The 57,671-nt window shown below is 36.0% G+C and carries 51 protein-coding genes and 1 pseudogene (1 of these 52 running past the window's edge); 44 read left to right on the top strand and 8 right to left on the bottom strand.

Annotated elements, in window-relative coordinates; genetic code table 11:
* Positions 1–130 carry the 3' end of an N-acetylmuramoyl-L-alanine amidase gene (locus tag ACHUE4_RS06285; RefSeq protein WP_394188524.1) on the top strand. The gene continues 1,760 nt to the left of window position 1, outside the view, so the window shows 130 of its 1,890 coding nt (coding positions 1,761–1,890); the start codon falls outside the window, past its left edge; its stop codon occupies positions 128–130.
* Positions 131–576: 446 nt separating this feature from the next.
* Here ACHUE4_RS06285 and ACHUE4_RS06280 read toward each other — a convergent pair whose 3' ends face one another.
* Complete coding sequence (locus tag ACHUE4_RS06280) at positions 577–2,547, bottom strand: S-layer homology domain-containing protein (protein WP_394188523.1); 1,971 nt, start codon at positions 2,545–2,547, stop codon at positions 577–579.
* Positions 2,548–2,762: 215 nt separating this feature from the next.
* Between ACHUE4_RS06280 and ACHUE4_RS06275 the strand changes: the two genes are divergently transcribed.
* Both ACHUE4_RS06275 and ACHUE4_RS06270 read left to right on the top strand, forming a co-directional pair.
* Positions 2,763–3,971: an S-layer homology domain-containing protein gene (locus tag ACHUE4_RS06275; protein ID WP_394188522.1), complete on the top strand. Its 1,209-nt coding sequence runs from the start codon at positions 2,763–2,765 to the stop codon at positions 3,969–3,971.
* A 176-nt stretch (positions 3,972–4,147) separates the two neighbouring features.
* Entirely contained in the window at positions 4,148–4,645 is a 498-nt protein-coding gene (locus ACHUE4_RS06270; protein ID WP_394188521.1) for a C40 family peptidase, read from the top strand.
* Between the two features lie 105 nt (positions 4,646–4,750).
* Here the strand turns inward: ACHUE4_RS06270 and ACHUE4_RS06265 are convergent, their stop codons facing one another.
* Positions 4,751–7,018: an S-layer homology domain-containing protein gene (locus ACHUE4_RS06265; RefSeq protein WP_394188520.1), complete on the bottom strand. Its 2,268-nt coding sequence runs from the start codon at positions 7,016–7,018 to the stop codon at positions 4,751–4,753.
* Between the two features lie 277 nt (positions 7,019–7,295).
* Here ACHUE4_RS06265 and ACHUE4_RS06260 point away from each other — a divergent pair, with 277 nt between their 5' ends.
* The 6 genes from ACHUE4_RS06260 (at position 7,296) to ACHUE4_RS06235 (ending at position 16,744) form a co-directional block, all read left to right on the top strand.
* On the top strand, positions 7,296–8,759 hold the full coding sequence (locus tag ACHUE4_RS06260; protein WP_394188519.1) for an O-antigen ligase family protein: 1,464 nt from the start codon (positions 7,296–7,298) through the stop codon (positions 8,757–8,759).
* A 155-nt stretch (positions 8,760–8,914) separates the two neighbouring features.
* On the top strand, positions 8,915–11,677 hold the full coding sequence (locus tag ACHUE4_RS06255; protein ID WP_394188518.1) for an S-layer homology domain-containing protein: 2,763 nt from the start codon (positions 8,915–8,917) through the stop codon (positions 11,675–11,677).
* An 88-nt stretch (positions 11,678–11,765) separates the two neighbouring features.
* Positions 11,766–12,905 carry a polysaccharide pyruvyl transferase family protein gene (locus tag ACHUE4_RS06250; RefSeq protein ID WP_394188517.1) on the top strand — a complete coding sequence of 380 codons (1,140 nt, stop codon included), beginning with the start codon at positions 11,766–11,768 and terminating at the stop codon, positions 12,903–12,905.
* Positions 12,906–12,910: 5 nt separating this feature from the next.
* Complete coding sequence (locus ACHUE4_RS06245; protein WP_394188516.1) at positions 12,911–14,002, top strand: glycosyltransferase; 1,092 nt, start codon at positions 12,911–12,913, stop codon at positions 14,000–14,002.
* Between the two features lie 9 nt (positions 14,003–14,011).
* A complete protein-coding gene (murJ, locus tag ACHUE4_RS06240; RefSeq protein ID WP_394188515.1) occupies positions 14,012–15,508 on the top strand; it encodes a murein biosynthesis integral membrane protein MurJ in 1,497 nt (498 codons plus the stop codon).
* Positions 15,509–15,703: 195 nt separating this feature from the next.
* Entirely contained in the window at positions 15,704–16,744 is a 1,041-nt protein-coding gene (locus tag ACHUE4_RS06235) for a glycosyltransferase family 4 protein (protein ID WP_394188514.1), read from the top strand.
* An 87-nt stretch (positions 16,745–16,831) separates the two neighbouring features.
* On the opposite strand, the gene ACHUE4_RS06230 is transcribed toward ACHUE4_RS06235, so the two are convergent.
* The 3 genes from ACHUE4_RS06230 to ACHUE4_RS06220 all read right to left on the bottom strand — a co-directional run bounded on the left by ACHUE4_RS06230 (position 16,832) and on the right by ACHUE4_RS06220 (position 19,773).
* Positions 16,832–17,833 carry an LCP family protein gene (locus tag ACHUE4_RS06230; RefSeq protein WP_394188513.1) on the bottom strand — a complete coding sequence of 334 codons (1,002 nt, stop codon included), beginning with the start codon at positions 17,831–17,833 and terminating at the stop codon, positions 16,832–16,834.
* Between the two features lie 112 nt (positions 17,834–17,945).
* The gene (locus ACHUE4_RS06225; RefSeq protein WP_394188512.1) at positions 17,946–19,001 is read right to left on the bottom strand and encodes an LCP family protein; all 1,056 of its coding nucleotides are present in this window, start codon (positions 18,999–19,001) and stop codon (positions 17,946–17,948) included.
* Between the two features lie 139 nt (positions 19,002–19,140).
* Positions 19,141–19,773, bottom strand: a complete 633-nt coding sequence (locus ACHUE4_RS06220) for a YigZ family protein (RefSeq protein ID WP_394188511.1) — start codon at positions 19,771–19,773, stop codon at positions 19,141–19,143.
* A gap of 172 nt (positions 19,774–19,945) precedes the next feature.
* Between ACHUE4_RS06220 and ACHUE4_RS06215 the strand changes: the two genes are divergently transcribed.
* Positions 19,946–21,094 (top strand): sensor histidine kinase, encoded by a 1,149-nt coding sequence (locus tag ACHUE4_RS06215; RefSeq protein ID WP_394188510.1) that lies wholly within the window; start codon positions 19,946–19,948, stop codon positions 21,092–21,094.
* 37 nt (positions 21,095–21,131) lie between these two features.
* Positions 21,132–21,806: a response regulator gene (locus ACHUE4_RS06210; RefSeq protein ID WP_394188509.1), complete on the top strand. Its 675-nt coding sequence runs from the start codon at positions 21,132–21,134 to the stop codon at positions 21,804–21,806.
* Between the two features lie 190 nt (positions 21,807–21,996).
* Here the strand turns inward: ACHUE4_RS06210 and ACHUE4_RS06205 are convergent, their stop codons facing one another.
* Entirely contained in the window at positions 21,997–22,824 is an 828-nt protein-coding gene (locus tag ACHUE4_RS06205) for a nuclease-related domain-containing protein (protein ID WP_394188508.1), read from the bottom strand.
* A 255-nt stretch (positions 22,825–23,079) separates the two neighbouring features.
* On the opposite strand from ACHUE4_RS06205, the gene ACHUE4_RS06200 reads away from it, so the two are divergent.
* The 12 genes from ACHUE4_RS06200 to ACHUE4_RS06145 all read left to right on the top strand — a co-directional run bounded on the left by ACHUE4_RS06200 (position 23,080) and on the right by ACHUE4_RS06145 (position 32,582).
* Positions 23,080–23,649: a nuclear transport factor 2 family protein gene (locus ACHUE4_RS06200; protein WP_394188598.1), complete on the top strand. Its 570-nt coding sequence runs from the start codon at positions 23,080–23,082 to the stop codon at positions 23,647–23,649.
* 102 nt (positions 23,650–23,751) lie between these two features.
* The gene (locus tag ACHUE4_RS06195; RefSeq protein WP_394188507.1) at positions 23,752–25,089 is read left to right on the top strand and encodes an ATP-dependent helicase ComFA; all 1,338 of its coding nucleotides are present in this window, start codon (positions 23,752–23,754) and stop codon (positions 25,087–25,089) included.
* Positions 25,086–25,706 carry a ComF family protein gene (locus tag ACHUE4_RS06190; protein ID WP_394188506.1) on the top strand — a complete coding sequence of 207 codons (621 nt, stop codon included), beginning with the start codon at positions 25,086–25,088 and terminating at the stop codon, positions 25,704–25,706. Before ACHUE4_RS06195 ends, ACHUE4_RS06190 begins: the two co-directional genes overlap by 4 nt.
* A 72-nt stretch (positions 25,707–25,778) precedes the next feature.
* The gene (locus tag ACHUE4_RS06185; protein ID WP_394188505.1) at positions 25,779–26,189 is read left to right on the top strand and encodes a TIGR03826 family flagellar region protein; all 411 of its coding nucleotides are present in this window, start codon (positions 25,779–25,781) and stop codon (positions 26,187–26,189) included.
* 157 nt (positions 26,190–26,346) lie between these two features.
* Entirely contained in the window at positions 26,347–26,607 is a 261-nt protein-coding gene (gene flgM, locus ACHUE4_RS06180; RefSeq protein ID WP_394188504.1) for a flagellar biosynthesis anti-sigma factor FlgM, read from the top strand.
* Positions 26,608–26,671: 64 nt separating this feature from the next.
* On the top strand, positions 26,672–27,172 hold the full coding sequence (locus ACHUE4_RS06175) for a flagellar protein FlgN (protein WP_394188503.1): 501 nt from the start codon (positions 26,672–26,674) through the stop codon (positions 27,170–27,172).
* Between the two features lie 12 nt (positions 27,173–27,184).
* On the top strand, positions 27,185–28,888 hold the full coding sequence (gene flgK, locus ACHUE4_RS06170) for a flagellar hook-associated protein FlgK (protein ID WP_394188502.1): 1,704 nt from the start codon (positions 27,185–27,187) through the stop codon (positions 28,886–28,888).
* A gap of 15 nt (positions 28,889–28,903) precedes the next feature.
* A complete protein-coding gene (gene flgL, locus ACHUE4_RS06165) occupies positions 28,904–29,788 on the top strand; it encodes a flagellar hook-associated protein FlgL (RefSeq protein ID WP_394188501.1) in 885 nt (294 codons plus the stop codon).
* A gap of 58 nt (positions 29,789–29,846) precedes the next feature.
* On the top strand, positions 29,847–30,392 hold the full coding sequence (locus ACHUE4_RS06160; protein WP_394188500.1) for a DUF6470 family protein: 546 nt from the start codon (positions 29,847–29,849) through the stop codon (positions 30,390–30,392).
* Positions 30,393–30,407: 15 nt separating this feature from the next.
* On the top strand, positions 30,408–30,836 hold the full coding sequence (gene fliW, locus ACHUE4_RS06155) for a flagellar assembly protein FliW (RefSeq protein ID WP_394188499.1): 429 nt from the start codon (positions 30,408–30,410) through the stop codon (positions 30,834–30,836).
* Positions 30,837–30,840: 4 nt separating this feature from the next.
* Positions 30,841–31,050: a carbon storage regulator CsrA gene (csrA, locus tag ACHUE4_RS06150; protein WP_394188498.1), complete on the top strand. Its 210-nt coding sequence runs from the start codon at positions 30,841–30,843 to the stop codon at positions 31,048–31,050.
* Positions 31,051–31,202: 152 nt separating this feature from the next.
* Complete coding sequence (locus tag ACHUE4_RS06145) at positions 31,203–32,582, top strand: flagellin N-terminal helical domain-containing protein (RefSeq protein ID WP_394188497.1); 1,380 nt, start codon at positions 31,203–31,205, stop codon at positions 32,580–32,582.
* 261 nt (positions 32,583–32,843) lie between these two features.
* Here ACHUE4_RS06145 and ACHUE4_RS06140 read toward each other — a convergent pair.
* Positions 32,844–33,929: pseudogene (locus tag ACHUE4_RS06140) on the bottom strand (IS256 family transposase).
* A gap of 227 nt (positions 33,930–34,156) precedes the next feature.
* Between ACHUE4_RS06140 and flaG the strand changes: the two are divergent.
* The 21 genes from flaG (at position 34,157) to ACHUE4_RS06035 (ending at position 56,581) form a co-directional block, all read left to right on the top strand.
* Complete coding sequence (flaG, locus tag ACHUE4_RS06135) at positions 34,157–34,537, top strand: flagellar protein FlaG (protein WP_394188496.1); 381 nt, start codon at positions 34,157–34,159, stop codon at positions 34,535–34,537.
* Between the two features lie 15 nt (positions 34,538–34,552).
* Positions 34,553–36,061, top strand: a complete 1,509-nt coding sequence (locus ACHUE4_RS06130; protein ID WP_394188495.1) for a flagellar hook-associated protein 2 — start codon at positions 34,553–34,555, stop codon at positions 36,059–36,061.
* 33 nt (positions 36,062–36,094) lie between these two features.
* Positions 36,095–36,496: a flagellar export chaperone FliS gene (gene fliS, locus ACHUE4_RS06125; protein ID WP_394188494.1), complete on the top strand. Its 402-nt coding sequence runs from the start codon at positions 36,095–36,097 to the stop codon at positions 36,494–36,496.
* A complete protein-coding gene (locus ACHUE4_RS06120) occupies positions 36,493–36,846 on the top strand; it encodes a flagellar protein FliT (RefSeq protein WP_394188493.1) in 354 nt (117 codons plus the stop codon). The genes fliS and ACHUE4_RS06120 overlap by 4 nt, the downstream gene beginning before the upstream one ends.
* A gap of 56 nt (positions 36,847–36,902) precedes the next feature.
* Positions 36,903–37,289 (top strand): hypothetical protein, encoded by a 387-nt coding sequence (locus ACHUE4_RS06115; RefSeq protein ID WP_394188492.1) that lies wholly within the window; start codon positions 36,903–36,905, stop codon positions 37,287–37,289.
* A 75-nt stretch (positions 37,290–37,364) separates the two neighbouring features.
* Complete coding sequence (locus ACHUE4_RS06110; RefSeq protein ID WP_394188491.1) at positions 37,365–38,831, top strand: methyl-accepting chemotaxis protein; 1,467 nt, start codon at positions 37,365–37,367, stop codon at positions 38,829–38,831.
* Between the two features lie 11 nt (positions 38,832–38,842).
* On the top strand, positions 38,843–39,241 hold the full coding sequence (locus tag ACHUE4_RS06105) for a PilZ domain-containing protein (protein ID WP_394188490.1): 399 nt from the start codon (positions 38,843–38,845) through the stop codon (positions 39,239–39,241).
* 106 nt (positions 39,242–39,347) lie between these two features.
* Positions 39,348–39,737: a PilZ domain-containing protein gene (locus ACHUE4_RS06100; RefSeq protein ID WP_394188489.1), complete on the top strand. Its 390-nt coding sequence runs from the start codon at positions 39,348–39,350 to the stop codon at positions 39,735–39,737.
* 111 nt (positions 39,738–39,848) lie between these two features.
* The gene (gene hpf, locus ACHUE4_RS06095) at positions 39,849–40,412 is read left to right on the top strand and encodes a ribosome hibernation-promoting factor, HPF/YfiA family (RefSeq protein ID WP_394188488.1); all 564 of its coding nucleotides are present in this window, start codon (positions 39,849–39,851) and stop codon (positions 40,410–40,412) included.
* A 766-nt stretch (positions 40,413–41,178) separates the two neighbouring features.
* On the top strand, positions 41,179–43,572 hold the full coding sequence (locus ACHUE4_RS06090; RefSeq protein WP_394188487.1) for an EAL domain-containing protein: 2,394 nt from the start codon (positions 41,179–41,181) through the stop codon (positions 43,570–43,572).
* A 74-nt stretch (positions 43,573–43,646) separates the two neighbouring features.
* Positions 43,647–46,154 carry a preprotein translocase subunit SecA gene (gene secA / locus ACHUE4_RS06085; RefSeq protein ID WP_394188597.1) on the top strand — a complete coding sequence of 836 codons (2,508 nt, stop codon included), beginning with the start codon at positions 43,647–43,649 and terminating at the stop codon, positions 46,152–46,154.
* Between the two features lie 21 nt (positions 46,155–46,175).
* Positions 46,176–47,277, top strand: a protein-coding gene (gene prfB / locus ACHUE4_RS06080; RefSeq protein ID WP_394188596.1) for a peptide chain release factor 2 whose coding sequence is annotated in 2 segments (ribosomal slippage) — positions 46,176–46,247 and positions 46,249–47,277 — 1,101 coding nt in all. Because the reading frame shifts where the segments join, the coding sequence is not laid out codon by codon here.
* Between the two features lie 674 nt (positions 47,278–47,951).
* Positions 47,952–48,614: a DUF975 family protein gene (locus ACHUE4_RS06075; protein ID WP_394188486.1), complete on the top strand. Its 663-nt coding sequence runs from the start codon at positions 47,952–47,954 to the stop codon at positions 48,612–48,614.
* A 317-nt stretch (positions 48,615–48,931) separates the two neighbouring features.
* Entirely contained in the window at positions 48,932–49,798 is an 867-nt protein-coding gene (locus tag ACHUE4_RS06070) for a YitT family protein (RefSeq protein ID WP_394188485.1), read from the top strand.
* A gap of 44 nt (positions 49,799–49,842) precedes the next feature.
* Positions 49,843–50,181: a cytochrome c551 gene (gene cccB, locus ACHUE4_RS06065; RefSeq protein ID WP_394188484.1), complete on the top strand. Its 339-nt coding sequence runs from the start codon at positions 49,843–49,845 to the stop codon at positions 50,179–50,181.
* A 454-nt stretch (positions 50,182–50,635) separates the two neighbouring features.
* Positions 50,636–51,322 carry a cell division ATP-binding protein FtsE gene (gene ftsE / locus ACHUE4_RS06060; protein WP_394188483.1) on the top strand — a complete coding sequence of 229 codons (687 nt, stop codon included), beginning with the start codon at positions 50,636–50,638 and terminating at the stop codon, positions 51,320–51,322.
* Positions 51,312–52,196, top strand: coding sequence for a permease-like cell division protein FtsX (ftsX, locus tag ACHUE4_RS06055; protein WP_394188482.1), 885 nt, complete (start codon positions 51,312–51,314; stop codon positions 52,194–52,196). The genes ftsE and ftsX overlap by 11 nt, the downstream gene beginning before the upstream one ends.
* A 22-nt stretch (positions 52,197–52,218) precedes the next feature.
* A complete protein-coding gene (locus ACHUE4_RS06050) occupies positions 52,219–53,556 on the top strand; it encodes a murein hydrolase activator EnvC family protein (protein ID WP_394188481.1) in 1,338 nt (445 codons plus the stop codon).
* A 274-nt stretch (positions 53,557–53,830) separates the two neighbouring features.
* On the top strand, positions 53,831–54,487 hold the full coding sequence (locus ACHUE4_RS06045; protein ID WP_394188480.1) for a hypothetical protein: 657 nt from the start codon (positions 53,831–53,833) through the stop codon (positions 54,485–54,487).
* Positions 54,484–55,059, top strand: coding sequence for a redoxin domain-containing protein (locus ACHUE4_RS06040; RefSeq protein ID WP_394188479.1), 576 nt, complete (start codon positions 54,484–54,486; stop codon positions 55,057–55,059). Before ACHUE4_RS06045 ends, ACHUE4_RS06040 begins: the two co-directional genes overlap by 4 nt.
* Positions 55,060–55,150: 91 nt before the next feature.
* Positions 55,151–56,581, top strand: a complete 1,431-nt coding sequence (locus tag ACHUE4_RS06035) for a S41 family peptidase (RefSeq protein WP_394188478.1) — start codon at positions 55,151–55,153, stop codon at positions 56,579–56,581.
* Between the two features lie 283 nt (positions 56,582–56,864).
* Here the strand turns inward: ACHUE4_RS06035 and ACHUE4_RS06030 are convergent.
* The coding region (locus tag ACHUE4_RS06030) for a transposase (RefSeq protein ID WP_394188477.1) at positions 56,865–57,671 on the bottom strand (807 nt) is incomplete at its 5' end.

The raw sequence follows: 57,671 nt of genomic DNA, 5'->3' as shown, positions 1-57,671 counted from the left end.
TTCCGTATTAGTAGAAATGGGCTTCATGACAAATCCACAAGATTTATCGAAATTAACAAGTCCAGCATATGTAGAGAAATTTGCTACTTCTATTTATAACGGTATCGTTCAATATTATTCTGCACCATAATAAAAAGAGTGCTAAGTGATTTTTGCTTAGCACTTTTTTATATTATAGACAAAAGAATAGTATTTTATGTTTCTATAATAATGTCGAGGTAAACACACAATTTAGTGCATGAAAAATGCACGACATCATCCATATCTTATATAACTTGAATGATAGAGAAACAAGTAAGAATGGAGAGGCGTGCAGATGAATTTAAACAAGTTATTGTTCAATTTAAAGTTGTTCAAGTATCTAAAATGGAAAAGATTGAAGATAGGATAACTTTCATGTTGTAGCTTATACCTCAATCGGTCCAACATTTCAGGCGATCACAAATAAAGTTCCTGACTATTGGATTCAAAAGATTAAACATCTTAAAATAATTGAACGAAGCTATATATTTTTTTACAGAAAAGGGGATGTCCAGAAAGTCAATTTTCATGACTTTTCGGACATCCCTCTTTTTTCTATTTAATAATATTTAATTCTTTAATATAATCGTCTGAGATATAGACTTTACTATTGAAAAGTAGGTCGGAATTAGTTTGTACCCAATCAATGTTACTACCATTAAATGTTTCGTGAATAAATATTGGCATGTTTTTCTTTTGATAACGGAAAAGAGGATTGTTTAACAAACTAGGATCTATTCTGACGTTTAAACCATCAATCGTTGTGATACCAATTTTAGGAGCATTATTTAAGTCTTTAAAGCCAAGAGCTTTATCAATTCGATAATAATGTCCTGCAGCTTTTGCTCCCCAATATGGATCCGATGCATATTTCACATTAAATCCAATATTTTTATTTCCAAACACAGCACCATTTGCATACTTAGCATTTGGTGGAATATAGTTTGTATTCCAAAAGGCATTAACTAACTCATAAATATTTTCTTCGATACTGTCAAAATCTTTATTTAGTGGATTGTCATCATATACATATAATCCAAATAAATTATCATAATTTTGAGCATGTGCACTTAAACCATAAGCACTTTCGTGTAGAGCGAGTGATAAAATCATTAAGGCATTTACTTGGTTTTCCTTCTCAATCTTCTTTAAAATTGATCCAATACCTATTAATTTACTCTTTGTTGAAGCATCAGAATAGTTTTTATAGGTTGATGGGTTAGCCTTGTATAAATTTTCTAATCTCGTAAGTTCTGAGTTAATATAAGTATCAATTTCTTCAGCCGTATAATTTGTTTCTGATCGTACAGGCTGATATTGATAAAATGAATAAGCTTCTCCAGCCACTACACTGTTTTGATCAAAGAATTTTGTACCATTCCAGCTATAATATGTTTTTCCTTCTATTAAAAATGAAGGAGCTTTACCTGCATTATAACTTGTTTGATATCCTAAAGCATGATTCCAAATTTTATGAGTTAATTCTCCATTTCTTGCTTCGTAAGACGAACGATTCTTTAGCATTGAATAAGGAATCAGTTTTACTGATGCTTGTTTAACATATGCAATCCGATCTGCGAATTGAACTTTTATGAATTCCCCATCACTATCTAGGTATTGTAATTCCGTGTCCACAGTTACGTATGTTTCAGCTGTCTTTTTATCTTCTTTATAAAAATATGTAAGAGAGGATGCGCCAGCCTTTCGAGTAACAGCTAATCCACTTGACATTTTAACGATATCATCATTTTTAAGGATTACTTGACTTCCACCTGACCAGTTTTCAAAAGCTTTTTGATAATCAGGGTAAATTTTGCCCTTATTTATTTGGCCATTTACAATTGTAGCTAACTGATAAACATTTTGTTCAATAGGGATTTCAGGATCTGTAGGCTCATCTGGTTTAAGTGCTTCTACAACTGCCATTAAGCGGAACAGGAAGGCAGAAGCTTGAGCGACAGTTGCATTATTTTTAGGTAAGAAATAAACTTGTCCCTTTTCAATTGTTGAATCTCCACGAATAATATTCAGGTTTACTGAGTTAGAAACTGCATCGATAAAGTTTTCACTAATACGGTAGGAATCTTTAAACGTTAGTTTCGTACTTGTAGTTGGTAATTCTAAATATCTTAATGCTTTGTTTAGCATTCCCGCCATTTGCTGTCTAGTAATGGCTAAATCCGGTTTAAATGTTTTATCCGGATAACCTGAAAGAATTCCCGACCCGGCAGCGTTTTGAATTTCTAAGGTTAAAGGGTTACTTGCTTTTAAATCTGTAAATTGATATTTAGTCGATGGAGGTAATTCTAATAATCTTGCAATATATACAGCGAATTCTCCACGTGTTACCTTTTTGTTTGGATTATAGTTCCCATTCACATCAGGTCTTAACGCACCCATGTTGATTAGAAATTCCATCTCATGTTTCATTTGGTGATTATCAATATCACTAGCAAAAACTGATGGAACACCAATCGAACCAATAAACATCATGATAATTAATATGTTGATAATAATTTTTTTCATTTTATGTATATTTCCCTCCTAAACTATCTTTCTACTAATTTTAACAGGAAATTGGTAATTTAACAGAATCATTTGAGCTATAAAATTAAGATTTGTCCTTGTATTATAATTATATATGGGAAAAGAATAGAGCAAATGAACTGTTAACTATATAAAGTATCAAAATATTACAATTTTCATGGTATTATTATCTTGAAGGATAGGGGGATTTTATTTTGAAGAAATTATGTCTATCAATTTTCTTTATTTTTGTTTTAACACTTATACCTACGCATTCTAATGCAACTTCCTCAATAAGAACTTCCGTATTCTCCGATTTATCGATCGCAAACTATTATTATGAAGTATTATATAGTTTACATTTAAAAGAAGTAATAGAAGGCGAAATTGATGAGAATGGTCATATATTAATTTCACCTAACCTAGAGGTTACTAGAGCAGAAGCGGCCTATATGTTATACCAATTATTAGGTATGTCTCCTGGTAATGAAACTCATTATAGTGATGTGAAAAGTAGCGACTGGTATGCAGATGCAGTATCTGCCATTAGTGAAAGACAAATTATGATTGGCTATCCTGATGGTTCATTCAAACCAAATGATCCACTCACAAGAGCTCATATGGCGAAAATAATCACAAAATCTTTTGGATATAATATACCAACTACTATTTCAAACAATTTTACGGATGTAAACGAAACATATAAGGGTTTTGTAGAAGCTCTATATGCTAATGGAATAACAACCGGGGTAACAACGACTAAATATGAACCTAATTTATATATTCCTAGAAAACAAATGGCTGCATTCTTAATGAGGGCTTATGATAATGTCCCGGGAAATGAATTCAATGATTATGAAGTAATGAACACAATAAATGAGAGCATTAGAAAGGTAAGGAATTTGTTAATACAAGGATTAGAAAACTCTTATCCAAATCAAAATGAAGAAGTTATAAAAAAAGATCTTCAACTATTAGCCACGAATCCTTATTATAGTAGAGCAGTAGAGGGATACATTGCTTCGTGCTATTTCTGTGATGGTGCAAACGTACCAAGAGATTTAGATTTTGGTCTGTTATTTAATCTTAAAAATCTATCAGCTACATCTATTATTTTAGAATCAGCTAGTCCTCGGAGTGAATTTCATTATGGTGTGAGAACTACTGTCGAGTTGATAAAGAATGAAAATAATTGGAAAATAAGAAATATAAATAGCCAAAGCCTTACGAATATTCCACTTTCTATGAATATTGCTGATGCATTAGACTATATTCCGTATCGTTTAGCAGTGGATTATAAAATAACGACAAACACAATTAGACATATTGGTAAGGAATCGAAAACTGGTCATGAGCTATTTAAAGTGAACGAAGAACATATTATTGGGTTTGATATAAGAGATGGTTACTTAGTTATACAATAAATAATTTTGTACTCAAGCGTAATTTCATAGCTTGAGTACTTTTTTGGTCAAGTTTCGCAAAAATGTAATGTTGTTGTTACATAAATGTAACCTAAAGGAGGTTTATTACATGATAAGATGAATTTAGTTAATTTTTCAGAAAATTGTAGCCATGGGCAGCCGGAGGATTTTAATTGATGAAATCGCAGTCAAACTTAGCTAAATTCATATCAATGATAACAATCTCACTATTATTAGTAGTAGGACCATTAGCAGATCAAACAGATGCAGCAAGTTCTGTAAATTCGGTACAACTTGTTAAAGCCGCTAACAGTGTTATTGGAACTAAATATGTTTATGGTGGGACAACAGCTAAAGGATTTGATTGTTCAGGTTTCATCGGATATGTTTACAAAAAAGTAGGCGTTTCTCTTCCAAGAACATCGGCTGGTATGTATGGAACTGGTTCATCGGTTTCAAAAAAAAATCTTCAAGCAGGTGACTTAGTTTTCTTTAATACATCTGGAAAAGGTGTATCCCATGCTGGTATTTATATTGGTAATGGTAAATTTGTTCATTCTTCTTCAAGTAAAGGTGTTTCAATTGCTAAATTGAATGATCCTTATTACTGGGGTTCAAAATATATGGGTGCAAAACGTGTAACGAAAGTTTCGCAAGTTGCTTCATCAAAATAATTCAATATTTTTTCACATACGTCCAATTGCGATTTAGTTCGCAATTGGACGTTTTTATAATATAAAAGACAGGATATGAAGTATTAAAACTTCACATCCTGTCTTTTACTGTGCATCTGTAAGTTCGGAACCTTGAGGTAGTATTTCAATCATTTGTATTTCTTTTAGACCTTTTTTAATTTTAGTGGTGTACCCTAATTTATTTTTGGATAAATAATTCGCTTTAGATCGAATCAGTTCCTCTATGACTGGAAGTCGAGAAGAATCAATCTTACTCCATAACTTATATGAATTAATTAAATCCTCCAAAGTTAAGTGTGAATAATCTCGACCAATAAACTCTTTATCTGTTGATACTTTATACCAAATATCACCATCTGGACGTAACCATAAGTCTTTTTCTTTGTCGATTGCTGATTGAATTTTTATAGCTGTTGTTAAATATTTCTCATCTCCAAACTCTTCATATGCTGTTAGCAATATATTCATTCCGCCTAGAACATGGTTCATAGAGGAGTGTGTGGTTATATCCTGCACGAGTGGAAAATAATCGGCAATATAATAAGAATCTGGATCTACGTGAATCACATTGCCTTTTGATTCTTGGCTGACTAGTAGATTTGCATAGTTTCTAAGTGGAGTCTGATAATTTGGATCCTTGAAGTCTTTTCCACTTCTATACAAAAATAATGCAATTTGCTCATTAAATCTTGTGTCAATAAATGGTGCAGTTATATTATATAGATTTTTAAGATAGGTACTAGTAACTTCAGTTTCCCAATAATTTTTTTCGCCTTTAAAATTTTGTAGATTCACAAAAGAGTTCACTATCAAATTATAAAAATATGGTTCATCATTTTGCATGTAAAGGTATAATGCGCGATCTTCTTTGACTAATAAAAGATTACGACCATATACTTGAAATGATAAAGGTAAAGGTTCTACGGAAGTTGCCATTTTGTTATATGGGCCTTCTGCAGTATACCAAGAATTTCGTTTTCTGAAATTAATGGCTGATTCTGACATCCAGTTATCCATGTTTTTTTTATCGATAAATAGATGCTCTTTTGAACTCATTGACCAATGGTCAACAATATCATATCCATGTGAAATAAGTGTGTTTATTGATATATGGGTGCCATTTAAAAATACTGAAGAATAGGCTTCAGTCTCCTCTACTAAATCTCGAGTATTACTGAAAGCTTTCTTACTGTATTTAAGTTTTAATTCTTTAGAGCGATATGCTTGTCCTATCATTTCTTGAGAAACTCTTCCATTAGTAAAAGTTTTTTCAATAATACCAGTTGGATAGGAAGTGGGATCGTAACCGAATGTATCATCGTATTTTTCTTCAATAGGATATCGATCATATCGATGAAGTTCGACACTATTAATATCAACCTGTTTTCGAATTATATCGATTTTCACAAAATTGTTTGAAGTGTTCTTAAGTTCGGTGAATAAGAAATAATCGCCATTATTTATTAATCTTTTTGTTACTTTAAGATAAGCGGATTTACCTTTAATGGCATATGAATAAATTGTATCTTTTGCAAAAGTATATTTAATAGAAGATTCTCCTAAAAAAGTAAGAGAGTCATTAGATCGAATGAATGTTTGGACATCATTATCAATAGGAAGTTCTGTAAAGTGTCTCTTTTCAGGAACTGCTATAAAATTGGATGAAAATTTGGGTTCAATTATTTTAACCGAAGGAACCTTTTCGATTAATTTAGTAGCTTTCAATGTACGATGAAGAATTACAGCAAAATGAGATCGATTAACATACGTATTCGGTTCGAAATTCCCATTGACTTTGCCTGTCATAATATTATGTTTTGAAATTATTTGAACATCGTTGATATGAGATTTATTGATTTTATCAAGATCCCTAAAATTTATAGATGTGCCTATGTCTTTTAATTTGAAAGCTCGGACGATGAGTGTTGCAAATTCTTCACGACTAATATATTCATTAACTCCAAATGTTCCATCCTTTTTAGGTTGGAAAATACCACGAGTAGAAGTAGACATTATTTCATTATAATATGCATTGTTTTCTTCAACATCAGAAAAGGGTATAGTGCTATCTGTATCTGGAATTTCCAGAGTGTCTGAAATTATTTTTGCAGCTTCTCCACGTGTAACAAATGCTGCTGGCCGATATTGACCATCAGGATAACCATTCATTTTATTTAGTTGTGCTAAATGAAGAATTTCATCCTTTGCCCAAAAATTATTTGGGATGTCTGTGAAATTGGATGCAGATTGCTGATCCTCGGCATGACTAGTATTTGATAATATAAAAAATGATACTGAAAATATTAACAAAGCGACTATTAGCGGAGCTTGTATAATACTTGAAAATTTCACTATAAAGTTCCTCCTAATTTTAATAAGCCTTTCTATTCTAACAAACTGTCATAAAAATCTATAGTTTTGTGTTAGGGGAATTATTAACAAAATTCGTTTTGATGAAAATAGGGTTGTATCAACATTACTCTATCAATCAACTAAACAGATAGATTGAATATTTACAAAATGCCTGTAATGAAATTGTAACTTTATAATTCCTCAGAACGCTCAAAATGATGTTATAATAACTCGTGATAAAAAAATTGTTTGGTTACATCTAGAAAGGAATTCTTAAATGACTATTTTAAATGAAAAATTAAATAAAAAAGATGTTCTCATCTTCTCAATAGCAATTCTCTTCCTAATAATTATCGCTTTTCTTCCTTCAACACTAGCTTTAATTATTTCTTCTGTTTTTTTTGCTGGGTTTGCTTATTTTAGACCGTTTCAAAGCTTGCTATTCTTAATAACCTATGTAAGTGTTCGTCCCATATTAATTGAATTTAATTCTGGTTTAAAATTAGTAGGGGATATTATTACTTTTGTCGTGTTTATTAAACTGATAGTGAATAGTAAAAAAGAATGGAAGTCTTTGTTTTATTTTAAATGGTTCGAATGGATTTTCTTTGCGTTTTTAGTTTTCGGAAGTATCATAGGGCTACTTAATGATGTGAGCATTGCTTCGGTTATTTTCCAACTTCGTACGTTTGTAATTATGTATATACTTTATTATGTAATTTCAAGAAGCTTGTTGCCAGATAACTGGTATCCAAGAATGGCTTGGGCAACAATTATTGTTAGTTTAGCTGCTTCAATTCATGGCTTAATCGAAAAGCTTTCAATGCGTCAATTGTTATTACCCGAAGAATGGCGTTATAAAATGTTATCTGCTACAAACTTTGTTCGTATTTACGGTTTACCTGGAAATCCTAATTCACTTGCTTTACTTTTGATTTTTGGGATTATTTCTATTTTGTTCCTACAATATCTTTATAAAAACCAAAAATATCAACTGTTTTTATATATTAACTTAGTGTTATTTATGGGGGTTTTAGTCTTAACTTACTCTCGTGGAACATGGATTTCAGCATTTATTTTTGCCGCAGTCTTTATCTTATTATCAAGACAGTGGAAACTACTTAAGAAATTAACAATAGCAGGTGTTGCATCATTTGCACTCATTTATTTACCTGTTAATTTCGGTGTTACATTCTTCCAATCATTAGGTTTAGAAGCGCCAGAGGGTGGATCAGGAAGTATCGGAGGAAGGTTTGAAGAAACTTTTGATGAAAAGAACTTAGCTCTTATGGCACAAAGTGGACGAGTTTTTTATTTGAAAAAAGGTTTTGAAGTTTTCTCTGACTATCCGATAACGGGTAGTGGTTTCGGTACTTTTGGTGGATCTGCAACACTTTCTTATGGTTCACCTATATATGATGAATATGGAATTCGTTCAGATATTTATGGTGGGAAGAATTTTTATTCTGATAACCAGTACATTCAAATCATTGCAGAAACAGGAATAGTTGGTGTACTTCTATTTGCTGGATTCTTGATAGGAATGTTGATGTTATTTTGGAAGCAACGAAAGACAGCTTTTGGCCAATTTATGATTGCATTTTGGTTAGCAACTGGTTTTTCAGGTTTCTACTATAATATTTGGGAACTTAAACTGTATACTATGTTTTATTTTATTATATTTGGTAGTTTTGCAAGTTACTTTAACTTATATAAGAAGATTCCATTTAGGGATCAATAAATCGAAGGACTCAGGAAGAGATTATACTTTTCCTGGGTTTTTTTGTGCGAATGACCCAAATGGTTCATAGAAGTAGATGACAATATTTGCTATGCTTGAATTTGGAAATATAGAAAGGACGGTGTGGAAGCTTCAAGTACTATGGAGCGTTTCTTATGAATAAAAAATGGTTATGGTTAATTTACACTTTTGTTGTTACATGTTTTCTTTTTACAAGTCCCTTATCGACACACGCATTTCAAGACGTGAAAAAGGATTATCCACTTTCTAGTGGAGTAGTGTATAAACAATATACATATATTAATAGTTTTACAAATTCAATCAATCACCTTTCAGTTAATTTGAATGACCCTTATACGAAATTAGCTGTAGGATTACCTTCTCCTACAAATCAATTAACGACAACGACAAAAATTTCGAATTTACATACTCGTGAAGGTAATCGCGTAGTAGGTGCTGTTAATGCTTCATTTTTTGAAACTAACAATAATATGCCACTTTATTTAATTTCTCAAAATAATGAAATCGTAAATGGTGGTGTCATATCTGATTCTCGTTCCAATTACGTAAGTGAACCAATCGCATTCGGTATTACAGCAGATGGAAATGCGGATATCGAAAATTTCGACTTTGATATTAAAGCTGAATATCGTGGAATTACTCATGATTTGACGGGTTTAAATAGACAGCGTCAAGGTAACGAAGCGATTATATTTACTCCGCAACACTTAAAAGCAACAACAGGATCTAATTCATATGGAATGGAAATTGTAGTGGAAACTTCAGCTCCAGTAACTTCTAATCATTTTGGTCAAGTTCTTGAAGGGAAAGTAACTTATATTCGTCCTTATGGATCAACCGAAGAAATACAAATTCCGAAAAATGGTTTTGTATTATCCGTGAATGGAACAAAATGGATGGATATTTTTCAAAATACAAGTTTGAATGAAACTATTAAACTTTCTTTTGATATTAATCCAAAGTGGAAAGACTCTCAATTTATGCTTGCTAGTGGCCCAATGTTATTACTAGACGGAAAGCCTTATATAACGATGGATACTTCCAACTATAGAGCAACTGAACTTGCACCTCGAAGTGCAATTGCTATCAGTAAAGATAAGAAGACAGTAAATTTAATTACGGTTGATGGTCGCCTAGATAGTTTTAGTAAAGGGATGTCTTTAACTCAATTTGCAAATTATTTAGCGAAACTTGGATTTGATAGAGCGATCAATTTAGATGGTGGTGGTTCCACTACAATGGGGATTCGCAATTATGGCAGTAACACCGTAGTTTTAGCAAATCGTCCATCTGATGGTTACGAAAGAAGAGTTTCCGCAATTCTAGAGGCTATTAGCACAGCTCCGACAGGAATGGCTAGTCGAATTAGTGCAAGTCGTGATCAAATCGGTACTCTTTTAGTTGGTGCTACTGTTAATCTAAAAGTAAACTATGTTTTAGATCAATTTTATAATCCGCTAAATATTAACACTTCTAATGTCAAAATTACGAGTGGTTCTTCTTTAATTAGTTCAAATGGGTTAAACTACACCGGTATTAAATCGGGAGAAGATCGGGTAAGTATAAATTATGATAATGCAAGCCAATCATTTCCGGTTAAAGTAGTAGATGCTCCATCAACTTTAACTATTTCTTCTACCGCATCTACATTAGAGCCGAATATGTCTATGACATTTAAAGCAACAGCAAAAGATTCAGAGAATAATAACCTAATTTATTCTCCAAACCAATTAACATGGTCAACTGAAGGAGATATTGGGACTATTTCTAGTTCAGGTGTTTTCAAATCGAATGGAAAATTAGGAAAAGGTATTATTAAAGCAAAATTAGGAACAAAGGAAGTTAGCAAAGAAATAGTAGTGAAATTAGCCTTTGAAGGAAACTCCTATTTAATCAGTAGTTTGGATACAGCAAATGGTTGGGTTTCTTCACAAGCAAATGCAAGTTCAACAATTTCATTAGCTAAGTCCCCAGATCCTACTAAATTAGGTAGTGGTTCTTTAAAATTATCATACGATATGACTGGGAATACTAGTGGAACTGCAGCTGTATATATGAATCGAACTTCACCAATTGAAATGCCAGGAGCACCATTGAAAATTGGTGTGTGGGTATTTGGAGATGGAAATGAAAATTGGTTAAGAGGTAGAGTCATAGACAACAGTGGTGCATTGCACACAATTAGTTTTACTGAAAACGATGGACTCAATTGGAATGGCTGGAAGTACGTTGAAGCCCCTATTCCAAGTTCCATCAATGCACCTATCAAAATAGAAAGCTTGTATATTGCTCAACCAACGTTAAGTAAGCAATCTAAAGGCGTGTTATATTTTGATAAGTTACAAGCTATCTATACCACTGCTTATCAAGAAGATTTATTTAATGATGTTTCTATCAAACATACGTATTTAAAAGAGATTAAATACTTAGTTGATAATAATTTAATTAATGGATATCTCGATGGGTATTTTAAACCTTCAGATACATTGTCAAGAGCACATGCAGCAGTTCTGTTAAGTAGAGCATTAGATTTAGATACTTCTAATCCACTTAATCCGAATTTTACAGATGTAGAGGTATCACATCCTTATTACAATGAAATTGCTGCAGTTTATCAAGCAAACATAGTAGGTGGTAAAGGGGACGGAACTTTCGATCCGAGTGGTACTTTAACACGTGCTCAAATGGCTGCCATATTAGTTAAAGCTTACAAATTAACTGGAGCTGGAAGTGTGCAGTTCTCAGATGTAAATTCAGAACATTGGGCTGATTTATCAATAAGAACTCTTGCCTATAATGAAGTGACTACAGGATATTTAGATGGAACATTTAAACCAGGTTTACCAGTTAGTCGAATGCACTTCAGTGTATTCCTATATAGAAGTATTCATAAATAATGTTACAAAACTCCTCATATCTTCTGAGGAGTTTTGTTGTCTATGTATGCTATAATCAACTATTATCAAACCGAAGGATGTATGCGAAATGAAAATTGGAATTGTAGGTAATTATGGGAATGACAATAATGGTGATGAGGCCATTCTTTTGAGTGTCATTCAACAAGTGAAAGATACATTTAACATTCACTCAAAACAAATCACAGTATTTAGTAATAACCCAGCTCAAACATCAAAGAGATACGAAGTAGAAAGTTATCCCTTATATTACAAAAATGGAAATCCGGCAAAAACATTTTTGAAAACCTTTAAAGAAAATAAAAAAATCGTTGCAACATTTGATTTACTCATCATTGGTGGTGGTGGAATTTTAATGGACTTGTACAAAAGAGAAGCTCCATTATATGGGTCTTATGCCATGATGGCAAAAAGTTCGAACGTTCCTTATATTGTTTATGGATGTGGAGCAGGTCCGTTAAATACGTCTCTAGGCAAATGGTTTATTCGCTATATGTGTAAGCATGCTCAAAGTGTTTCTGTGAGGGACCCTGAATCAAAACAGCTTTTGAAGTCGATTGGTGTTAGTAAGGAAGTTCTTGTTATGGGTGATCCAGCCTTTAGCCTACTTTATGATCGTCAAGAGTATAGCCCACTTCCTCGAAAAATTGGGGTCACTGCAGTGCCATACTACAATAATGCTTATTGGCCAGAAGGTAATGAGGAAAAATACAACAATTATATTACAGGTATGGCTAAAAATCTTGATGAAATTTCGACCAAATATGATGTGGAAATCACATTCTTTGCGACAAAATATCCTCAAGATGCTGATGTAACGAAAGATATTTTAACATTAATGACTCACAAGGAAAATGTGAAAATCATTGACCAAAACTTGTTGCCTGTTGATTTAATGGAAGTAACGGCTAAACAAGATTTAATTATTGGAACTCGGTTACATTCACTCATTTTAGCTACTGATACAAAAACGCCTATTATGGCTGTAGGATACCATCATAAGGTTACCGATTTCATGAAGCTCGCAAACTTAGATGAATACATTTATCATATCGATGATATTCATAAAGATTCGCATCTCTTCGTTAATGGATTTAATCAAATCTATCAAAATTGGGACTCAACTATTGCTACTACAAAATTGCTGTCCAATCGATTATATGAAGAGGCAATGATTGGGAAAAATCAAATGCTTAAAGCGGTGAAATAAAAATTATGAAAAAAGTGTTTATTCTCAGTAATATGTATCCATCAAAAAATCATTTGTCTTTTGGTATATTCGTAAAGAATCAAGTTGAGACTTTGAAGGAAAATAATATATCAGTATTGACAGGAGTTAATACTGATACAAGTAATGGGAAATTTAATGTATTGAAAAAATATGCTAAATGGTCTAATGAAGTTTTAATAAAAGCATTAAAAAATTCAAGAACTATTGAAATTTCACACGCTCATTATGTTTTTCCAACGGGATTACTTTCTTTATTACTAAAAAAAACTTTTGGTATTCCATATTTAGTTACTGCTCATGGCGGCGATATAGACAAAATGGCAAAAAAAAATAAATGGATTCGTAAAGTTACTCTAGTCATCTTAAAAGAAGCTGCTCATGTTATTGCGGTGGGGGAAGAATTAGCTGAAACAATTAAAAAGGACTTTTCCATTCCTCATGACAAAATTACAGTTATGAGTATGGGAGTGAATCGTAAAGTCTTTAAAGAAGCCAAGCAAGAAAAGGCAAGGAATGATTTGAACATACCACTTGAACCTTATATTTTTTTATTTGTAGGAAATTTGATCAAAGAAAAAGGTGTAAGTGAATTAATTAATGCCTTTCAGCAATTGGATGAGCCAAATAGCTTACTATATATTATTGGATCGAAGAAATCATCTCAATTCGTGGATCAACTTTACACTGAAGTAGAACCCGATTTTAAAAATAAAATTCATTTCATTGATCCTATTCCTCAGAATGAATTGGTAACATGGTTTCAAGCATCAAATGTTTTTGTTTTGCCATCTTATATAGAAGGTTTTGGTTTAGTTGCTTTAGAAGCGCTTGCATGTAAAATTCCCGTAATTGCATCAAGAGTAGGTGGTTTAGCACATTTATTAACTAATGGTGTTGGTCATTTTATCAAGCCTCGAGATAGTGAGAGTTTATATCTTGAGATGAAGAAAGCGGTAAATACTCCAAGGGAACAATATTATGTTGATGAAGCTGTGGAAAAAGTTTTAATTGAAAATGATCAAGAGATTTTGACTATAAAACTGATTGAATTGTATAAAAAACATTCAAAGATATAGAGGAATTCAATGAATAAATTCATGAAGATTATTGGTGCAGTCGCTATTATTAATATATTGGCTCGACTGTTCGGTTTTTTAAGAGAAATGGTTATTGGGTACCAATATGGAACAAGTTTCGTAGCTGATAGTATCATTACGGCATATACGATCCCAAATTTTTTATATTTAGTAGTAGGCGGGGCATTAACCACTGCCTTTATTTCTGTTGTAAATAAAAAAACTGTGGACTCTAAGAGTTTTGTCAGACAAACATTTACCATAATTTTAACAACCATTACGCTATTAACTTGTATCATTATTATCTTTACGGATCCATTACTACATTTATTCTTTGGGGATTTATCTGCTCAAGAATACGAACTTTCTCGAAACTTATTTTATTGGATGATGCCATCGACCATTCTTTTAGTTTTATCAACTTGGATGAGTGGTGTATTAAACGTAGAAAGCAAATTTCATTTGTCTAGTTTTGCTATTTTAATATATAATGCTTCTTTCTTATTAATCGCTGTAGCCTTTACGTACATCATGGGTGCGGAAGGTTATGGTGTTGGAGCTTTGATCAGTAGTGTAATTATGATTGGCTTTTTATATATAGGTATAAAAAAACTTCGAACCTATTCCCTAAAACCTATGTTCAATATTGATGGGAACACGAAGGACTTATGGAAAATTGCATTACCAATTATGTTGGGTGGTGCATCACTTCAGTTTTACATCATCATTCAACGAATATTTGCTGCCGGTTTTTCTGAGGGTGCAATTGCAGTTGTAAACTATGCATCTAAATTAACTCAATTTCCTCAAGCTGTGATGATGACTGCAGTTACAACAGTCATTTATCCACTACTTACTAAAAAGGTTGGAAATAATGATGAAAAAGCTGTACAAGATTTATATGGAAAAGGAATGCAATATTTAAGTTTATTATTGATTCCTACAACCATTTTTGCCTTTTTCTATTCGGAAACATTAGTAAGAATTATTTTTGAATATGGCAATTTCACTTCGGATTCAACAGAATACACAACACCTATTTTAAAAATCTTCACATTCACTATGTTTTTACTAGCAGCAAATACCTATGTTACGCGATTTTACTATGCAAAAGGAAATTCACATATTCCATTACTATTTAGTTTAATAAGTGTATTTGGAATAAATATTTCTGTCATTTTTCTTTTGAAAGAAGAATTAGGTGCTACTTCAATCGCATGGGGAACTTTTATAAGTGCATTTATTAATCTTATAATGCTTGTGATGTATTTACATGTTAAATACGACTTAAAGCTGATCTCTTCTTCAGGTCGTGGCATAAAGATGTTTCTAATGTATGTAGTGTTATCAGGTATTACGTGGCTTTCGACTTTTCTGACATTCGATTCAAAATGGTTAACATTTATATATGGCATTACCATATTTATGTTATCTTTCGTGTTGCTGATGTATGTATTTAAGTTTGATGAATTAAAATGGATTTTAAGGAAAATAAGGAAAAAATGAAACTTTATTAAAGTAAGCACGTTCTACTAGTTAACTAGTTTAAATTCTGGCCTAAAAGGTAACATTATAATAAGAGGTCAAATATTGATGGGATGAAAGGCTTATTTTTGTTGAAAGTATATAATAAGTAAGTTTTCATGCTATAATCATGAGTGATTTGATATATTTAATGATAGATATTTGAGGAGGAAAGAAATGCTATACCTTACACTGGTTCTGGCATTTGTCGCATCCATACTGTTGACTCCGCTTGTTAAAATGCTTGCGATCAGAATTGGAGCAGTCGATACACCTAACTACAGAAAAGTTCATGCGAGAATTATGCCGCGTTTAGGCGGATTAGCCATATTTGGTGCGTTTTTAATAGGATATTTTATTTTAAGACCAGAAGATCCAACAGCACCATTTATTATTTTAGGTGCATTGATGATTATTATTACTGGCGTGCTCGACGATATGTTTGAAATTACGGCAAAAGCAAAATTATTAGGTCAACTTATAGCTGCTGGTATTGTTATATATGGTGGTTTAGATATTGATTTTATTAAACTTCCATTCGGTGGAGTTTTAGATTTTGGTTATTTAAATATTCCATTAACGATTCTTTGGATTGTTGGAATTACAAATGCCATTAACTTAATTGATGGCTTAGATGGATTAGCAGCAGGTGTTTCAACCATTGCTTTAATCACAATTGCTGGAATGGCACTAATGATGGGGAATACCTTTGTATTTGCAATGGCAGCAATTTTAGCGGTCAGTTCTTTAGGATTTTTGTTTTACAATTTCCACCCAGCGAAAATCTTTATGGGTGATACAGGGGCGTTGTTCCTTGGTTTCATGATTGCGGTACTTGCATTAATGGGCTTTAAAAACATTACCGTTATCTCGTTGGTTATTCCAATTATCATGTTAGGGGTTCCAATTTCTGACACGTTCTTCGCCATCGTGCGTCGATACCGAATGAAACAACCACTTTCTGCAGCAGACAAATCACATTTACATCACTGCTTACTAAACGTTGGATTTACTCATCGACAAACCGTTTTAATTATTTATGCACTAGCTGCCATGTTTGGATTAGCTGCTCTGATTTTCTCGCAGGCCACTGTTTGGGGTGCGATACTATTGTTAGCAGTTATGTTAGTAGCTATTGAACTCTTCGTAGAAGCAGTTGGCTTGGCTGGAAAGAATTATAGACCACTTATTAATTTCGTCAGAATGATTGGTAAATGACCTTATGCATTTTGCATAAGGTTTTTTCTTTTATCAAATAAAAACTCCTGAAAAGTTACTTTCAGGAGTTCTTCCTTGTCATAGGTTTTATATATCTGAATTATTTTGATAATCGGAAGACAATTCTAAATGTTGCTGAAGAATTTGTTTTGTTTCTACTAATTTTTCTTCGTCAAGTCTCCAATAATATGTATTAGTCGAAGTGTCATCAAAACCATGTAAATACATCGAATCGACATTTGGAATTCCGTCTTTAAAATACGTTAAAAAAGAAGTCATTGTTTCATATGTCATGTTCGTTTTCATCTGATTGCCTACAGCTTCAATGACATTATCATATTTAGTGATTGAAGTGGCTTTCGTAGCTTTTTGAACGATCGCTTCTAAAATCATTTGTTGTCGCTTTCCTCTTTCAATGTCATTGTCTTTTTTTCGTGTTCTTGCTAATGCAAGCGCTTCGCGACCGTCTAATTTTTGAAAGCCCGGAGTTAATTGAACCGTAAACTGATCGAATTGATCTTTTTCATGTAAAGCGTAGGGAACATCCGCCTCAATTCCATCTAATGCATCAACCACATCAATAAACGCATCAAAGTTCATTTTTACATAATAATCTATAGGGACTTCTAATAAATGTTCAATTGTTTGAATAGAGGAGAGGGGACCACCTTTTCCATATGCATGATTAATTTTATCTTTGTAATTTTGGTTTGGAAAATAGACATATGAGTCTCTTGGGATACTTAATAATTTTACTGTTTTTTCTCTTTTGTTCAATGTAGCTAGTAGTAATGCATCGGACCGACTTTTATTATCACCTTGATCTCTTAGAATACTATCATCAATTCCTATAAATAGAATCGATACATTATCATTAATGGGTTCTACAACATCACCACGAAAGGGAGAAGTTTTTCGATCAAGGGATACATACGATTTTGTTGCAGCCGTTTCGACTTTCTTTTGCAAATAAAGACCGTATGCAGACAAACTCAATACGAATGAAATTATGAGTATTAATGATATTTTAATTAGTAACGATTTCTTTGATGGGTAATATATTTCTTTTCGATAATCTGTTCTTTTCATTCAATCACTCCAATCGTGCTTTTTTCTAATTATACATGAAATGTAATATAATGGTTTATTCCGCATGAAAAAAGACTGACCAAAATTGGTCAGTCTTAAAATATTAATATATTTAATTAGAATGTTCATGGTCAGATGCAAATTCTGTTGCTTCTGATTCAGAGCTACGATCCGTATAACTAGATGAATCACCATTTATTCCAAGATGAGTTTTTAGTATGTCTCGAGTTTCATCTAAGCTTTCTTGATCGAGAGACCAATAGTAAACACCGGTAGACATATCGTCTAAACCATCTAGTTGAAGAGTATCCACTCGTGGCATACCATCTTTGATGTATGCAAAGAAGGATTTCATTTCTTCAAAGGTCATGTCGGTTTTCATGTTATCGCCTACTGCATCAATTACATCTCCATATTTTGTGAATGAGCTTGCTGATGAAGCTTCTTTCATTATGGCTTGTAGTATCATTTGTTGACGCTTCCCACGTTCCAAATCATTATCTTGTTTACGTGTTCTTGCAAGTGCTAATGCTTCGCGTCCATCTAACTTTTGAAGACCTGGTTGAAGTTGAACAGTATTACGATCAAACTGATCTTTTTCGTTTAAAGCATAAGGCACTTCTGCTTCAATACCACCTAATGAGTCAACCACATCGATAAACGCATCAAAATTCATTTTCACATAATAATCGACCGGAATCTCAAATAATTCTTCAACAGTCTCAATTGCTGCTCGAGTGCCTCCATAAGAATGAGCATGTGTAATTTTGTCTTCATACCCGACTTCTGGAATGTATACGAGTGAGTCACGTGGAATGCTAACAAGTTTTACTGTTTTACTTTTATTATTTAAGGTTGCAAGCATCAACGCATCTGATCGACTGTTAGAATCTCCTTGACCACGCTCTTCACTGTCATCAATACCAACGAAGAGAATTGAGACATTGTCTTCAAGTGGTTTAACAGCTTCTTCCCGTAATTCTGATTTTTCTCTATTACTGATTGCTTCAAAAGCATTTCCAGCAGCCGTTTCAGCTTTTTTATGAAGATATAAACCATAAGCAGTTAGACTAATTAACATTGAAGCTACTAGCATAATTGATATTTTTAAAACCAATGACTTTTTTGACGATTTATGTGACACGGTTTGATATTCTTTTCGTTTCATTTGAATTCTCCTCTGAGCAGGTTTAATCCTTGCTCGTTCAATAAGACGTCTGCATTTAAGATATGGTTGCATCTTAATCTACAGTACTCCTCATTATACAGCGTTTCATTCATTCCGTAAAAGGTAAACTTTGTATCATTTACATGACAAACTCAAGAAATTCCTCTCCCACATGCTCTAAATCAGCTTGTCCATTCGTTAATTCTGTTATCCAGCCTCTAAAAACTTCTTCATTATCAACTGGCACAAAGATATATATTTCTACTAAATCAGCATATTCAATTCGATCGAGAGGGTATTCAGAACTGCGGATTTCATTTTCAACTTTTCCTAACCACGTGTAGTCAATTGAAACCTTCATTATATAATGCAATTTTCGTTCGACAACTTGTGCTATGGAAATACCTTCTGTGGTCGCTTTTCCATATGCGCGAATTAAGCCGCCGCCACCAAGTTTTATTCCCCCAAAGTACCTCGTCACTACTACCACCGTATCTTTTAAGCCTTGTTTCTTCAAAACTTCTAGCATTGGAAATCCAGCTGTGCCGCTTGGTTCACCATCATCGTTGGCTTTTTGAATATTGTCATGCTCACCAATCATGTACGCAGAACAGTTATGGTTAGCACTTTTGTGCTGGTTTTTGATATTATCAATGAAAGACTGTGCTTCTTGTTCAGTTTCTGCCCGGTTTACATAGGTAATAAAGCGGGATTTTTGTATAATTAATTCTGACTCACCAAAACCTTTTACTGTTTTGTAATCGTTTCGCAAACGCTTCACATCCTCACTGACATCTAGTTGTCATGCAATTTTAATATTTAAATGTAGTCATAGTGCTATAATAAGTTTTAGCCCTTGCAGGAAAAAAGGCGTAGGTGACGAATGGTACATGTATGAATAAAAAGTCACCCATCAGACAATCGAGCAACAAAGGGGAATCATTATGTCTGGGAATCGAGTTGATATCAAGTCCTTGGATTATATATTTAGTCAAATGGTCGATACAATGGACCAGTCCAAAAATGATATCTTTATTATAAGTGAACAGAGCCGTCAAAGCTTTGAACAAATGAAAAAAGAATTAGAAATTGTTCGAGAAAATATTGCGTTGGTAATTATTGAAGGCGATTTACTTGAAGAGAAGACAAGATATTCGCGAACAAGATTAGCGGATGTATCAAAGCATTTCAATACTTTCTCTGAAGTTCAAGTACGTGAGGCATATGAATTAGCCAATAATCTACAAATTAAATTGTCCATTAATCGGACAGAAGAAAAACAACTTCGTGAACGACGTGACGATTTGGAACGCCGATTGCAAGGGTTGCTCGAAACCATTCAGCGAGCAGATCAACTCGTTACACAAGTGAATGTTGTTATGAATTATTTAACTTCGGATCTAAAAAATGTAGGACAAGCCCTTGAAACGGCAAAATTAAAACAAGACTTCAGCTTGAAAATTATTCAAGCACAAGAAGAAGAACGAAAACGATTATCCCGTGAGATTCATGATGGTCCAGCTCAAATGATGGCGAACGTATTGTTACGTTCCGATTTGATTGAACGTACGTACCGAGAAAAGGGCGTCGAGAAGGCATTTGAAGAACTTGCCGATTTAAAAGTTATGGTTCGAAATGCACTTTCTGAAGTGCGTCGAATTATTTATGACTTGCGACCAATGGCGTTGGATGATTTAGGATTAATTCCTACCCTCAAAAAATACTTAATGACTATCGAAGAATATAACATGGGGTGCGAAATACACTTCAATTCGATGGGTGAAGATCGACGAATCATTAGTAATTATGAGGTAGCCATTTTCCGATTAGTTCAAGAATCGGTTACGAATGCGACGAAGCACGGGAAGTGTACTCAAATTTGGGTTAAGGTTGAATGGCGAAATGACGCTGTGAACATACTGGTGAAAGACAATGGATCCGGTTTTGATCCAACCTTAGTTCAAGACTCATCATTTGGTTTGCTTGGGATGCGTGAACGCATTGATTTGATAAAAGGTGAAATGACTGTGACTTCTTCACCAGGCAAAGGAACGACGATGATGTTTCGAATTCCATTAATTGAGGAAAAATAAAAATACTAAGTTTGTGCCGATATAGGAGGAAATGACGATGACGAAAATTGTAATCATAGATGACCACCAATTATTCCGTGAAGGTGTAAAGCGGATTTTAGATTTTGAAGATTCATTTGAAGTATTAGCTGAAGGTGGAGACGGTGGAGACGCTATTGGCCTTTACGAAAAATATTCTCCAGACGTTATCCTAATGGACATTAACATGCCACGTAAAAACGGTGTAGAGGCAACTGGCGAATTAATGACGCAATACCCAGACGCTAAAGTAATCATGTTATCAATTCATGATGATGAATCTTATGTAACCCATGCATTGAAAACTGGTGCACTTGGATACATGTTAAAAGAAATGGATGCAGATGCGATTGTTCAAGCGATTAAAGTTGTCGCAACTGGCGGATCTTACTTACATCCAAAAGTAACACGTAACCTAGTTGCTGAATTCCGTCGCTTAAGCGAACGTGAAAATAAAGGAAGCTTCCACCAATCAGAAATTCGTCGTCCTTTCCACTTGTTGACGAAACGCGAATGTGAAGTTCTTCAATTACTAACTGATGGCCAAAGTAACCGTATGATCGGTGAAACATTGTTCATCTCTGAAAAAACAGTTAAGAACCATGTATCAAGCATTCTGCAAAAAATGAATGTAAATGACCGTACACAAGCCGTTGTAACAGCTATTAAAAATGGCTGGGTTGAAGTGCGATAATTATGTGGATCCGCTCACTTTTGTGAGCGGATTTTTTTTGTGTAGGGGAGAATCTAGTAAATTTGAGTGCTAATGTAGTAATTTTGAAAGCTAATCTAGTAAAAATGATTGTTAATCTAGTAATTTTTATAGGTAATCTAGTAATATCGCTTATAAAATGCCTTTGGAGTATGGCAAAAAAAACTGAAATTTATTTTTGCCATATATATTTTCTGCTAGGCCCTTTTCCAATAGGTATTAAGTTCATACTCCGCAATAAATAACTCGCTGCAAAAGCATCCTTTAAACCTAAGAATTCCAAGCATTCTCGATTAGAAATACTGTCCTTCCACAAATAGAACCAATCTTCTACCGCTTCCTTCTTCGCAAGTTTCGTCGATTTTTTACAATTGGGGCATTTTTTTTCATTCTTAATTGTCTTGAAACAATAGCTGCATATTAATCCTTTTCGTATTTGGTGATAATCAATTTTATAACGATTACTTAGAGGAGGAGGGAAATATTTATCTTGTATCTCAGAAATTGACCTCACCAGTTTGTCGAAAGTTTCCAGGGAAATAATTGGTTGTTTTTCATTTAATTCTTCGATATAGCTACTGATGTCGCATCCCATAATAATTTTGGCGAATTTAGGTGGGAGGGCTACATGTGTCTTCGAGTAAGGTAGCACGATATAGCTGTAAATAGGTAATGATATGCCATGCTTATCTAGCCACATTTTCAGTCTTTTTACATTTCTGTTAATTTGTTGTTCAGGGCATTTTAGTGGGGTAATGACACCGTCGACATCTTTTAATAGTTGTGGGGGATTTGATTGGAACATAAGCTTGCCTTTAATCGTCTTTATTTCCAACACACAGATATAAGACTGAGTGATAATCAATGTATCGATGGAAATGAATGATTCACCATCACTTTTTAAATTTACTTCTTTTAATATCGCATAGGGTTCTGTGAAATTGACCTGTTTTAGGAAGTGGTCGACTTGGCATTCGCCATTATAACCTGCTCTCGTCATATCGATTTTAGATAAGATATCGTGTCTGGATATGTGCTCAAGGGGAAGTCGATGTAAAACTCTTGTGTATGCTTGAATTATAGATGGTTCGGTTCGTGTGAAGTCGATTTGTGAAACACTCCTTTTAGTAGAATTTAGGAGGAAATAGGGGTGTTTTCAACATAGCATGTTCAAATAAATTTCACAAGTCAATAATCATTGAGTTTCACGCATGAATATGCCAAAATTAATAACCGAGTAGGAGGACGAGAATTGATGAAATATCCATATATACTTTTATTAACAATGACTGCACTTTTATTGACGGCATGTAACAATGATGAGTCGACAAATTCCGGCTCCGTTAACGACGGTGAATCCCCAAATGAAAGCAATGCCTTAGAACATGGCGTAACTGATCAAGGCGAAGTTGGTTTTGAAATGGCTGGTGGCAAAATTGAGGAAGCGACGAATGTTCCAGAAGAACAAAGACAAGCTATCCTCTCGGCTTTCGACACTTACATGAAAGCCTTCAATGATGAAGATGTTGAAACCTATATGTCTGTCATTGCGAAGGAACCTGAAGGGTTCGAGTATGCTGAAGAAGAACAATTAGTTAGCAAAACTTTCAAAGAATATGATGTTGACCGAACTGCTGATAATATCACATTGATAAAATACGATAAGAACCAGGCTCAAGTATTTGCTAATTTCGATATTTCGATGGTGCAAGAATCGAGTGGGGCGGAGTTAGATCGCTCGGGTCGTCAGGTGACTGTCTTTGCGAATGAAGACGGTGAGTGGAAAGTAACGAGTGTGTTCTTTATTGGCGATAAAGTTGAATAAATTATTGGACACCATGATGAGGAAGTTTCATTATGGTGTTTTTTATAACTCATGCTAAACTGAAAACAGGAATGAGGTCAATCCAATTTTGGAGGGATGTTCATGAACGAGATTCAACAATTTTTAACAGGTCGCATGTGGCTGCGAGAACATACCCCGTTTTCGCGAGAAGACATAGACAATGAAATAACCCAAGGCAATATAACCCCCTACCCAGGCATTCAATCGAGTGTCAAAACCCTTATTACATTTTCTTATCAAACAAACAGTTGTCGTCGATGCGGCAATCACCAACTAACTTCATTCAACTGTGCCAAATGCGAAGGCTCGTGCCTCTATTGTCGAAATTGTATTCGTATGGGCAGAATTAGTCGGTGCACAGAATTAATATCTTGGAAGGGACCTTCATTGGAAATAAAACAGAAGGTCGTATTTGCATGGAATGGAACATTAACTTCTAACCAACAACGTGCTTCTGATGAATTATTGCGCAGTGTGATGTCCAATGAATCACATCTGATTCATGCTGTTTGTGGAGCGGGTAAGACGGAGTTGTTGTTTCCTATTATTGAGGAGTTATTGAAGGAAGGGAAACGAGTGTGTGTTGCGACACCTCGAACGGATGTCGTGCTCGAGATAGCTCCGCGATTTAAGAAAGTTTTTCCGAAGACTGTGATACATGCCTTATATGGCGGAGCACCAAATCAAGAAGGTTTTGCTCAACTAATCATAGCGACGACTCATCAACTATATCGATTTGAGAATGCGTTTGATGTCATTTTTGTCGATGAAGCGGATGCTTTTCCATATTTAATGGACAACTCACTTAAATTTGCGGTTAATAAAGCGAAGAAATTTGGAACAGCGGTTAATTATATAACTGCAACACCATCGAAAGACCTTCTGAGAGAGGTAAAGAATAAATCAGTCATTTCTTCCCGATTCCACGGTCATCCTTTACCAGTCCCTCGGTTTGAATCGTTATGGAATTATTCGAAGCAGATTAAGAAAGGGAAGTACCCAAGTAAATTAAAGGGATGGACGGATGAAAGAATGAATAAGCATGAGCCATTTCTCATTTTCTTTCCAACGATTGAATTAATGGAGCAGGCATCCTCTTTATTCGAAAATATTCCTTCCGTTCATGCCGAAGATTCCAAAAGAAAAGAAAAAGTTATGATGCTGCGAAGTAAACAAGTGCCAGGACTTCTTACGACAACCATTTTAGAAAGAGGAATCACAATCGAAAATCTTCAAGTTGCAGTGCTTGGAGCTGATGAATCGATTTTTTCAAGCAGTGCTTTAATTCAAATTTGCGGAAGAGTAGGTAGGTCACCTGAATTTCCAACTGGCGATATCGTCTTTTTCCATCACGGGATTTCGAATGAAATGGATGAAGCGAAGTATTTAATCGAGGAACATAATAAGGTGAAGAAATGAATTGCCTTGTTTGTAGTAACGAATTTATTGAAAAGCCATCATGGTCAACTCTATTCATGATTAAACAGCCTCAAGTAATTTGTGATAAATGCCAAAATAAGTTTGAACAAGCTGAAATGAGAGATTTTCGTCGAGACTGGGAAGGTACGATTTTTGAAGGTGCATTAGATTCGCTAACTTCGATTTATTGTTATAACGAATTCATGACAGACGTTCTTCATCAATATAAGTTTCTACAGGATGTTGAGATGGCTAAAATATTCCGAGAAGATTTTGTTCATTTAAAATCTGAAACAGCTATGATTGTTCCTATTCCGATGCATCCAGAAAAACTGAAGGAACGGACTTTTGCCCAAGTTGATGAATTACTAGTTGCTGCAGATATTCCTTTCACACAACCATTACAAAAAATTATGAACACAACACAAGGGAAGAAATCAAAAATAGAACGTACGCAATCAGAGATTTTATTCACAGTTACAGAAAATGTTGCTGAAAAATCCATTCTCTTAATAGATGATCTATACACGACCGGGACGACTTTGCACCATGCGGCATACATATTAAAGCAAGCTGGAGCATCAAAAGTAAGTGCCCTCACCTTGGTGCGTGTGTAAATTCATCTTGTCCAAAATCATTCCTCCGAGTACAATGTTCCTAACAACCATCAACACCAGGAGGCGTTCAACATGGGTGAATTAAGAAATTGTCCAACTTGTAATGAATTTTTCAATTACACGGGGATGCGTGATGTGTGTGCAAAATGTGCTAATATCGAGGAACAACAATATGAAACCGTCTATAAATTTTTGCGTAAACGTGAAAATCGTGCGGCGAATATAGAACGAATCTGTGAAGTAACTGGCGTTAAAGAATCTCTTTTACACAAGTGGGTTCGAAAAGGAAGACTGCAGCCGGCATTGTTCCCAAACCTTGGTTATCCATGTGATAACTGTGGGAAGTTAACTACAAGTGGGAAGCTTTGTGAAAATTGTACATCGAATTTAAAAGCAGACTTAAAAACATTTGACGCTGCAAAAGACTTCCGTGATAAAGTTGCCAATCAAGATAAGGGAACGTACCATTCAGATCGTAAATAATATTAATTCGATGGCGATGTTTGCCATCGTTTTTTTGTGGAATGCTAATTTACATAGACCTTTTTGTCTACAGTTAATTTTCCTTCAAAAGACCCTTAACAATTCACAAAATCAGCCGAAATAGTAAGTAGACACTCATAAAAGGAAGGAGACCATTATGAAAATAAATAATGTAGGCGTCAATGCCGTCAATCCATATAAACGCCAAGCACAAAAGCTAGATGCTGCTGAACAAACGAAAAAACAAGCAGCTGATCAATTGCAAATTTCATCTGTAGCAAAAGAATTGCAGTCTTCATCATTCGCAACGGAAAGAGCTGAGCGCATTCAACAGCTTAAAGTAGATATCGAATCAGGTAACTATAAAGTGGATGCGAAGCAAGTTGCAGGAGATTTACTTGCATTTTACCGTAAATAAAATGACCGTCTTCTAAATCGCGCTGGCGGTCCATTTTCTGTATTTGACTAAAGGAGTTTTTTCCATGTCGATCCAAACAATCATTCAAACGTTAGACAACTTAGAAAAACTACACAAAAGTTTGCTTGAACTTGCCTATAAGAAAACCGAGTTCATCAAAACTGGAGACATGGATAGTCTCGATCAACTGCTCAAGGACGAGCAGGCGCACGTAGCGGCAATTTCACAACTTGAACTACAGCGTCAGACAGTGGTAACGGATTACCTTCGAGCAAAAGGAATTGCTCCTTCTGACACACCAACTGTTATGGAAGTAATGGAAGCAGCTGAGTCGCCATCTGATCAAGAACAACTCAAAATATCTCGTAATCGACTTTTACTAACAGTCGATCAACTGAAATTTCAAAATGACTTAAATCAAAAGTTAACTTACCAGTCGTTGCAATTTGTCAATTTAACACTAGACATGTTGAAGCCACATCCCGAGCAAATTAATTACTCACGGACGGAAGCAAAAGGCGACAATGTAAATAAAGATAAAATCTATTTCGATTCACAAGCCTAAGGAGGCGAAACCATGCGCAGTACGTTTATGGGACTTGAAGCAAGCAAACGCGGCCTTTTCACGCAACAAACCGCCTTATATACAACGGGTCATAATATAGCTAACGCTAATACGGCTGGTTATTCACGTCAACGAGTAAACATGCAACCGACACTTGGATTTCCTGGAACAGGTCTAAACGCTCCAATGACTCCAGGATTTATTGGAACTGGAGTGGAAGCAGGTTCAGTTCAACGCATTCGTGACACATTTACAGACAGCCAATTCAGACAAGAGTCAAACAAATTAGGATACTGGGAGTCACGATCGTCAGCTATCTCTCAAATGGAAGACGTTTTAAACGAACCATCTGATTACGGATTAGCTAAATCGATGGATGAATTCTGGAAATCACTACAAGACCTAAGTGTAAACCCTGAAAACGGTGGAGCACGTGCAGTAGTGGTTCAACGAGGAATCGCAGTAGCTGATTCATTTAACTACATGCATAAATCAATTTCTGAAATTAAAGATAATGCCGCTAAAGAAATCGGCATTTCACTTAATAATGTCAATTCCATCCTTGAACAAATTGGAGACTTGAACCGTCAAATCACAGCCATCGAACCGAATGGCTATATGCCAAACGATTTATACGATGCACGTGATAACCTACTTGACGAATTAGGGCAGTTTTTCCCAATCGAAACTTCGAATACACCATCAGGTGGAAATGCTTTGAAAGTAGCTGAAGGATCAGTGACGGTTTCAATAAAGTTAAAGGATGGAACATCATTAAAAGTTGTGGATGGAAATGATTTCGCACAACTAAGAACATCAAGTGTTAACAAACCAATAGGTGATGTAACTCCGGATGGAGCTGTTAAAGGATTCTATTTAGTTCAATTAGATTCGAATGGTAATGAGACATTATTGGATAAAAACATGAATCCTACTGTAGGAATTGATGATGACAGTGACCCATTGACTCCAGATGTAGAAGTTGCAGAAGTTCATGACATTCTCAATTTTTATGACCTAGGTAAAATAAAGTCACTTACTAATTCCTATGGATATGTTTCGGGTACTGATACTGATCCACTTACAAGTGTTACTTCGAATATAGTTAAAGGGCTTTTCCCTGATATGATTACAAAGTTAAATACAATGGCCAAAGCATTTGCTGAGGAGTTCAATCGAATTCATATTGGGGATGGAACTACCGAATATCCGAAAGGATCAGATATTAATGGACGACCAGGACAAGCGTTTTTTGTAGATGACAATGAGACAGATTCTAACATTGATGCAAGTAATATTTATGTATCGAATGAAATAATCAAAGATCCTGGAAAAATAGTAGCTTCAGATTCTGCTCCTACAGTTTCTCCAGATGATGCAGAACCAGGTAACGGAAATTTCGCTTTGAAATTAGCAAACATGAAGTTTGAAAATTTATCAGATTTAGGTGAAGTTAGTGTTCAGACATACTTCCAAAGTGTCATTGGTCAGTTAGGTGTCGACGGACAACAAGCATCTCGCTTGATGTTCAATACAGCTACTCTTCAACAAGCGGTTGCTGAACGTCGTGCTTCGGTTAGCTCTGTATCTTTGGATGAAGAAATGACGAATATGATAACGTTCCAACAAGCTTATAACGCATCTGCACGAATGATTACAGTAGTAGATGAAACTTTAGATAAAATCATTAACGGCATGGGCCGTGTCGGAAACTAATAGGAGGTCCAACCAATGCGCGTAACACAATCAATGCTTTCAGGTAATATGCTTAGAAACTTGTCGAATAGTTATACAAAGATGGGTGAGTTACAAAACCAGATTACTACTGGGAAAAAAGTAAATAGACCTTCCGATGATCCTGTAGTGGCAATGAAGGGTATTGCTTTACGTTCATCACTAGAAAAAGTTGAACAATTTCAACGTAACTTAGGTGAAGTTCATAATTTACTTGATAGTTCGGACGATGCTCTTGATAAAGTTGGTTCTGCTATGCAACGTGTCAATGAATTGATGGTTCAAGCATCCAGTGATACAACAACTAATGATGATCGAGAAAAGATTGAAAGTGAGATTTCTCAAATTCGTACTCACATTCAAAATATATCGAATACCAAGGTGGGTAATAAATATATTTTTAGTGGTACGAAAACAACCACACCACTTCATGATGGGACAAATTATACTGACCCATCTGATCCAGCATTAATGAAGTCTGTTGAGATTGAAGTATTTGATGGTGTGAAACTAAAAGTTAATACCAATGTTATTGATGTATTCAATGAAATTGATGTTAAATTAAAAGAAATTAGTGATTTAATGGTTGCTGGAAATTCAACAGGTTCTGATTATTCCCAGTTTTTAAAAGATATTAGTGATCAAATGGATAATATCTTAACTACTAGAGCGGATATTGGTGCACGTCAAAATCGAGCTGAGTTAATGGAAAACCGACTTCAGTCACAGAGTGTCATCGCTACGAAGCAAATGTCTGAAAATGAAGACATTGATTACGAAAAATCAATCACGGAGATGATTACTCAAGAGTCTGTCCATCGTGCAGCTTTGTCGGTAGGAGCGAAAATTATTCAACCCTCATTAGCAGACTTTATACGTTAAAATAAAAAAGCGCCATACGCATTATTGCGTAGGCGCTTTTTAAAAAGAGGTGAATCAAATGGATATTCCAAGATTAAGTGTACAAACAACTAAAGGTTTACTTGGTCTTTCGACTACTAAGCCAGTTCAAAGAATATCACAGCAACCAGCCACACTTTCAATAGAACAACCTAAAGGGATTCAAACGTTCCGTACTACTAAACCACAGGTCAACATTGATAGCACTCAAGCTCGTGCTGATGTAGATTTAAAAAGCTCTATGAAGAGATGGGAAGAAGTAGCAAGTTACAGTAGACAGACTGTATCGGAAGGGACAGCTCGACGTGCTTCGGAGGGAGCTGAAATGATGCGAATAGAAAATGGCGGTAATGCTTTAGCTTCAATTGCTCATCGTTCTGGCCGACAAATGAAAGATCTGGGAATAAAATTCATACCATCATACGGAAGTGTAAAAGTAAGCTTTACCCCAGGTAATGTTGATATTCAAACAGAGCAACAAAAACCAATTATATCAGCTCAAATAAATAAACCGACACATGACTACACACCAGGCAAAGTAACTGCTGAAATGATACAGTACCCATCCATTGATATTTCATGGTAAAAGAGGAGAATTAATATGAAAATACAAACCGCATTTTTAGGTGAAATCGAAATTGACGATTCACAAACTATTCATTTCGAACATGGACTACCAGGTTTTGAAGAAGAACAAAAATTTACATTGATCCCATTAGAGGACGATGCAGTCTATCAAGTTTTACAGTCAATCAATAATCCACACATAGCATTTGTAACCGTAAATCCATTTGTATTTACGAGTTATAGTTTTGATTTAGACGAAAGCACAGTTCACTCTCTATCAATTAAAACTAATGAAGAGATAGCGATATTATCTATTGTTACAGTAAAAGAACCTTTTTCAGAATCGACATTGAATTTGAAAGCACCTATTGTCATTAATATGAAGTTGAAAAAAGCAAAACAAACTATCATTGAAAAAACAGATTTTCCACTAAGACATCCAATTTCACAAGGAAAAGGGTGATTAAATGCTTATCTTAACAAGAAAGATTGGCGAATCTATTTGGATTAATGATGAAATCGAAATCATTATTAGCGAAGTTAAAGGCGACCAAGTTAAAATAGGAATCAATGCACCACGTACGATTGAAATCCTTCGAGGAGAATTAAGAACAGAAGTTTCCGATGCAAACACTGAAGCTTTATCATCTGAATTACCTAACATTAAAAAGTTTTAAAATTTATTTTCAAAATACTATTAAACAATTGAAACTATTTCCGATACTATTATTGTAACAGTAGAACGCGGGGTTCGGCCGACTCGGTCTCTACTAATTACATATCCGCTCACAAGGACGTGAGCAACACAAATTCAAGGAGGAAAACAAAAATGAGAATTAATCACAATATCGCAGCTCTTAACACGCACCGTCAATTATCAAGTGCTTCAAATGCACAATCTAAATCAATGGAGAAATTAGCTTCAGGTCTTCGTATCAATCGTGCTGGGGATGATGCAGCTGGTCTTGCAATCTCTGAAAAAATGCGTGGTCAGATTCGTGGATTAGATCAAGCTTCTAGTAACTCTCAAGACGCGATTTCATTAATCCAAACGGCTGAAGGAGCTTTAAATGAAACGCACTCAATCCTTCAACGTATGCGTGAATTGTCTGTACAATCTTCGAATGGTACCGCTACTAATGATGATCGAAATGCTATCCAAGATGAAATAAATCAACTAGTAAGTGAAGTTGATAGAATCGGTACTACTACAGAATTTAATACTAAAAAATTAATTAATGGTGCACAAACTCAAAATGTAAGTGTAACTACAAATAACTCTTCACTTAAATCATTTACTGCATTTAATTCGGTACAAGAAGGTACTGATTATAATGTAGATGTTCAAAACGTAAGTAAAGCTGCTGCAAATCTTAATAGTGCTGGAAATACTGGACTAGCTGCTACTGATGTTACTTTCACTGGGGCAAACTACGATGTTGGAGATCAAATGGAAATTTTGGTTTCTGATGGTGCTACATCCGGCCGTAAGGATTTAACTTTAACTGTTAATGGAGTAGCTGTTGAAACACTAACTGATTTTGACACAACTGGTATCGCAACTTTCGATTCAGGTGGCGGTAGAGAACTTGCTATTGCAGCAAACTCATTCAATGCAGTAGATGGCAGTGGAAATGGTACTGTACAGTTTGATTTTGCAATGGAAGCAGATTACACAATTACAAAGGGATCAGCTACTTTATACACTGTAACTGATTTACAGACAACTGATGGAAATTTACGTTTAGATGATTTTAGAGCTTCAATTGACAACACTTTAACTGGTAATGCAGTTAATGCAGTTACAGTTAACGGTAAAGCATTAGAATTCCAAATTGGTGCTAATGAAACTCAAACCACTTCACTATCAATTGGAGATATGAGAGCTGCAGCTTTGGGAATCGATGGCTTAGATGTTGATGATCAAGTAAGTGCTCAAGAGTCAATTACTATTATCGATGCAGCAATCAAAACTGTTTCGGACGAGCGCGCTAAATTAGGTTCTAATCAAAACCGTTTAGAACATACAATCAACAACCTGAACACATCTTCTGAAAACTTAACTGCAGCGGAATCTCGTATCCGTGACGTAGATATGGCGAAAGAAATGATGACTCAAACTAAGAACTCGATTCTTGCTCAAGCGGCTCAAGCAATGTTAGCCCAGGCAAACCAGCAGCCTCAAGGAGTTCTTCAATTACTACGTTAATTAAAACTAAAAAGACACGATCGATTTACTCGATTCGTGTCTTTTTTCTTTGCTTAAAGACAGGTTCTCAATGATTTCACTTACCAATCAAAATCCTCCAAACAGTCCAGGAATCTAATTTTATGATGCATCCAGCACCAAAACATTCTTGGAACTAGTTAACATAATCTTACGAAAATTCCTTAAAAAACATTTACGATGATTTAAAGAACAAAGATATATTCTAGAACAAATGTCTGAGTTGCTTTGAAAATGAAAATATTAGCAAAGATTGTATGGAATGGTATATTCAAGAAGTTCGCGTAAATAATGAAAAACTTTTCTTATATTTGCTCTAAAACCTAAATGACATCCAGTAGAAAACTTTTGATAGTATATTTCAGATTGAGAAACAAGAAATCTCTTTTTACGGTTACTATATTTCTTGGTTTGTTTGTTAACCGACTCAATGAAATTCGTTGAATAAATGCTTCTCCAGATCGATTTTGGAAAGCTGTAGAAAGTTAATATATATTGGTTTTCCATTAATGATTTTGTCACTTTTGGATAGGCTAATTTCCACTTTTTTACGATATCTTCAAGTGCTTTCACACCTATTTCACGATTCTCAGAGCGATAGACCGATTTGAAATCTTCATAAATTTTTAAACACTTGTTCCACTGACTTTGTGTGCGATATTTCGAGAAAGATGAACACAACATGACTGATATTGAGAATCAACGGAAATTTCAAAAATGTGATTAGTTTGCCTTTTAGACCGTCTGAAATATACATAAGAATTTCTTTTGCACTAAGAGCCTTAATATCTACTAACAACTCTTACCAAGTGAGAGCAAATTCGGTTGCACAATCGTAAATGTAAGTACTTCTTTATAGCTTTCCTCACGGATTACAACCGCAATATAGACAGCTCCTTTTGAAACATTGTCACGCTTAAGGGCAATATATGTAGCATCAAAATAGACGCACACATAGTGAGAATCCAGTGCACGGGTTTTAAAAGCTTCAACTTGTTCACTTCTCGTTTTTGTCATATAGGAAATCGTTTGTGGCGTGTAATGGTGTCAAAACATTTTTTCATGTAAATCAGAGATTTCACTTACCTTCACCTCTTTTTGGAACATATGAATCACAAAAGACTCTAGGGTGTCGTTTGAACGTTAATATGGAGCTACGGACTGTTATTTAAATTCACAGTATCGATCGTATTTTTCATAATCTAGGAAAACCTTAAGCTCTGTTTAAAGAATTGTATTTACCGCTGCTTCTAAGTGCAAACGGAATACTTCAGTGATGTTCTCTTTTTTCACTAGAGCTTGCATGATATTTGATGTGAAATGGTTCATAGGGAAGTCCTCTTTGTGGTGAATTAATTCTTCAAGAAAAGGTCTTCCTTATTCTCTTTATTCCTTTTCATAAGATATTTTACGCTCTCAAACTAAACGATGATTTAGTAGAATTAAAAAATCAATATCATTCACTTAAATATCAATTGAATCCTGTTTTTCTTTAAACAATTCTCATATCAAACCGATATAACTAACAAGATAATGATTATTAGGAGGTTCATTCAATGTTAAATCGTTTAGCTGCTTCAATTCCTGTTGGTTCTGTAAGTTCAAATTCTTCAGTTTCAAGTGTGGTGGAAGCACCTGAAATGTTTGTGCAGCCTGTGAGCTCTGAATCTTTTCAATCAAGTCAACCTTCACAAGAACAAGAAAATCCATTACCAGCAGAAAAAGCGAAAAAGATGACGGAAAGTATTAATCGCTTTATGGAGACGACAAATACAAATTTACGTTTCCAGTACCATGAGGATTTAAAGGAATACTATGTCACAATAGTTGATTCTAAAACAAATGAGTTAGTTAAAGAAATTCCATCGAAAAAGTTGATGGATATTTATGCAGCTATGCGTGATTTCCTTGGAATTATGGTCGATCGCAAAATATAGAAGGTAGGTGAAATAATGCGTATTACTGGACTAGCCAGTGGATTAGATACAGAAACAATGATTAAAGATATGATGAAAGTTCAACGAATGCCGATTGATAAAATACTACAAAAAAAGCAGTACATGGAATGGCAGCGTGATGATTATCGAACAGTTAATCGTCAGTTATTTGATTTCAAAAATCTTATCAGTGATAGTATTAATAGGGAAGCAACTTACATCCAAAAAACAGTTACTTCTTCAGACCCGAATAGTGTCAAAGTGAGAAATATTATTTCGACTGAAGATTTCACAGGTTCAATTAAAGTTGACCAATTAGCAACTCAAGCTAACATGCGCAGCACAGTTTCTAATAACATTTCTGATACAAGTAAAACTCTTACTGAAATTTTTGGAATAAGTGGAGAACAAAAGTTCTCGATACAAACTTTAATATCAAATTCTAATGGTACGACTTCATTAGGAACAGCAGTTGAACTAAAATTCGATCCAGCTACGACGAGTTTGGATAAAGTTTTAAGTGAGATAAGTTCTAAGACAGGAGTATCTGCTTTTTATGATTCCTTTACAGGAAGATTTGCATTAACTGCTGACGAATCAGGAAATAATGCTAGTGGAAATGAAATTGTATTAAATGATATATCAGGTACATTTTTAACTGGTAGTTTAAAATTATCAGTAAATAATTGGGAAGCAGCTAATATTGGATATGGGACTGAAGGGAAAAATGCAAAGTTTAGTATAAACGGCTTAGCTACGGAACGTGCGGGAAATACATTTCAAATTAGTGGTTATGAGGTAAGTTTATTTCAAACAACTTCGGCAAATGTTACCTTTACTTCTTCAACCGACACACAAGCTGTTCTAGATAAAGTGGTAAAATTTGTAGATGAATATAATAAATTAATTGAAGGATTAAATAAAAATATTCGTCAAAAAAATTATCGAGATTTTCAACCCCTATCTACAGAACAAAAGAAAGATCTTAGTGATAAGGAAATTGAATTGTGGGAAGAAAAAGCCAAAAGTGGTACTTTAAGAAATGACTCAATTATTTCTAGTACATTAAATACTATGCGCTCGATTTTGAATCAATCTGTTACTACTTCTACTGGCTCAGTAAGACTAAATGATATTGGGATTTCAACATCTAATAATTATTCGGAAAATGGAAAATTAATCATTGATGAAGGAAAACTTCGAGCTGCCATTTCTGATAATCCAAATAAAATTTATGAATTATTTTCTACAGAAACAACAGGGCTAGGGGAAAAACTTGTCAAAGAGATTAATGAATCCCGTGATAAAATAGTGAAAAAAGCAGGTACGGATTCCTCTGTTAATAACTCGTTCTCATTAGGTCGAACTTTAAATGGTTTTGATTCTCAAATAACGCGTTTTGAAGCACGACTGCAAATGGTTGAAACGCGCTATTATCGACAATTCGGAGCAATGGAAGCTGCAATACAACGAGCAAACCAACAATCTGCATACCTCATGAATTCATTTGGTGGCGGACAATAACTACATTAAAGTTGCAATAAAAGGAGTGTTCTCATGGCTGTAAATAATCCATACCAATCGTATCAACAAAATAGCGTGACTCAATCGACGCCAGGTGAACTGACGTTGATGTTATATAATGGTTGTATCAAATTTTTAAATCAAGCCAAAAAAGGCATTGAAACGAATAATATTGAATTACGCAATACAAATATTCAAAAGGCTCAAGCGATCATTCGCGAGTTTATGATTACTCTTGACAAATCAGTTCCAGTTTCTGAATCGATGTTCGATTTGTATGAGTATATGAATAATCGTTTAATTGAAGCGAATGTGAAAAACGATGCGAGTATTATAGAAGAAGTGATTGGCTATACAACTGAATTCCGTGATACATGGAAGCAAGTGATTCAAATCAATCGTCAAAAACAATATGGGAAACCTGGCGAGGTATGATTCGTCCGAGTTTATCACAATGGCACATGGCTACCATGTCATTGTTAACTGTATTAGATCAGGGTGCAGAAGATCAACGTGATACTACAATTGAACATGTAGAAAAGTTACTATCTGAGCGTGATCAACTGCAGCCTTCCATTCAACCTCCATTTTCAAAGGAAGAACATGAATTTGGTAAAGAACTTATTTTGCTCGAAAAAGAATTGCAAATCAATTTGGCTCTGTTATCAAAAGATATTCGCTTGGACATTTCTGGTCATCAGAAGAAAATGGATTCTTCGAATGCTTATACGGATCCATATTCACAAGTGTTCCGTGATGGAACATTTTATGACAAAAAAAAATAAATGTATAACCGGCTTCAGGCTTCTGCTTGAGCCGGTTTTTTAAAAGGAGAAACTTCATGACTACTTTTACGGAAGAACAAATCACTTTAATCCAAGAATACACGCAATTATTATCTTCGATTCAAGAAGGCTTTGAATATATCACTGCAAGCTATTCTGATTACTCAAAAACAGAAGGAGATGTCATTTTAAACGATATTCTTCAAGCTTTCATACAAGTTATTCAAGCCAATGAGTCGCTCGAGGTTTTATTCAAAGACGATGCAGAACTTGAATCAGCTATCTCTTCTTTCTATGAAGTAACTGTTGCAGCTGAAGATTTAGAAGGTATCTTCCATCAGTCACAAGCGAAGCAAGAAGTGGTGCAACAAAAGCTCGCTCCAACATACCTTGCCTGGTATGAGAGAGTGCAACCTGTCCTTCTCGAAAAAATTCAACAATAATTGTCAAAATATTCATGACGGAATCCTAAAACTATGATACTTTTGAAATAGATAGAATATTAGGGGGAAAGACTGTTGAACGTTCAAGAAATTCGACAAAAAGATATAAAGAGCAAGAATACTATTTTGTTTGCTGCTTATGGGATTTCAGGATTTATCGGTACGATTGTTTATTGGTTAACAGACCAAGGAACGGTGAAAACGGTTAGCATGCTTGTACCGTTTTTACTAACGGTAATGTTTTATTTGCTTTCTAAGAAGGTTAAGCCAATAGCGATTGCATTTCCATGGATCGTGTTGACGGTAATTTTTGGGGCAGCTACGACGAGTGCCTACATAGGTGAGCCTTCTGTTGCAACGATGGGGATTGCGTTCTTCATCGCTGGATTAGCGAGTGTGGCAGCTAATCGTTGGGTCATGACTTATGGGTCGATTTTAGCGATTGCGTTGCAAATAATTTTTATCACAATGTATCCACATCAAGAACAAATTGAATCAAGTAAGTCGTCGTTAATGCTAATAATTATTTTATTGTGTTTTGCTTTATTCCTTCAAATTCGTCAAGCGAAGAAATTGGAAAAGCAGGTTGTTGAGTTACTGCAAACTTCTCAAACGAAAGCTCAAGAAGAAGAGTTATTAACACAGAAATTAAACTCAGCAGTTTCAGCTATTACGAAAAATTTAGAACAAATTCGAGAGAATGCACAGACGACTACTCTTTCACAACAAGAAATGTTGGTGGCAATAAATGAAGTGAGCGTAGGATCTCAACGTCAAACAGATCATATTTTAGATATTGCGAAGAGTACAGAGTCTACCAATCACTCCGTGCATCAAATGGTTTCACAGCTGGATGGAATTGTGGAAAAAGCAACGGAAGCTGGACAGAAAGCGGAAGATGGTTCTTCTAAAATGGCGACTGTTAAAACCGAAATGGATTCATTTACGTTATTCTTTGCTGAGTTGAATAAAACCTTCAAAGATCTAACAGATAAAATTAAAGAAACAAATGAATTTGCTAGTTCGATACGTGAGATTACTGAGCAAACGAATTTATTGGCACTTAATGCTTCAATTGAAGCAGCTCGTGCAGGTGAGCATGGTAAAGGGTTTGCTGTTGTAGCTGATGAAATTCGTAAACTTGCTGGGTTAACGGATCAAACGTTGAAGAAAATTGACACGAACTTATCGAATGTGAATCAATACAATGAGTTGACATTAACTAAGCTTGATGAAGGTGCTACGCAAGTGTATAAGCAAGTTCAAACAACGGAGCAAGCCAATTCTACTTTTACAGAATTATTTAACGAAATGAACGCATTACAGCATGAATTAACTAGCTTCACGAAGGTAGTGGATGTCATTTCTGAAAATACTGGAACGATTCAAGAAAGCACGAATGAATTTGCTTCTATTATTGAAGAAAGTACGGCTGCTGTTGAAGAATTGAATGCCACACTTGTCCAATTGACGGATGAACAAGAAAAAATTACTCGTTATGTGAATGATACATATGACGAAGCGGTGGCAATCCGAAAATAGAGGTGAGAAATGTGTTATACAATCGTAAGGAAGCATTTCGCCACACATTTAAAAATCCCATTCCTGCTACTTTTCAATTAATCGTTGAAGGTGAAAAAGAAGATGAGGTTGAGTTTTCAAATAAAGGCGCTTGTTTAATCGTTGATTTAAGTCCAAGTGGGATCCGGATTTATTCGAAATTGGATATTCCCAAGCGTCCAGGTTATCCAATCCATTTAGCGATTGAGGTTTTATTGACAGATGTGCCTATAAAGCTTGTGGGTGACTTGGTTTGGAAAAAAGCATATATGGACGGGCATCAGTATGGCATCGATTTGAAAACGGATGAAAAAATTGAGTTTCAAATCATTCAAGAATTAAAAGAACGGCGTCGTCTTGAATTGATCGAGACTAAAAAATCAAATAAATAATAGTTGTAAAGCCAACAGAAATTTTTGTTGGCTTTTTTCCATTTTAATAAAGGAATTTTGTATAGTTATGTCGAAAAGAGGAAGCATTAGAAAAGGAGTTGAGTCCATGCAGTATCGTCGAAAGGAATCATTTCGTTTTACGTTTGATACTCCTCAATCTGCTGTTGTCCAACTTCAAGCGAATGAGTCGAATCGCTTAAGCTATACATGTGATTTGATTGACATTAGTGCACGTGGTGCTCGCTTATTTTCACCAATTCGGCTGGATGAATACACTGCTGATGTCATTGTTGAAATGGTCGTTATATTGTTTAAGAAAGAATTGGTTATCCCAGGTGAAATTGTATGGAAGCGTCCTTCGAAAGATGGCACGCTATTCGGCATGCATTTTTCACATGATAAGAAACAGGAGCAAGACATTATTTCAGAATTAAAGTTCAGACGTCACAGAGAATTGGAGGAAGATTTTAGGTTGAAGGGAAAGCGTCTTTATTGATGAAAACGACGTTTTTCGACAAAACTACAAAAAGTTTTTGGTTTGTTGCAGGAGTTTTAAGGGGATAAGTAGAATAAGGTTAACATAGCCTTAAATAAAGGAGGAGTTTACATGCTAAATTATAACATTCGCGGTGAAAACATTGAGGTAACTCCTGCGATTCGCGAGCACGTTGAAAGCAAGATCAATAAGGTCGAGCGCTACTTCAACGAAGACTTCCAAGCGAACGCAAATGTCAATTTAAAGGTCGTTAATAACAGTGAAACGAAAGTGGAAGTAACTATTCCGATGAAGAATTTAACGCTACGTGCTGAGGAAATGCATAGTGATATGTATGCAGCAGTCGATTTAATCATCGACAAGTTAGAGCGTCAAATTCGTAAACATAAAACGAAAGTGAATCGCAAGTTCCGTGAGCGCGAAGGCGTTGGGATGCATTTTGCGAACTTTACTTCAGCAGAACAAACAGCAAATACTGATGACAATGAAGAAGAAATCACAATTGTTCGTACAAAACAGTTTGAATTAAAACCAATGGATCAAGAAGAGGCTGTTTTACAAATGGATATGTTAGGCCATAATTTCTACGTGTTTACGGATGCGGAAAGCAATGGTACACATATTGTGTATAAACGTAAAGATGGTAAGTATGGTTTGATTGAAACAAATCAATAATGGTAGTTCAGGAAGCCCTCGAATGAGGGCTTTCTTTTTTGTGCAAATTTTTATGCATAATAAAGATTTCCGTTTCAGGTGGACGCTTTCCGCGGGCGGTCCATGAGCCTCCTCGTGCGTTGCGCTGTGGGGTCTCATTCGGACACGCTATTCCCGCTGGAGTCGCCACCTTCCACTGCAATCTTTGGAGAGTAAAAAGAATATTGCATAAAAAGTTGTGTTTTAATTATTGAATTGTACCTAAGTGTTGCACACAAGAAATTTGACCTCTTTCTTACTGATACCTTCAGCATTAATCAAAAGTTGGCCATACTAGTAGTTAATGAATCTGTCATCAGGTAAACAGAAGGGGAGATTTCTAATTCTTTCTGCTGTAAATAATGTAAGTGACATTCCAAATGGAAAATTTCATAGTGATTGCTTAATTTCTAGCACTACGAATTCTAATCTTTTGACTCTTTGTTATTGATTGAAGTGGAAGACTGCGACTCCTGCGGAATAGCACTAACTGAAGACCCTGCACTGAGCATCGCGAGGGAAGCGGCTGAAGTAGTGCCCGCGGAAAGCGTCAGTCTGAAACGGAAATCAATTCAGAGTTAAACTTTTATTAATAAAATTACCTACGAGACTGTTTCTAGACATATTTATTTCCCAACCCAAAAATCATTAATTTTTTGTCGAAATAGAAGGAATTTGACTAGAAAAAGAGAATAAATAAACGATATATAGAAAAAAGAATTCCGTTTCGGTTAGGGGAGGGAATTGAATGGCGAAGATGACATTTTGGAATCAGTTAGGGTTCCGTGCGAAGGTTTTATTAGCGATGGCTGCTGTCGTCATTCCGATAATTTTCATATTGGCAACCTATTCTTATATGCATTCTAAAAGTTTGTATGAAACGCAGATGGAAAAAGGTTTGGCTTTGGAAAATGAGTTGGTGGCTGAGAAAGTCTTTTCGTTGTTCTCTGGTAAAGGGGAAGTTGTAAAACAAATTGCGGAGCTTGAGACTGTGAAACGATTTGCTGAATCTGAGCCATCGAGAGAAAATGTAACGTCAAATCCGGATTACGCAATTATCAATAGCTTTTTGACACGTGTACAAGAAGAAGATCGTGCACTAGAATTTTTGTGGGTAACATTTTTAAAGAATGATTTCTATATAGGTGATAACGGAGTCGTGTCGGATGAGTTTTACCGTGTGAATGATCGCCCTTGGTTAAGTAAAGCTACGTCGACTTCGAATGTTTCATTTTCCGATTTATACATCGATTACGAAACAGGTGAAAATACGATAAGTGTTATTTATCCGATTGATCGTGATGGTAGACGACTTGGATATGTTGGGGCGGATATGTATTTAGAAGGAATTCCTCCAATGATTAATTTATTCGAGGCCAAGGATAAGCACCACATTTTGCTATCGAGTAGTGGTCAAGTGTTGTATGACTCTCAAGGTATGTGGTCTGTGTTTGAAGGACGTAATTTACTGGCTAACGATTCAAAACTAATTGAAACAGATAAAGGGAGTTATTATGTAGAAATTCGTGGGGTCGATCGGACGGGCTGGCATTTAGTTAGTTACGCCAATGAGTCCATTGTGACTAAACCTTTAAGCAACTATTTAACGACACTAAGTTTTACGTGGATATTAGCTGGGTTATTAATCTTATTCTTTATTGGCATGTCATTAAGACCTTTGCTTCGTGATGTCTCAACGATTGATCGCCACGTGAAGAATATGGAAAAAGGCACTTTACTTACGAATATGAACATTTCTAGAAAAGATGAGGTTGGCATGATTGCGCAATCTATTGAACAAATGGGCTCGAGATTGCATTATAAAATTCAAGAAATGGATCACCAAGCGAAATTCGATCAATTGACGAACTTACCGAATCGCTTATCCATTGATACAAAATTGAATGAATGGATTGAAAACCATTCCAATGAAAATGACATTGTGGCAGTCACCTTTATGGATTTGGATCATTTTAAGCAAATTAATGATTCAAAAGGTCATGCGTATGGCGATTCGTTACTTATCCAAGTGGCAGACCGTATCCAACAACTAATACCCGAAAGCGGCTATTTTGGTCGTTTTGGTGGGGATGAATTCATCATTTTACTGCGGGCTGAAAAGAAAAATTTCTTTGACATACGTTCTACGTTACGTGATATTCACCGTACCTTTATGCAGCCATTTATTTTGCATGATCATACGTTATATGTGACGCCTTCCATGGGTGTATCTTTATTTCCAACAGATGCACAGTCACGTGAACAATTAATTGCGAATGCAGATACGGCTCTTTATAAAGCGAAGGAAACCGGCCGTAACCGTGTCATTTTCTTTAATTTTGAAATGAAGGAAGTGTTTGAGAAACAGTTAATGATGGAACAGGGCTTGCGTGAAGCGATGAAAAACGATCAATTCATGTTGCATTTTCAACCACAATTCAGTTTAGGTAGCAACCAAACTGAGAGTTTAGAAGCGCTGATTCGTTGGAAACACCCTGAATGGGGCATGATTTCACCAGCTGAATTTATTCCGATTGCGGAAAGCACGGGACATATTCAAGCGATTGGTGATTGGGTTATGGAAGCAGCTATCCGACAATTTAAAGAACTTCAAAAAGCGTATCCTCATGTCAAACGAATTGCCATTAACGTGAGTGCATTGCAACTACGTGAACCTTCGTTTACGGGAAGATTAAAAGAATTGCTGAACAAACATCAGCTGGCACCGAATTTTATTGAGCTCGAGATTACGGAGTCCCTTTTAATAGATGGTGGCGAAGAAATGTTAATGAAATTATCCAACTTGAAAGAAATGGGCGTATCGATTGCGCTTGATGATTTTGGAACAGGTTATTCTTCATTAAATTACTTGCGTTTATTGCCAATCAATCGTGTGAAAATTGATCGAGAATTCACTTGGCAAGTTGAAGGGGATCCAAAAGTTCATGCCATTGTGCAGTCGATAATTGATTTATCGCATCGACTCGATTTCGATGTGGTGGCGGAAGGTGTCGAAACGATTGGGCAATTAAACCAATTAAAAGACTGGCATGTGGATGTGATTCAAGGCTATTACTTCAGTCGACCGTTGAATCAAACCTCTCTTGAAGAGTTTTTGCGAAAAGAGTCGAATCCAACCTAGAGATTGAGTCATTTGCACCGCTACTTGTGCAGTGTTAAAATGGACGTTGAGACTAAACATTGGAAGTGATTGTATTGGTTGGTGTATTAACGAAATTATTTGACCCAAATAAACGTGATGTAAAAAGATTAGAAAAAATTGCTGATCAAGTTGAGGCATTAGCATCAGATATGGAAGCTTTATCAGATGATCAGCTTCGTGCAAAAACGGGCGAGTTCCAAGCTCAACTGCAAAACGGAACTGACATAGAAGATATTAAAGTAGAAGCCTTCGCGGTTGTTCGTGAAGCAGCTAAGCGTGTGCTTGGATTATATCCTTTCCGCGTTCAAATCATGGGTGCCGCTGCACTTCATGAAGGGAATATTTCAGAAATGAAGACTGGTGAAGGTAAAACGTTAACGTCCACTTTACCTGTATATTTAAATGCGTTGACTGGACGCGGCGTACACGTTGTAACAGTCAATGAATATTTAGCAAGCCGTGATGCACAAGAAATGGGACAGCTATTTGAGTTCCTTGGATTAACGGTTGGTTTGAATTTGAACAGTATGAATAAAGACGAGAAACGTGAAGCATATGCGGCTGATATCACGTATTCTACAAATAATGAACTAGGCTTTGATTATTTGCGTGACAATATGGTCCTGTATAAAGAGGATCATGTTCAACGTCCACTTTACTATGCAGTTATCGATGAAGTCGATTCAATCTTGATTGATGAAGCGCGTACGCCTTTAATCATTTCAGGACAAGCTGCGAAATCTGCACAGCTGTATATGCAATCAAATGCATTAGTTCGTGCACTTCGTAAGGATGACGATTTTTCATTTGATGAATCAACAAAAGGTGTTGTATTAACTGAATCAGGTATTGAGAAAGTCGAGAAAGCATTCGGCATCGATAACTTATTTGACTTAACACATGTGCGTTTGAATCACGCAATTAACCAATCGTTGAAAGCACATTCAAGTATGCATGTTGACGTAGATTATGTTGTACAAGAAGGCAATGTTGTCATTGTCGATTCTTTCACTGGTCGTTTAATGAAGGGACGTCGTTATTCAGATGGTCTTCATCAAGCGATTGAGGCAAAAGAAGGTTTGGAAATTCAAAATGAATCGATGACGATGGCGACTGTCACGTTCCAAAACTACTTCCGTATGTATGAAAAACTTGCCGGTATGACTGGTACAGCAAAAACGGAGGAAGAAGAATTCCATAATATCTACAATATGAATGTTATTGTAATTCCAACGAATCGTGTCATTAAACGTGATGACCGTGCGGATTTAATTTACGCATCGATGGAAGGGAAATATAAAGCAGTTGCGGATGATATCGCTGAGAGAAATGCAAAAGGACAACCTGTTCTTGTTGGTACTGTTGCGATTGAAACGTCTGAAATTATTTCAAAGCATTTAACGAAATATGGCATTCGTCATAGTGTTTTAAATGCGAAAAACCATGAACGTGAAGCAGAAATCGTTGCGCTTGCAGGGCAAAAAGGTTCTGTTACAATCGCAACGAACATGGCTGGTCGTGGTACGGATATTAAATTAGGTGAAGGCGTAGTTGAAGTAGGTGGCTTAGCGGTTATTGGTACGGAGCGTCATGAATCTCGCCGAATTGATAATCAGTTACGTGGTCGTTCAGGTCGTCAAGGTGACCCGGGTGTGACTCAATTCTATCTTTCGATGGAAGATGAATTAATGCGTCGTTTCGGTTCAGACAATATGCGTACCATGATGACACGTCTAGGAATGGACGATTCTGCACCGATTCAATCAAAAATGGTGTCACGTGCAGTTGAAAGCGCACAAAAACGAGTGGAAGGAAATAACTTCGACGCTCGTAAACGTTTGCTACAATATGATGATGTTCTTCGTCAACAACGTGAAATTATTTATAAAGAGCGTTTAGAAGTTCTTGAAACGGATAATATGCGCGGACTTGTGGAAACCATGATTAATGAAGTTATTGAGCGTGCAGTAGCTGCTCACCAATCGATGGAAAAACAAGGTGAAATCAATCTTAAAGGTTTAGAAGATTACATTCATGCCAACCTATTACCGGACGGAGTTTTAACGCAAGCTCATTTAGAAGGCAAATCACAAGATGAAATTGTGGAACTTCTGAAAAAGACTGTGTATGAACATTACGATGCAAAAGAAGAAGAAATGACACCTGCACGTATGCGTGAATTTGAGAAGGTTGTCTTACTGCGTTCAATTGACTCGAAATGGATTGACCATATTGATGCAATGGATCAATTACGTCAAGGAATTCACTTACGTGCATACGGACAAAACGATCCACTTCGTGAGTATCAAAACGAAGGATTTGCGATGTTCGAAGCAATGGTTGAATCCGTTCAAGAAGACGTAGCGAAATATGCCATGAAAGCTGAAATTCGCAGCAATTTACAACGTGAAGAAATCATTAAAGGCCAAGCCGTTAACCCGAAAGAAGAGGGGGGCGAGGTTAAGAAAAAACCAGTCCGTAAAGAAGAAGCAGTCGGACGAAACGAATTGTGTCCTTGCGGCAGTGGCAAGAAGTTCAAAAATTGTCACGGCGCGGTATAGGCAACGGAGGATTTAAACATGATGGAATTAGCAGACGTACGGAATGAATTAGATCGAACAGCTGGAAAATTATCTGACTTTAGGGGGTCTCTTTGACTTAGAAAACAAAGAGGCCAAAATCGCTGAAATGGACGAAAATATGTCGATGCCCGATTTCTGGGACGACCAAAACGCCGCTCAAGCAGTGATCAGTGAAGGTAATGCATTAAAAGAAATCGTTAATTCCTTCAATGAATTAATGGAAACGCAAGAAAACTTAGAAATGACACTTGAGTTATTGCGTGAAGAAGCGGACGAAGATTTGCAAGAAGAGCTTGGACGTGAAATGAAAGAATTCACAGCGAAGATGAATGACTTTGAATTGCAAATGTTACTGAGCGAACCATACGATAAAAACAATGCCATTTTAGAATTACACCCAGGTGCTGGTGGTACCGAGTCTCAAGACTGGGGCTCAATGCTACTTCGCATGTACCAACGTTGGGGCGAGAAAAAAGGATTCAAAGTGGAAACCTTGGATTATTTAGCAGGGGATGAAGCGGGAATCAAATCTGTAACGCTTGGCTTTAAAGGGCATAACGCCTATGGCTATTTGAAAGCTGAAAAAGGTGTTCATCGTTTAGTACGAATTTCACCTTTTGATTCTTCAGGACGCCGTCATACATCTTTCGTATCTTGCGAAGTAATGCCGGAGTTTAATGATGAAATTGAAATTGACATTCGCACGGAAGACTTGAAAATTGATACGTATCGCGCAAGTGGTGCAGGTGGACAGCATATCAATACAACGGATTCAGCCGTTCGTATTACGCATATACCAACAGGTGCAGTTGTTACTTGTCAGCAAGAACGGTCACAAATCAAGAACCGTGAAAAAGCGATGACGATGTTAAAAGCTAAGTTGTATGCTTTGAAAATTGAAGAACAAGAAGCACAAATGCTCGAAATTCGTGGAGAGCAAAAAGAAATCGGATGGGGCAGCCAAATCCGCTCATACGTTTTCCACCCGTACTCAATGGTAAAAGATCACCGTACAAGTGCTGAGAGTGGAAACGTACAAGGTGTAATGGACGGCGACATCGATTTGTTTATCAATGCGTATTTACGTTCTAGAATGAACTAATTCTAATAGGGAACTGCCACAGATCAGTGAAAACTGATTTATGGCAGTTTTTTAATTTTAAGAACATTAGTGTATAGATTCTAGAGTTAGGTATGATAAAAAGTATTTTCTTGAAATGCATAAATTTGTGCCCTTTTCGCGGGCGATTGCTGAACCTCCTCTCGCTTCGCTCATTGAGGGGTCTCAACTGCACGTTTCGTCCCTTTTAATTTTAAATGTTATTTCCTTATTTAGTCATTTGGGGTAATTTCGCAAGTTAAGTAACTTTCCATTATTTGAGTTATATCTATATTTTGGAACGTGTATTATAATTTTGTTGATTATCCGGGTAATACATAAGATTTGATATAGAGATGGTGAATAAATGTAATTAAAGATTAGTGTGTGAATATTTTTCTCATACAATTATAGTTATTGCCTTATTGTAGTGGCAAATAGATAAAAGATTGAACTGTGTTTGTTTGATTACTTAATGCAGTCCGCAGGGAAATTTACTCGAATATTGTTTAACTAGGATTGTTAAAATCAGTCTGAAAATTTTTGGGACTGGATTTGGACAGATCTGATTTAATATAAGAATCGCAAAAAGAATATAGTCATTTAGAATATTCCTGAGAAATGAATATACTTTCGTTAAAAAATTCAGATGAAAAAAAGGGGAATTCAATAAAATTATGAAAATTTCAGAATTAAAAAGACAAGCCAGACTTTCTTTGAGAGGAAAATGGGGCTTAGCCATTATACTTACGTTAATAGTGTTCTTGATTAATATTATTTTACCGTTAATTGTTGAAATCATCATTAGCGGCGGTTTTACGCAATGGCTTTTTCAAGATAAAACACCATTAGGGGCGTCTATATTTAACACATTACTTTATATTGTCTTATTGCCACTAACTATCGCCGTATATTGGTTTTATCTGACTTTGGTAAGAAAAGAAAATCCTGCTCTTTATAAGGTGTTTTCCATTTATAAAGATGGAAAAAATACTTTGAAACTTATTTATGCATCTATCTTACAAGGTGTTTTATTACTTTTATGGACTTTATTATTAATTATTCCTGGACTAATTAAGAGTATGTCGTATTCTCAAATGTTCTTCTTATTAAGAGATTTCCCTGAATTAACAGTCCTTGAGGCAATTTCAGAGAGTAAGAAAAGAATGCGAGGGCTTAAATGGAAATATTTTTTAATGAACTTAAGTTTTATAGGATGGGGAATTTTGTGTTTATTTAGTTTAGGTATCGGATTTTTATGGTTAGTGCCTTATATCGGGACTACTATGGCTATATTCTATAATGAATTAATCGCATCTCAGGAAAACAGTAGTAAATAATGAGTAGCAAGAAAATAAGCAGTAATGTCAATCAGAGCTTATATAAAGAAGAGTAATTTGTGTAAAGTTACTTTTCCAGCAAACGAGTTATATAGTTGAATATTCGATTTTTGAAACAATAAATAACAATAACAATAAACAGCCATCTTTGTAGAATAGACCGGTTAAATGCTTGAATGGAAACCGTTATATGGAGAACACTTGAAATAGTAAGGATTTCATCTTCCTCTACTGCTTTACTCCGCTAAACTTCACAGTTGTGTGGGTGAATGCTATACTTCTTTAGGGAAATTTTCTTTAAAGAGAGAAGGATATAGATGAATAATCGTAAAGTACGTAAAGAGCCGCATCCAGTTTTGGAGACGATCTTGGCTTATGTATATATTATTATTGGAGCGGCAATTGTCGCGGTTGGATTTAATGTGTTTTTATTGCCAAATGAAGTGGCGTCTGGTGGCGTCAGTGGAATCAGTACAATCTTGAAAGGTGTATTTGGATGGGAGCCAGGTTTTGTACAATATGCGTTTAATATTCCATTGTTTATTGCTGGTGTGATCTTCCTTGGTAAACAGTTTGGTGCACGATCACTTGCTGGAACATTGACATTACCTTTGTTCGTTATTTTGACGTCAAGTTGGGAGCCGGCAACTTTGAATCCGTTGCTTGGTGCTTTATTCGGCGGGATTTCAGTTGGAGTTGGTCTTGGGATTGTGTTTCGTGGGAATGCATCAACTGGAGGTACGGATTTAGCGGCACAAATTATTGCGAAGTACACAGGTTTAACGCTTGGAACGAGTGTTATGTTAATTGATGGATTGATTGTGTTAAGTGCGGCTCTTGTTTTTGATGTTGAAAAAGGTTTGTATGCACTTATTGGATTATTTGTAACGACGAAGACAATCGATATTATTCAGCTTGGCTTTAGCCAATCCAAAATGGTTTATATTATTACGAATAAACAAGAAGAAATACGGGATGCTATTTATACGGAGATTAACCGCGGGGTGACGAAACTTCCAGCTGTCGGTGGATATACGGACGCAGAGAAACCGATTTTACTTGTTGTCGTTTATCAAACGGAGTTTTCGAAGTTGAAGCATGTCATTAAAGCAGTGGATCCTTCAGCTTTTGTCATCGTTTCTGATGCATATGAAGTACTTGGTGAAGGTTTCAAGCGTGCTTGAAAATGGTATACTTTAGGAATCAATAGATTGTGGGAGGTAGCTAAATGAATAAAAAATTGTTAGCTGTTCTATTCGGATCAGCCCTTATGCTTGCAGCCTGTGGCGGCGGAGACGAAGAAGCGACACCAACGAATGAAGAAAATAGTGGAGAAGTAACACAATCACACGATGCTGAAAAAATTGTTCAAGCCAAATGTTCAACTTGTCACGGTGGTAACCTAGAAGGACAAGGTAATTTCCCTGCATTAAATGATGTAGGATCTCGATTATCAGAAGAAGAAATCTTATCAGTTATTCAAGATGGACAAGGTGGAATGCCTCCAAACATTATTGAAGGCGCTGAAGCAGAAGTTGTAGCAGAATGGTTATCGAATAAAAAATAAGCTGGAAAACTCCGAACACGAGAAATCGTTTTCGGAGTTTTTTTTATACTGATTTATTTTTCCAGGAAAACCACTAGTTAGAGAGTTAATTTAAGCATCCCCAGAAATTAGAAACGACAAATTTAAATTATATTAAAAGATTTCCAATTTCCTACCGATAAAAAAATAGCAAAACTAGTATTAATTTGATGGCTCTGTATTTTCTTACTCGACAATATAAAATTTTTATTAGAAAAAAGAAGGGATATTGGAAAATGTGACGAATTTTAGTCAATAGTAGGACTTATTACGTCTGTCAAAAATAAGCATAAAGTATCGAAGTGCAGGAATATCAAGAATTTACTATCGAATATTGTAATAGTACTGTAATAAAAATTTGTTGTAATTCTTGTTATAATGAGCTTGTCGGAAAAATTCTGACAGCAAGGAAAAACACATAGGTGGTTACAAATATATGATTTCAATGAAGAATGTCTACAAAAAGTACCCAAACGGTATTGTTGCTGCAAACGGTATTAATGTGGAAATTAAGCAAGGTGAATTTGTGTATGTTGTAGGTCCGAGTGGGGCCGGTAAATCGACATTCATCAAAATGATGTATCGAGAAGAACGCCCGACTAGCGGGGAAATTATTATTAACGGAATCAACATGGCACAGTTAAAGTCAAAGCGAGTTCCTTATTTACGTCGTCAAATTGGCGTTGTGTTCCAAGATTTTAAATTATTGCCACGTCTTAACGTGTATGAAAATGTCGCATTTGCTTTGGAAGTAATTGAAGAGTCTCCAAAAGTTATTCGCAAACGTGTTATGGAAGTGCTCGATTTAGTTGGCTTAAAACATAAAGCAAGAATGTTTCCTACAGAATTATCAGGCGGAGAACAGCAAAGGGTTTCCATTGCACGCTCCATCGTCAATGTTCCAAAAGTGATGATTGCGGATGAACCGACAGGAAACTTAGATCCAGAAACATCATGGGATATTATGAATTTGTTTGAAGAGATTAATAGACGCGGAACTACGGTCGTTATGGCCACTCATAATAAAGAAATAGTTAATACCATTCGACATCGTGTAATTGCAGTTGAAGGTGGACTCATCGTCCGTGATGAACACGGAGGTGATTACGGTTATGAAAGCTAGAGCACTTGGACGACATTTCCGTGAAAGTTTTAAAAGTTTAGGACGGAACAGTTGGATGACATTTGCATCTGCAAGTGCCGTTACCGTTACGTTATTGTTAGTCGGCGTATTCGTCATGATTATGATGAATTTAAATAAAGTCGCTGACGACTTAGAAAAAGATGTAGAAATGAAAGTACTAGTTGAATTAACAGCAGATGACGCTATGATTTCTCAAATTGAGGAAGACATTAAGTCAATTAACGGTGTTAGCACGGTGGTTTATTCAACAAAGGAAGCTGAACTTGAAGATTTAATTAAAGATTTCGGCGAAAATATGGGATTATCTGAACAAAATAATCCTTTACGAGCAGCCTTTTATGTAAAAGCAAAAGATCCACTTGAAACGAAAGCAGTAGCTCAACGTGTTGAGCGTGTTAAAAACGTTTACTCCGTTGAATATGGTGAAACACAAATTAAAAAGCTATTTAGCTTTTTGGATTTAGCTCGAAATATAGGGCTTGGATTAATCCTTGCACTATTATTTACCGCAATGTTTTTAATTTCAAACACGATTCGCATCACAATTGTGGCGCGTGGACGTGAAATCGAGATTATGAAACTAGTAGGAGCAACAAACTGGTTTGTCCGCGTTCCATTCATTTTAGAAGGTATGTGGATCGGAATTTTAGGAGCAATTGTCCCAATCACTCTAGTCACGGTTCTTTACGTCAATCTTTACAAAGTAGCACAGCCTTATTTAGAAGGTGAATTATTCCAATTAATGCCGCTGACACCTTTCTTGTATCAAGTTAATGGACTGATCCTTATTATGGGAATTTTCATTGGCGTGTGGGGAAGTTTTATGTCAGTTCGAAAGTTCTTACGTGTATAAGCACGATCGAAAGGGGTCTACCATGGGGAAGAAACAATCTAAATGGATGTTAGCTGGTATTACTGCGGTTCTAGGCTTATCAGTAGTTTTGACAGAGCCAGTCGCAAATGCAAACACTTTAAACGATTTAAAAGAGAAACAACAAGAGATAGAGAATAAGACGAATCAGCTAAACTCTAATATTAAAGAGAAAACAGGCGACATTACAGAAAATCAATCGAAACAAGAACAGTTATTAGCGCAAATTCAAGCATTGGATTCAGAAATTATTAAAACAGACAAAAATATTGATGCCGTTTTAGGGGAAATTAGTCGTACTACGACAGAAATTGAAAAACTTCAAGCATCGATTAAAGTTTTAGTGAAAAAAATCGCTGAACGTGACGAATTAATTAAAGAACGTCTTCGTGCCGTACAACAAAGTGGCGGAAGCGTTAACTACTTAGATGTTCTTTTAGGCGCAAGTAGTTTCGCAGATTTCATTGATCGCTTCAGTGCTGTTAATACATTAATGGACGCTGACCGTAAGATTTTGCAAGAACAAGCAGATGATAAGCAATCACTTGAAACGCAACAAGCTCAAGTAGAGGACAAGCTTGCTGAGCAAGAAAATAGTCGTGATCGATTGGTTCAATTAAAAAAGAGTTTAGATGGACAAAAAGCATCTAAAGGAAAATTAGTTGATGAATTAGAAGCGGAACAAAATAGACTTAGAGCAGAGAAAAAAGAATTAGAACATTCTAAACACGAAGCAATGGAAGTAAGTAAAGAAATTGAAAATAAAATCGTAGCAGAACAAGCTCGTTTAATCGAACTTGCTCGCCAAGCAGAAATTGCTCGTAAGAAAAAAGAAGCAGCAGAACGTGCTCGTCAAGAAGCAGCTCGTAAAAAATCTTCATCTAATAAAGCTTCGTCTGGTGGTTCAAATGTATCCGCACCATCTGTTTCCTCTGGAACATGGACACGCCCAGCATCAGGTCGTTTCTCATCTACATTTGGAGGACGTAATATCGGATCTGGGGCTGAGTTCCACTACGGTAGTGATATTGCCAACAGCATTGGTACGCCAATCGTTGCAGCAGCTGACGGAATTGTCTCGTATGCAGCGCCAATGGGTACATACGGAAATGTAATTATGATTACTCACTCAATTGATGGTCAAATTTTCACTACTGTATATGCACATTTAAATGGCTATAATGTTGGATCTGGTCAATCTGTATCAAAAGGACAAGTTATCGGTCAAATGGGTAATACGGGTCGCTCAACTGGACCACATTTACACTTTGAAATTCATAACGGTCCATGGAATGGATCTCGTTCTAACGCGGTCAATCCAATTCGTTACGTATCATTTTAAGTAAAATGCTAGGCACTCACTATCAATAAACTGATAGTGAGTGCCATTTTTGAATAGAGCGATAGTTTATTGGAAAAGCTTAGAAACAAATAGGACAGGATTGTGTCAGATGGGAATATTAGCTCGGAACGACATAATAATTTCGATTTGCGCCATATTGATCCATCAGCTGGATCAAAAACCAAGTTTCCAAGCAAATTTCTACAAAAATCCCCCAGTTTCATATACGATAGAGGGTATACATATTATTTTATTTTAAAGGAGTTGTGTGGCGTTGCCGGTCACTGAGTGGTTTATTATTAAATCGTTAACTGTTCCTTCTTCATGGGTTGCTGTTTTATTGGCGTTGATACTGACTGGTATTGTGGTATGGCGTGTATTTGGGAAAGAGACGGAAGACTGGTATTCTGATGCAGCGATTTTGTTTTTATTAGTTTGGAAGTTAAGCGTCGTTGTGACTGATTTTGATATGATCTTGGATTCTCCATTATCGATTCTCTATTTTAATGGTGGCGAGACTGGTTTGTATTTAGGGGTCATTGCTGCATTGGGTCGCTTATTTTGGCAACTTCGCCGTAAGGGCTGGCCGGAACGTGAGCTTGTGGCCATGTTGATTGCAATGGTCATGGTACAATCCTTGTATCAATTGTTTATGGTTTTATTAAACGAAGCAGAGATGTGGCAAAAGATTTTGACGGTACTTGTGTTTGTTGGGTTAACGATGTTGACTTGGCAGAAAGCAAAGCTTTCCAGTGTGTGGAGAATCCAGTTAACGATTTTGTTTTTAGCCGGACATTTGTTTGTTTCAACCTTACAACCACGAGGATTCGTACAAACACCTTTATTTGTGACGGGCTTATTCGTTCTTTGCAGCGTGGCTATTTACGTGGTCACACATAAACAACAGGAACAAATGGGGGAGAAATTATGACGAAGAAAGTGTTTGGTTTGATTTTGGTGGCTGCGTTGATTGCCATTGCAGTCACGAGCATGGTGAAAAAAAATGTCGATCAGGAAGATTCGTTTGACGATGAGCAACGCGGAGTAGATTTAGTAGGAGTTGCTGCCAATGAAGGACTTAACAAAGGCGAGCAAGCACCTGATTTTGAATTAACTACTTTAGCTGGCGAACCGATTCGTTTGTCTGAGTTACAAGGGAAGAAAGTTATCTTAAATTTCTGGGCGACATGGTGTCCTCCTTGTAAAGCTGAAATGCCTCATATGCAAAACTTCTATGAAGATTATGCAGAAGCAGAAAATGTAGAGATTGTTGCTGTGAATTTAACAAGCGGAGATCGTGAAGCAAGTGTTGAGGAATTTGTGAAAGACTATGGTTTAACTTTCCCAATCCCAATGGACGTAGAGGGTGAGGTTGGACAAAAATTCCAAGCCGTTACTATTCCGACTTCTTATATTATTGATACAAATGGACTGATTCAACATAAAATTGTTGGTCCAATGGATGAAACGATGATTCAAGATTTTGTTTCGAATATCAAATAAGCTGTAGTTTTCCTATAAATCTGGTTCTTCTCAGTCGTAACTCCCTAGGCTCGTTCATACAATGGTATGAAGATGTAGGGAGGCGATAGATGTGAGAAGAAGCCGGATTTTTTTGTTTGTCCTTTTAATTATCATGATCATTAGTTTCATCGTGTTTTGGTCTCCGTTTCAGAAGAATTCAGAGGAGAAATCCATTAGTGATATTCCAGCCATCAATGAAGCTTATGCACGGATATTAGAAAGTTCTGTCCATCCGGTTAAAAGCGAATTGTTGGTCGAAGGTGCACTAAGAGGGATGGCAGAGACAGTCAAAGATCCGTATAGCCGTTACTTAACGAAAGAAGAAGCCAAAGCGCACAAAGAATCGTTAGCAGATGAACGGGTTGGAATCGGCCTTGAAGTGATGGAAAGCAATGGACGATTTATCGTTGTAACACCTGTTAAGGAATCGCCTGCAGCAAAAGCGGGTGTCAAACCGTATGACGAAATCGTTCGGGTAAATGGTGAACGGATGGAAGGCAAAAGTTTGTCGGAACTCCTAAAAGCGATTAAGGGTGAAAAGGGAACGAAAGTATCGTTAACAGTTTTCCGTGGGGATGAAAACCGTCACGTCGAAGTCAGCATGAGACGAGATTCGCTTCAAATTCACACCGTTACGAGTGAATTAATTGAAAAAGATGATCTGAAAATTGGTGTCGTTACAATCACCATGTTTGGAGAGAAGACGGCTGAAGAGTGGGAGAAACATACTCGATCCCTCGTTAAACGTGAAGTGGACGGTCTATTAGTCGACGTGCGAGGTAACCCAGGAGGCTATTTACATAGCGTTGAAGCCATTGCATCTACCATGTTAGACAAAGGTGCCACTTATGCATATATGCAAGATGCAGAGGGTGTCCTTGAGCCGCTACCGGTTGTAGGCCAAAAAGAAGATGCTTATATCAACACGATGCGGAAGATGCCACTTGTTTTATTGCAAGATGAAGGCAGTGCTTCAGCAAGTGAAGTGTTAAGTGGCGCATTGAAATCAAATAAACGTGCGTTAATTGCGGGTACGAAGAGCTTCGGAAAAGGAACGGTGCAAGAAACTTGGGATCTTTCAAATGGTGGAGAAATCAAGTTATCGTCACACAAATGGTTAACACCGAGTCAAGAATGGATTCATGGCAGTGGCATTAAAGTAGATTTCCTTGTTGAATCAAATGAATTATTTCAACTGAATCCACAAATCTCTACAGGCACTTATCGCGTAGGCGATTACCACGAAGATGTAGCCTACGCACAAAAAGTGTTAAAGGCTCTTGGTCACTCCATTTCTCGCGTAGATGGCTATTTTGATGAAGGTACGGCGAAAGCCATCGAACAATTCAATGAGAAAGAAACGAAAAAAGCATCACCAGACATGAATCCTGTGTTCTTCCAAAATCTAAGACAAAAAGTAGTTACCTTCAAATCAAGTAAGAAAAATGACGACCAACTTCAAATGTCGATCGGCTATTTGTTCCATGCTGTGCAAAGATAGGGGGGCTGTCCAAAAGTCGAAAATGTGACTTTTGGACACTCCCTTTTCTTTAACAAAAAAGAAGTAGCTGATTTTCATTGCAGCGGACGCTTTCCGAGGGGCAATGCTTCAGCCGCTTCCTTCGATTCTCTCAGTCTAGGGTCTTTAGCACTTACTAATGGAGGCCACTGAAAAAGACATGTTTTCTGGTTATCTGTAAGATTGGAGTATCATAAAAATAAAAAAGGGACTTCATTTGGATATTAAATCCAATTAAAGTCCCGTTTTAGAATCATTTACTGCCCTATTTGAGCTCTTTTTCATCAATCAGTTTGATAATTCGCTTCATATTGACTGCGAAAATGGTGGAGGCTGCCTGAATGTGCATGCCAAATAAGCCCGAGGTAATGGCTTTGTTGTACCCATGGGCGTTTTTCAATTCGCTATTTTTGGCCTCGATTTTATAGCGAGAACGAGCCAGTTCTTTAAACTCTTCTGTATTTTGAAAAGACTCTTGTTCAAGATGTATCGACTTGGGGATTGCAATGGAGTATGTTTTGGTCTTTGCCCCATCTCTATAACAACCATCCCGTAGCGGACAGGACTTACATATACTCACATCCCAAAAATATTTGAGTTGGTCACTTCGAGTCTCGTCAATCCTTCTTTTGATGCGTCCCTTCGTCTTTGAGAGGTGCCCTGCTGGGCACATGTATCTTTCAGCGTCCTTCACGTAGATGAATCGATCTTCTTTTCTAGCCCCATGAGTAATCACAGGGTGTAGTTTTGATATGAGTTTAAATCTTTTCGTCTCGGCATACTTTAAATTTGTTCTACCAGAATAAGCAGTGTCTCCGATCACGTGTCTGATTTCCATTCCTGAAGCTTCACTCTTTTCTACGAGCTCGGCAAGATATTTGCCATCTGCCTTATCACCAGCTGTGATGACCGCGGCCGTGATAATACGTTCATCAGTCATCGCAAGATGAGATTTGAAGCCGAAGAAGGAATGGTCAGCTGATTTATAACCGGTCTTCGCATCTTTATCCTCAGAGAGTTTTGACTCGTGTTCGCAGTCCTGCAGGACTTCTTTCACTACATTCAATTTTGT

Source organism: Paenisporosarcina quisquiliarum (genome assembly GCF_043641925.1).
In the GTDB taxonomy this organism is placed as follows: domain Bacteria; phylum Bacillota; class Bacilli; order Bacillales_A; family Planococcaceae; genus Paenisporosarcina; species Paenisporosarcina quisquiliarum_A.
The sequence above is the reverse complement of the archived record's forward strand: the minus strand, read 5'-3'. Positions and strand labels throughout refer to the sequence as shown.

What these genes read in the sequence shown, in the direction of transcription:
- ACHUE4_RS06280 (WP_394188523.1), bottom strand. Translation starts at nt 2,547, where the DNA reads ATGAAAAAAATTATTATCAACATATTAATTATCATGATGTTTATTGGT.
- ACHUE4_RS06270 (WP_394188521.1), top strand. Translation starts at nt 4,148, where the DNA reads ATGAAATCGCAGTCAAACTTAGCTAAATTCATATCAATGATAACAATC.
- ACHUE4_RS06260 (WP_394188519.1), top strand. Translation starts at nt 7,296, where the DNA reads ATGACTATTTTAAATGAAAAATTAAATAAAAAAGATGTTCTCATCTTC.
- ACHUE4_RS06255 (WP_394188518.1), top strand. Translation starts at nt 8,915, where the DNA reads ATGAATAAAAAATGGTTATGGTTAATTTACACTTTTGTTGTTACATGT.
- ACHUE4_RS06250 (WP_394188517.1), top strand. Translation starts at nt 11,766, where the DNA reads ATGAAAATTGGAATTGTAGGTAATTATGGGAATGACAATAATGGTGAT.
- ACHUE4_RS06245 (WP_394188516.1), top strand. Translation starts at nt 12,911, where the DNA reads ATGAAAAAAGTGTTTATTCTCAGTAATATGTATCCATCAAAAAATCAT.
- murJ (WP_394188515.1), top strand. Translation starts at nt 14,012, where the DNA reads ATGAATAAATTCATGAAGATTATTGGTGCAGTCGCTATTATTAATATA.
- ACHUE4_RS06235 (WP_394188514.1), top strand. Translation starts at nt 15,704, where the DNA reads ATGCTATACCTTACACTGGTTCTGGCATTTGTCGCATCCATACTGTTG.
- ACHUE4_RS06230 (WP_394188513.1), bottom strand. Translation starts at nt 17,833, where the DNA reads ATGAAAAGAACAGATTATCGAAAAGAAATATATTACCCATCAAAGAAA.
- ACHUE4_RS06225 (WP_394188512.1), bottom strand. Translation starts at nt 19,001, where the DNA reads ATGAAACGAAAAGAATATCAAACCGTGTCACATAAATCGTCAAAAAAG.
- ACHUE4_RS06215 (WP_394188510.1), top strand. Translation starts at nt 19,946, where the DNA reads ATGTCTGGGAATCGAGTTGATATCAAGTCCTTGGATTATATATTTAGT.
- ACHUE4_RS06210 (WP_394188509.1), top strand. Translation starts at nt 21,132, where the DNA reads ATGACGAAAATTGTAATCATAGATGACCACCAATTATTCCGTGAAGGT.
- ACHUE4_RS06205 (WP_394188508.1), bottom strand. Translation starts at nt 22,824, where the DNA reads ATGACGAGAGCAGGTTATAATGGCGAATGCCAAGTCGACCACTTCCTA.
- ACHUE4_RS06200 (WP_394188598.1), top strand. Translation starts at nt 23,080, where the DNA reads ATGAAATATCCATATATACTTTTATTAACAATGACTGCACTTTTATTG.
- ACHUE4_RS06195 (WP_394188507.1), top strand. Translation starts at nt 23,752, where the DNA reads ATGAACGAGATTCAACAATTTTTAACAGGTCGCATGTGGCTGCGAGAA.
- ACHUE4_RS06190 (WP_394188506.1), top strand. Translation starts at nt 25,086, where the DNA reads ATGAATTGCCTTGTTTGTAGTAACGAATTTATTGAAAAGCCATCATGG.
- ACHUE4_RS06185 (WP_394188505.1), top strand. Translation starts at nt 25,779, where the DNA reads ATGGGTGAATTAAGAAATTGTCCAACTTGTAATGAATTTTTCAATTAC.
- flgM (WP_394188504.1), top strand. Translation starts at nt 26,347, where the DNA reads ATGAAAATAAATAATGTAGGCGTCAATGCCGTCAATCCATATAAACGC.
- ACHUE4_RS06175 (WP_394188503.1), top strand. Translation starts at nt 26,672, where the DNA reads ATGTCGATCCAAACAATCATTCAAACGTTAGACAACTTAGAAAAACTA.
- flgK (WP_394188502.1), top strand. Translation starts at nt 27,185, where the DNA reads ATGCGCAGTACGTTTATGGGACTTGAAGCAAGCAAACGCGGCCTTTTC.
- flgL (WP_394188501.1), top strand. Translation starts at nt 28,904, where the DNA reads ATGCGCGTAACACAATCAATGCTTTCAGGTAATATGCTTAGAAACTTG.
- ACHUE4_RS06160 (WP_394188500.1), top strand. Translation starts at nt 29,847, where the DNA reads ATGGATATTCCAAGATTAAGTGTACAAACAACTAAAGGTTTACTTGGT.
- fliW (WP_394188499.1), top strand. Translation starts at nt 30,408, where the DNA reads ATGAAAATACAAACCGCATTTTTAGGTGAAATCGAAATTGACGATTCA.
- csrA (WP_394188498.1), top strand. Translation starts at nt 30,841, where the DNA reads ATGCTTATCTTAACAAGAAAGATTGGCGAATCTATTTGGATTAATGAT.
- ACHUE4_RS06145 (WP_394188497.1), top strand. Translation starts at nt 31,203, where the DNA reads ATGAGAATTAATCACAATATCGCAGCTCTTAACACGCACCGTCAATTA.
- flaG (WP_394188496.1), top strand. Translation starts at nt 34,157, where the DNA reads ATGTTAAATCGTTTAGCTGCTTCAATTCCTGTTGGTTCTGTAAGTTCA.
- ACHUE4_RS06130 (WP_394188495.1), top strand. Translation starts at nt 34,553, where the DNA reads ATGCGTATTACTGGACTAGCCAGTGGATTAGATACAGAAACAATGATT.
- fliS (WP_394188494.1), top strand. Translation starts at nt 36,095, where the DNA reads ATGGCTGTAAATAATCCATACCAATCGTATCAACAAAATAGCGTGACT.
- ACHUE4_RS06120 (WP_394188493.1), top strand. Translation starts at nt 36,493, where the DNA reads ATGATTCGTCCGAGTTTATCACAATGGCACATGGCTACCATGTCATTG.
- ACHUE4_RS06115 (WP_394188492.1), top strand. Translation starts at nt 36,903, where the DNA reads ATGACTACTTTTACGGAAGAACAAATCACTTTAATCCAAGAATACACG.
- ACHUE4_RS06100 (WP_394188489.1), top strand. Translation starts at nt 39,348, where the DNA reads ATGCAGTATCGTCGAAAGGAATCATTTCGTTTTACGTTTGATACTCCT.
- hpf (WP_394188488.1), top strand. Translation starts at nt 39,849, where the DNA reads ATGCTAAATTATAACATTCGCGGTGAAAACATTGAGGTAACTCCTGCG.
- ACHUE4_RS06090 (WP_394188487.1), top strand. Translation starts at nt 41,179, where the DNA reads ATGGCGAAGATGACATTTTGGAATCAGTTAGGGTTCCGTGCGAAGGTT.
- ACHUE4_RS06075 (WP_394188486.1), top strand. Translation starts at nt 47,952, where the DNA reads ATGAAAATTTCAGAATTAAAAAGACAAGCCAGACTTTCTTTGAGAGGA.
- ACHUE4_RS06070 (WP_394188485.1), top strand. Translation starts at nt 48,932, where the DNA reads ATGAATAATCGTAAAGTACGTAAAGAGCCGCATCCAGTTTTGGAGACG.
- cccB (WP_394188484.1), top strand. Translation starts at nt 49,843, where the DNA reads ATGAATAAAAAATTGTTAGCTGTTCTATTCGGATCAGCCCTTATGCTT.
- ftsE (WP_394188483.1), top strand. Translation starts at nt 50,636, where the DNA reads ATGATTTCAATGAAGAATGTCTACAAAAAGTACCCAAACGGTATTGTT.
- ftsX (WP_394188482.1), top strand. Translation starts at nt 51,312, where the DNA reads ATGAAAGCTAGAGCACTTGGACGACATTTCCGTGAAAGTTTTAAAAGT.
- ACHUE4_RS06050 (WP_394188481.1), top strand. Translation starts at nt 52,219, where the DNA reads ATGGGGAAGAAACAATCTAAATGGATGTTAGCTGGTATTACTGCGGTT.
- ACHUE4_RS06040 (WP_394188479.1), top strand. Translation starts at nt 54,484, where the DNA reads ATGACGAAGAAAGTGTTTGGTTTGATTTTGGTGGCTGCGTTGATTGCC.